General features: G+C 73.0%; 47 protein-coding genes (2 of these 47 only partly in view). 21 read left to right on the plus strand and 26 right to left on the minus strand.

Annotated elements, in window-relative coordinates; genetic code table 11:
- From AB0H28_RS17115 to mce, 4 genes are all read right to left on the minus strand, one after another.
- Positions 1–1,906: the 5' portion of a hypothetical protein gene (locus tag AB0H28_RS17115; protein ID WP_358040427.1), read on the minus strand. Its footprint begins 71 nt before the window's first position; the window shows 1,906 of its 1,977 coding nt (coding positions 1–1,906); its start codon is at positions 1,904–1,906; its stop codon lies off the left edge, out of view.
- Positions 1,907–2,076: 170 nt separating this feature from the next.
- Entirely contained in the window at positions 2,077–3,330 is a 1,254-nt protein-coding gene (locus AB0H28_RS17120) for a DivIVA domain-containing protein (RefSeq protein ID WP_358040430.1), read from the minus strand.
- A gap of 264 nt (positions 3,331–3,594) precedes the next feature.
- Positions 3,595–4,950 carry a crotonyl-CoA carboxylase/reductase gene (ccrA, locus tag AB0H28_RS17125; protein WP_358040433.1) on the minus strand — a complete coding sequence of 452 codons (1,356 nt, stop codon included), beginning with the start codon at positions 4,948–4,950 and terminating at the stop codon, positions 3,595–3,597.
- A gap of 297 nt (positions 4,951–5,247) precedes the next feature.
- Positions 5,248–5,712, minus strand: a complete 465-nt coding sequence (gene mce, locus AB0H28_RS17130; protein ID WP_358040436.1) for a methylmalonyl-CoA epimerase — start codon at positions 5,710–5,712, stop codon at positions 5,248–5,250.
- 62 nt (positions 5,713–5,774) lie between these two features.
- Between mce and AB0H28_RS17135 the strand changes: the two genes are divergently transcribed.
- The 3 genes from AB0H28_RS17135 to AB0H28_RS17145 all read left to right on the plus strand — a co-directional run bounded on the left by AB0H28_RS17135 (position 5,775) and on the right by AB0H28_RS17145 (position 8,461).
- Entirely contained in the window at positions 5,775–6,974 is a 1,200-nt protein-coding gene (locus tag AB0H28_RS17135; protein WP_358040439.1) for an acetyl-CoA C-acetyltransferase, read from the plus strand.
- Complete coding sequence (meaB, locus tag AB0H28_RS17140) at positions 6,971–7,963, plus strand: methylmalonyl Co-A mutase-associated GTPase MeaB (RefSeq protein ID WP_358040442.1); 993 nt, start codon at positions 6,971–6,973, stop codon at positions 7,961–7,963. The genes AB0H28_RS17135 and meaB overlap by 4 nt, the downstream gene beginning before the upstream one ends.
- An 84-nt stretch (positions 7,964–8,047) precedes the next feature.
- The gene (locus AB0H28_RS17145) at positions 8,048–8,461 is read left to right on the plus strand and encodes an Asp23/Gls24 family envelope stress response protein (RefSeq protein WP_358040445.1); all 414 of its coding nucleotides are present in this window, start codon (positions 8,048–8,050) and stop codon (positions 8,459–8,461) included.
- 534 nt (positions 8,462–8,995) lie between these two features.
- On the opposite strand, the gene AB0H28_RS17150 is transcribed toward AB0H28_RS17145, so the two are convergent.
- A complete protein-coding gene (locus AB0H28_RS17150; RefSeq protein WP_358040449.1) occupies positions 8,996–9,412 on the minus strand; it encodes a winged helix-turn-helix domain-containing protein in 417 nt (138 codons plus the stop codon).
- A gap of 258 nt (positions 9,413–9,670) precedes the next feature.
- On the opposite strand from AB0H28_RS17150, the gene AB0H28_RS17155 reads away from it, so the two are divergent.
- From AB0H28_RS17155 to AB0H28_RS17170, 4 genes are all read left to right on the plus strand, one after another.
- Positions 9,671–9,934 carry a hypothetical protein gene (locus AB0H28_RS17155; RefSeq protein WP_358040853.1) on the plus strand — a complete coding sequence of 88 codons (264 nt, stop codon included), beginning with the start codon at positions 9,671–9,673 and terminating at the stop codon, positions 9,932–9,934.
- A 72-nt stretch (positions 9,935–10,006) separates the two neighbouring features.
- Complete coding sequence (locus AB0H28_RS17160; protein ID WP_358040452.1) at positions 10,007–11,695, plus strand: methylmalonyl-CoA mutase family protein; 1,689 nt, start codon at positions 10,007–10,009, stop codon at positions 11,693–11,695.
- Positions 11,696–11,769: 74 nt separating this feature from the next.
- Positions 11,770–12,687, plus strand: coding sequence for a tetratricopeptide repeat protein (locus tag AB0H28_RS17165; RefSeq protein WP_358040455.1), 918 nt, complete (start codon positions 11,770–11,772; stop codon positions 12,685–12,687).
- A gap of 64 nt (positions 12,688–12,751) precedes the next feature.
- Positions 12,752–13,960 (plus strand): arginase family protein, encoded by a 1,209-nt coding sequence (locus tag AB0H28_RS17170; protein ID WP_358040458.1) that lies wholly within the window; start codon positions 12,752–12,754, stop codon positions 13,958–13,960.
- A gap of 13 nt (positions 13,961–13,973) precedes the next feature.
- Here the strand turns inward: AB0H28_RS17170 and AB0H28_RS17175 are convergent, their stop codons facing one another.
- The 5 genes from AB0H28_RS17175 to AB0H28_RS17195 form a co-directional block, all read right to left on the minus strand.
- Positions 13,974–14,672, minus strand: coding sequence for a 2OG-Fe(II) oxygenase (locus AB0H28_RS17175; protein ID WP_358040461.1), 699 nt, complete (start codon positions 14,670–14,672; stop codon positions 13,974–13,976).
- A gap of 74 nt (positions 14,673–14,746) precedes the next feature.
- Complete coding sequence (locus tag AB0H28_RS17180) at positions 14,747–15,532, minus strand: PhzF family phenazine biosynthesis protein (protein WP_358040464.1); 786 nt, start codon at positions 15,530–15,532, stop codon at positions 14,747–14,749.
- Entirely contained in the window at positions 15,529–15,738 is a 210-nt protein-coding gene (locus AB0H28_RS17185) for a hypothetical protein (protein WP_358040467.1), read from the minus strand. Before AB0H28_RS17185 ends, AB0H28_RS17180 begins: the two co-directional genes overlap by 4 nt.
- A 140-nt stretch (positions 15,739–15,878) precedes the next feature.
- Positions 15,879–16,271 carry a tetratricopeptide repeat protein gene (locus AB0H28_RS17190; protein WP_358040470.1) on the minus strand — a complete coding sequence of 131 codons (393 nt, stop codon included), beginning with the start codon at positions 16,269–16,271 and terminating at the stop codon, positions 15,879–15,881.
- A gap of 147 nt (positions 16,272–16,418) precedes the next feature.
- Positions 16,419–18,380, minus strand: a complete 1,962-nt coding sequence (locus AB0H28_RS17195; RefSeq protein ID WP_358040473.1) for a penicillin-binding transpeptidase domain-containing protein — start codon at positions 18,378–18,380, stop codon at positions 16,419–16,421.
- Between the two features lie 288 nt (positions 18,381–18,668).
- On the opposite strand from AB0H28_RS17195, the gene AB0H28_RS17200 reads away from it, so the two are divergent.
- Positions 18,669–23,732 carry an NAD-glutamate dehydrogenase gene (locus tag AB0H28_RS17200; RefSeq protein WP_358040476.1) on the plus strand — a complete coding sequence of 1,688 codons (5,064 nt, stop codon included), beginning with the start codon at positions 18,669–18,671 and terminating at the stop codon, positions 23,730–23,732.
- 128 nt (positions 23,733–23,860) lie between these two features.
- On the opposite strand, the gene AB0H28_RS17205 is transcribed toward AB0H28_RS17200, so the two are convergent.
- On the minus strand, positions 23,861–24,748 hold the full coding sequence (locus AB0H28_RS17205) for a class F sortase (RefSeq protein WP_358040479.1): 888 nt from the start codon (positions 24,746–24,748) through the stop codon (positions 23,861–23,863).
- Positions 24,735–25,715, minus strand: a complete 981-nt coding sequence (locus tag AB0H28_RS17210; RefSeq protein WP_358040482.1) for a hypothetical protein — start codon at positions 25,713–25,715, stop codon at positions 24,735–24,737. Before AB0H28_RS17210 ends, AB0H28_RS17205 begins: the two co-directional genes overlap by 14 nt.
- A gap of 494 nt (positions 25,716–26,209) precedes the next feature.
- Between AB0H28_RS17210 and AB0H28_RS17215 the strand changes: the two genes are divergently transcribed.
- The gene (locus AB0H28_RS17215; protein WP_358040485.1) at positions 26,210–28,012 is read left to right on the plus strand and encodes a glycoside hydrolase family 6 protein; all 1,803 of its coding nucleotides are present in this window, start codon (positions 26,210–26,212) and stop codon (positions 28,010–28,012) included.
- Positions 28,013–28,121: 109 nt separating this feature from the next.
- Here the strand turns inward: AB0H28_RS17215 and AB0H28_RS17220 are convergent, their stop codons facing one another.
- From AB0H28_RS17220 to AB0H28_RS17240, 5 genes are all read right to left on the minus strand, one after another.
- Positions 28,122–28,499 carry a hypothetical protein gene (locus tag AB0H28_RS17220; RefSeq protein WP_358040487.1) on the minus strand — a complete coding sequence of 126 codons (378 nt, stop codon included), beginning with the start codon at positions 28,497–28,499 and terminating at the stop codon, positions 28,122–28,124.
- A gap of 82 nt (positions 28,500–28,581) precedes the next feature.
- Positions 28,582–28,902 (minus strand): hypothetical protein, encoded by a 321-nt coding sequence (locus tag AB0H28_RS17225; RefSeq protein ID WP_358040490.1) that lies wholly within the window; start codon positions 28,900–28,902, stop codon positions 28,582–28,584.
- A 16-nt stretch (positions 28,903–28,918) separates the two neighbouring features.
- Positions 28,919–30,550, minus strand: coding sequence for a sodium:solute symporter family protein (locus tag AB0H28_RS17230; RefSeq protein ID WP_358040493.1), 1,632 nt, complete (start codon positions 30,548–30,550; stop codon positions 28,919–28,921).
- Between the two features lie 191 nt (positions 30,551–30,741).
- Positions 30,742–31,992 (minus strand): hypothetical protein, encoded by a 1,251-nt coding sequence (locus AB0H28_RS17235; RefSeq protein WP_358040496.1) that lies wholly within the window; start codon positions 31,990–31,992, stop codon positions 30,742–30,744.
- Positions 31,993–32,004: 12 nt separating this feature from the next.
- Positions 32,005–32,601 (minus strand): hypothetical protein, encoded by a 597-nt coding sequence (locus AB0H28_RS17240; protein ID WP_358040499.1) that lies wholly within the window; start codon positions 32,599–32,601, stop codon positions 32,005–32,007.
- A 306-nt stretch (positions 32,602–32,907) separates the two neighbouring features.
- On the opposite strand from AB0H28_RS17240, the gene AB0H28_RS17245 reads away from it, so the two are divergent.
- The 7 genes from AB0H28_RS17245 to AB0H28_RS17275 all read left to right on the plus strand — a co-directional run bounded on the left by AB0H28_RS17245 (position 32,908) and on the right by AB0H28_RS17275 (position 41,421).
- Positions 32,908–35,274, plus strand: coding sequence for a nitrate- and nitrite sensing domain-containing protein (locus tag AB0H28_RS17245; protein ID WP_358040502.1), 2,367 nt, complete (start codon positions 32,908–32,910; stop codon positions 35,272–35,274).
- Positions 35,274–35,696, plus strand: coding sequence for a roadblock/LC7 domain-containing protein (locus AB0H28_RS17250; RefSeq protein WP_358040505.1), 423 nt, complete (start codon positions 35,274–35,276; stop codon positions 35,694–35,696). Before AB0H28_RS17245 ends, AB0H28_RS17250 begins: the two co-directional genes overlap by 1 nt.
- Positions 35,686–36,072 carry a DUF742 domain-containing protein gene (locus AB0H28_RS17255; RefSeq protein ID WP_358040508.1) on the plus strand — a complete coding sequence of 129 codons (387 nt, stop codon included), beginning with the start codon at positions 35,686–35,688 and terminating at the stop codon, positions 36,070–36,072. The genes AB0H28_RS17250 and AB0H28_RS17255 overlap by 11 nt, the downstream gene beginning before the upstream one ends.
- Positions 36,053–36,655: an ATP/GTP-binding protein gene (locus tag AB0H28_RS17260; RefSeq protein ID WP_358040511.1), complete on the plus strand. Its 603-nt coding sequence runs from the start codon at positions 36,053–36,055 to the stop codon at positions 36,653–36,655. Before AB0H28_RS17255 ends, AB0H28_RS17260 begins: the two co-directional genes overlap by 20 nt.
- Positions 36,656–36,755: 100 nt before the next feature.
- The gene (locus tag AB0H28_RS17265; protein ID WP_358040514.1) at positions 36,756–37,793 is read left to right on the plus strand and encodes a lactonase family protein; all 1,038 of its coding nucleotides are present in this window, start codon (positions 36,756–36,758) and stop codon (positions 37,791–37,793) included.
- A gap of 177 nt (positions 37,794–37,970) precedes the next feature.
- On the plus strand, positions 37,971–39,725 hold the full coding sequence (locus AB0H28_RS17270) for a substrate-binding domain-containing protein (RefSeq protein WP_358040517.1): 1,755 nt from the start codon (positions 37,971–37,973) through the stop codon (positions 39,723–39,725).
- Positions 39,726–39,939: 214 nt separating this feature from the next.
- Entirely contained in the window at positions 39,940–41,421 is a 1,482-nt protein-coding gene (locus AB0H28_RS17275; protein ID WP_358040520.1) for a sugar transferase, read from the plus strand.
- On the opposite strand, the gene AB0H28_RS17280 is transcribed toward AB0H28_RS17275, so the two are convergent.
- A complete protein-coding gene (locus tag AB0H28_RS17280; protein WP_358040523.1) occupies positions 41,415–42,548 on the minus strand; it encodes a PP2C family protein-serine/threonine phosphatase in 1,134 nt (377 codons plus the stop codon). The genes AB0H28_RS17275 and AB0H28_RS17280 overlap by 7 nt on opposite strands.
- Positions 42,549–42,643: 95 nt before the next feature.
- Between AB0H28_RS17280 and AB0H28_RS17285 the strand changes: the two genes are divergently transcribed.
- On the plus strand, positions 42,644–43,213 hold the full coding sequence (locus tag AB0H28_RS17285) for a MarR family winged helix-turn-helix transcriptional regulator (protein ID WP_358040856.1): 570 nt from the start codon (positions 42,644–42,646) through the stop codon (positions 43,211–43,213).
- Between the two features lie 16 nt (positions 43,214–43,229).
- Here the strand turns inward: AB0H28_RS17285 and AB0H28_RS17290 are convergent, their stop codons facing one another.
- Both AB0H28_RS17290 and AB0H28_RS17295 read right to left on the minus strand, forming a co-directional pair.
- Entirely contained in the window at positions 43,230–44,222 is a 993-nt protein-coding gene (locus AB0H28_RS17290) for a cobalamin-dependent protein (RefSeq protein ID WP_358040526.1), read from the minus strand.
- Positions 44,219–45,808: a PP2C family protein-serine/threonine phosphatase gene (locus AB0H28_RS17295; RefSeq protein ID WP_358040528.1), complete on the minus strand. Its 1,590-nt coding sequence runs from the start codon at positions 45,806–45,808 to the stop codon at positions 44,219–44,221. The genes AB0H28_RS17290 and AB0H28_RS17295 overlap by 4 nt, the downstream gene beginning before the upstream one ends.
- A gap of 117 nt (positions 45,809–45,925) precedes the next feature.
- Here AB0H28_RS17295 and AB0H28_RS17300 point away from each other — a divergent pair, with 117 nt between their 5' ends.
- Positions 45,926–46,051 (plus strand): hypothetical protein, encoded by a 126-nt coding sequence (locus AB0H28_RS17300; RefSeq protein ID WP_358040531.1) that lies wholly within the window; start codon positions 45,926–45,928, stop codon positions 46,049–46,051.
- Between the two features lie 26 nt (positions 46,052–46,077).
- Here AB0H28_RS17300 and AB0H28_RS17305 read toward each other — a convergent pair whose 3' ends face one another.
- Complete coding sequence (locus AB0H28_RS17305; protein ID WP_358040534.1) at positions 46,078–47,337, minus strand: ROK family protein; 1,260 nt, start codon at positions 47,335–47,337, stop codon at positions 46,078–46,080.
- A 49-nt stretch (positions 47,338–47,386) separates the two neighbouring features.
- Here AB0H28_RS17305 and xylA point away from each other — a divergent pair, with 49 nt between their 5' ends.
- From xylA to AB0H28_RS17320, 3 genes are all read left to right on the plus strand, one after another.
- Complete coding sequence (gene xylA / locus AB0H28_RS17310; RefSeq protein WP_358040537.1) at positions 47,387–48,574, plus strand: xylose isomerase; 1,188 nt, start codon at positions 47,387–47,389, stop codon at positions 48,572–48,574.
- Positions 48,575–48,585: 11 nt separating this feature from the next.
- Positions 48,586–50,160, plus strand: a complete 1,575-nt coding sequence (locus tag AB0H28_RS17315) for an FGGY family carbohydrate kinase (protein ID WP_358040540.1) — start codon at positions 48,586–48,588, stop codon at positions 50,158–50,160.
- A 114-nt stretch (positions 50,161–50,274) separates the two neighbouring features.
- Complete coding sequence (locus AB0H28_RS17320) at positions 50,275–51,711, plus strand: MFS transporter (RefSeq protein ID WP_358040543.1); 1,437 nt, start codon at positions 50,275–50,277, stop codon at positions 51,709–51,711.
- Positions 51,712–51,763: 52 nt separating this feature from the next.
- Here AB0H28_RS17320 and AB0H28_RS17325 read toward each other — a convergent pair whose 3' ends face one another.
- The 5 genes from AB0H28_RS17325 to AB0H28_RS17345 form a co-directional block, all read right to left on the minus strand.
- On the minus strand, positions 51,764–53,407 hold the full coding sequence (locus tag AB0H28_RS17325; protein ID WP_358040859.1) for a glycoside hydrolase family 13 protein: 1,644 nt from the start codon (positions 53,405–53,407) through the stop codon (positions 51,764–51,766).
- Between the two features lie 39 nt (positions 53,408–53,446).
- Positions 53,447–54,517: a LacI family DNA-binding transcriptional regulator gene (locus tag AB0H28_RS17330; protein ID WP_358040546.1), complete on the minus strand. Its 1,071-nt coding sequence runs from the start codon at positions 54,515–54,517 to the stop codon at positions 53,447–53,449.
- 65 nt (positions 54,518–54,582) lie between these two features.
- Complete coding sequence (locus tag AB0H28_RS17335; protein ID WP_358040549.1) at positions 54,583–55,548, minus strand: carbohydrate ABC transporter permease; 966 nt, start codon at positions 55,546–55,548, stop codon at positions 54,583–54,585.
- 1 nt (position 55,549) lies between these two features.
- Positions 55,550–56,602: a sugar ABC transporter permease gene (locus tag AB0H28_RS17340; protein WP_358040552.1), complete on the minus strand. Its 1,053-nt coding sequence runs from the start codon at positions 56,600–56,602 to the stop codon at positions 55,550–55,552.
- Positions 56,603–56,672: 70 nt separating this feature from the next.
- On the minus strand, positions 56,673–57,424 hold the 3' portion of the coding sequence (locus tag AB0H28_RS17345) for an ABC transporter substrate-binding protein (RefSeq protein WP_358040555.1). It continues 589 nt past the right edge of the window; the window shows 752 of its 1,341 coding nt (coding positions 590–1,341); its start codon lies beyond the right edge, outside the window; the stop codon is at positions 56,673–56,675.

Consider the following 57,424-nt stretch of genomic DNA (forward strand, 5'->3'; position numbering starts at 1 on the left):
TGCCGTTCTCGCCGGTGCTAGTGATCTTCGTGGGAGTGGCGCCCCGGCCCCCCTCACCCGGCACGGCGGCCACGGTGGGCTCCCCGTCGACGCCCGCGCCGACGGCCGAGTCCATCGTCGTCACCGGCTCGGCGATCGGCTTCACCTGCCCGGCCCCCGCCGGCTCGCCGGTCGACCGGTTCACGCCCTTGTCCGGCCCGGGGCCGTCGGCCGTCACCGCGGCGCTGCCCTTCGCCGCACCGTTGGCGGCGGTGGCGAGGTCACCGGGGTCGACCGGGGTCGCCGTGATGCCGGCCGCGTCGGCATCGCGGCGCAGCGCCGTGAGCCGGTTCTCCAGGTCGTCGGACTCCTGCCGGGACCGCCACGTCTCGGTGCGCAGGTCGGCCAGCTCCTGCTGCGCCTTGGCGATCTCCAGCATCACCTGCGCCAGCTGCTGTCGGCCGGCGGCCACCTCCTGCTGGGTGGCGGCGAGGTGCTGCTGGGTGGTGGCCAGGTGCTGCTGCGTCGTGGCCGCGTACTCCTCGAACTGGCGACGTGAGGCCGCGACGTGCTCGTCGGCCTTGCGGCGCTGCTCGGTGGCGCTCGCCTCGGCCCGGCGCAGCAGCTCGGCGGCCTCCAGTTCGGCCTGCTGCCGCATGGTGAGCGCGTCGGACTCGGCGGCCTGCCGGATGCCCGCGGCGTCCCGCTCGATCTCGTCGCGCCGGGTCGCGTACGCCTGCTCCAGTTCCTCGTGCCGAGTGGTGTGCTGCTTGTCGAGCTCGTCGCGACGCCTGGCGAACTCCTGCTCGGCGGCGGCGCGGCGTTGGGCCAGCTCCTTCTCCGCCTTCTCCCGCTGCCCGGCCACCTCCTTCTCCACCCCGGCCCGCCACGCGCCCAACTCCTGCTGGGTCGTCGCCCGGGACTGCTGCACGTACGCCTCGGTCTCGGTGCGCATCCGCTGCACGTACGCCTCGACCTCGGCGCGGTTGCGCTTGCCGGCCTCGACGGCCTCGCCGGTGAGCCGGTTGGCCTCGGTGCGGGCCCGGCCGCGGGTGGCCTTGGCGGCCTCCTCCGCGTCGTCCACGATCTTCTTGGCCTCGGCGAGCGCCTTGGCGTGGGTGGCCCGGCCAGCCTCGGCGGCGGCGTCGGTGAGCCGCTTGGCCTCCTGCTGGCCCTTGGCGTGCACCTCCTTGGCCGCCTCGCGCAACTGGTTGGCCTCCTGCTGGGCCTTGGCCAGCGCCTCCTTTGCCGACTCACGCAGCCGGGCGGCCTCCTGCTGGGCGCGGGAGTGGATCTCCTTGGCGGTGTCCCGTAGCTGGGTGGCCTCCTGCTGTGCCTTGGCCAGCGCGTCCTGGGCGGTCCGGCGCAGCTTCTCGGCCTCGTCCTGAGCTGCCGTACGCAGCTTCGTGGACTCGTCCTTGGCGGCCTTCAGCGTGGCCTCCGCCTCGGCCTTGCGCGCGGCGGTGTGCCGCTCCTCCTCGGCCCGGCGCGCGGCGAGCGCGATCTCGAAGTCCTTGAGGGCCTGCGCGGCCTGTTCCCGGGCCTCCTCGACGATGTGCTCGGCGGCGGCCCGGCGGGCCTCGATCTCCTCGTTGGCGGCGGCGAGAATGTCGTCGGCCTGCTCCTCGGCCATGGTGAGGATCTGCTCGACGCGGGGACCGAGGTGCCGGAACGAGGCGCGGTCGACCACGCCCACGTGCTTGCGCACCTGGGCGAGGTCGCGCTGCAACACCTCGACCTGGCCGGCCAGCTTGTGGATCTGGGTGTACGCCTGCTCCCGCTCGGTCGTCAGCGCCGCGATCTCGTGCTCCGCGCGGGCGACATAGCGGTCGACCTGTCGTTTCTCATATCCCCGCAGCGCGGACTCGAAGCTGGGTTCCGTGGTCACGTCCCCGCCGAGCGCGAACAGTTCCTCGCCGTGCGACATGCCCCCATCCTCACACGCATCCGGCTCTGTGGGGGCGATACGGACGCCCCTTCTGGGACCTACTTCACCCTCGTGGCGAAACGGGCCGGAGAAAGCATGACGGCGCGGAGTGACCCCGGGTCACCGGTGTCACTCCGCGCCGCGGCTCATGCCCCGTCAGCGGGTGGTGCTCAGCCGGCCGACTCGGCCGTGACCTTCTGCCCGGCGGCGTCGCCCTTCGGCGCGTCGCCCTTGTTGCCGCCCGCCGGCACGCCCGGCACGATGCCGGCCAGGCCGGAGAGCATCTGCCCGAGCTGCGACGTCACCGCGTCCTTCTGCCGGGTGAGGTCCTCGACCTCGCGGCGAGCCGCCTGCGTGGTCAGCTCGGCCTCGGTGCGGGCCTCGTTGAGCACCCGCTGCGACTCGGCCCGGGCCTCGTTCAGCGTCTTGTCGGCCAGCGCCTTGGCCTTGTCGACGGTGTCGTTGGCGGTGCGCTCGGACTCGACCCGACGGGCCTCGGCCCGCTGCTCGATCTCCTTCGCCCGCTCCTGGGCGGCCCGGGCCCGCTGCTCGGCCTCGTTGACCATCTTCTGGGTCTGGCTGACCTGGGCAGCGTGCCGCGCCGACTCCTCGCGCTCGGCCTTCTCGCGTCGCTCGGCGAGCTGGAGCTCCAGGGCCTGGAGGTCCTTGTCGCGCTTGTCGCGCGCGTCGGTGAGCAGCTTCGTCGCCTCGGCCCGCTTCTCCTCGGCCTCACGGGCGGCCTTGGCCCGCTGCTGGGTGATCTCCCGCTCGGCGGTGGCGCGCAGCGTGGCGACCTCCCGCTCGACAGTCGACTTCAGCTCGGCCACCTCGTGCGCGGTGACCGTACGCAGCTGCTTGGTCTCCCGGTCGGCGTCGGCGCGCAGCGTGTCCGCCTCGCGGCGGGCCTGCACCCGCACCTCGGCGGCCTCGCGCTCGGCGGCGGTGCGGACGCTGCCGGCCTCGCGCTCGGCGGTGGCCTTCATGGCGGCGGCCTCGGCGCGCGCCTTGTCGGTGATCTCGCGGGCCTCCAGGCGGGCGGCGGAGAGGATGCCCTCCGACTCGCGCTTGGCCTCGTTGCGGTGGTCGTTGGCCTGCTCCTCGGCCAGCCGGAGGATCTGCTCGACCCGGGTGCCCAGGCCGGAGAGGGTCGGCCGGCTGTTCTCCTCGAGCTGCTTGTTGGTCTCGGTGAGCTTCTGTTCGAGCGCGCCCTGGCGCTGCTCGGCCTGGCGGAGGCGGCGCTGGGCGTCGTTCATCCGCTGCTCGGCCTCGGCGCGGGCCTGCTCGGACTGGCTCAGTGCGGCACTCAGCCGGCCGATGAAGTCGTCGACCTGGTTGGTGTTGTATCCACGCAGGCCAACGGTGAAATCGGGCTGTGAGTTCGCGTTATCGAAGAACGCAAGAGGGGAGGACTGCTGCTGGGGCATTGGGACATACTCGCAGACGCCCCAGGGTGGTTCGCAAGAGTGGTCGGCACCTTTCGCGTCCTCTTTACATGGTCAACTCGCCCCGGCCGGCGGGACCGGACCAACCGGCGATCTTGGCAGGTCCGGGCGCGGCGGGCGGCGCGGCGGCGGTGCCGGGAAAGGGCCGCGGGACATCGCCCGCGGCCCTTTGTCGGTACGACTGTCCGCACGCCGTTCGAATGGCGTCACCCTCGGCCGGAAAGGTAATCCGGCATCACCGTACGGTCAGTGCCCGCGGAACCGGTTGATCGCGCTTTCGTGCCGGGACCGCAGCTCGGTGTCCCGGACGCCGAGCCCGTCGGTGGGCGCCAGGCAGCGCACGCCGACCTTGCCCTGGTGCGCGTTGCGGTGCACCTCGTACGCGGCCTGGCCGGTCTGCTCCAGCGGATAGGTCCTCGACACGGTCGGGTGCACCTTGCCGAGCGCGACCAGCCGGTTGGCCTGCCACGCCTCGTGGTAGTTGGCGAAGTGGCTGCCGACGATGCGCTTGAGGTGCATCCACAGGTAGCGGTTGTCGTACTGGTGCAGGAAGCCGCTGGTGGAGGCGCAGGTGACGATCGTGCCGCCCTTCTTGGCGACGTAGACGCTGGCGCCGAAGGTCTCCCGGCCCGGGTGCTCGAAGACGATGTCCGGGTCCTCGCCGCCGGTCAGCTCGCGGATCCGCTCGCCGAAGCGGCGCCACTCGTCCTGGTCCTGCGTCTGCTCGTCGGACCAGAACCGAAACCCCTCGGCGGTGCGGTCGATGACCAGCTCGGCACCCATCTTCCGGCACAGCTCGGCCTTCTCCGGCGAGGAGACCACGCAGACCGGGATCGCACCGCCGTTGAGCGCCATCTGGGTGGCGTAGCCGCCCAGGCCGCCGGAGGCGCCCCAGATCAGCACCACGTCGCCCTGCTTCATGTTCGCGCCGTGGTGCGACACGAGCTGCCGGTACGCGGTGGAGTTGACCAGCCCCGGGCTGGCCGCCTCCTCCCAACTCAGGTGGCGCGGCTTGGGCATCAGCTGGTTGGCCTTGACCACGCACAGCTCGGCCAGGCCACCGAAGTTGGTCTCGAAGCCCCAGATCCGCTGCTGCGGGTCGAGCATGGTGTCGTCGTGGCCGGCGGCGTCCTCCAGCTCGACCGACAGGCAGTGCGCGACCACCTCGTCGCCGGCGGACCACCGGGTCACCCCGGGGCCGGTGCGCAGCACCACGCCGGCCGCGTCCGAGCCGACCACGTGGTACGGCAGGTCGTGCCGGCGGGTCAGCTCGGAGAGCCGGCCGTAGCGCTGGAGGAACTTGAACGTGGGCAGCGGCTCGAAGATGCTGGTCCACACCGTGTTGTAGTTGATCGCGCTGGCCATCACCGCGACCAGCGCCTCGCCCGGGCCCAGCTCGGGGGTGGGCACCTCCTGGACGTGCAGCGCCTTGCGCGGGTCCTTGTCCCGGGTGGCCATGCCGTCGAACATGCGGGTGTCCTCGGCGCGGACCACCACGCCGCGGTAGCTCTCCGGCACCGGCAGGCCGGCGAGGGCGGCGAGTTGCCGTTCCGGCTGCGCCGAGCCCTCCGCCGCCATGATCGCTTCAAGGATGTCCTGCACGGTGACCTCCCGTTCGTCAGCACCCGCACCGGGGGCAGGGGTGCTGCCATCGTCGGCGCCGGCGCGACGGGACCACCATGTCGACGATCGACACATCCGGCACCGGTCGCGCTCCTGTGGGGCCGGACGTTACTGAAGGGTAGCTTGGCTCGGAAGCCCTGTGTGAAAAACCGCATCCGCCGATGCGTGGAGCTGCCCGTGGGAACGTGCAACCGCGCATGGCCGCGCGCCTTCCCACGTGTTAGGAGGGGCCCCTTGTTAACAGACGGGTGTTAACAGGGGGCCCCTGCTTGCACCTCAGGCGGGTTGGACGAGTTCGATCAGCACGCCGCCGGCGTCCTTCGGGTGCACGAAGTTGACCCGGGAGTTCGACGTGCCGCGCCGGGGCGCCTCGTAGAGCAGCCGCACCCCGCGCTCGCGCAGCGCCGCGCAGGCCACGTCGATGTCCGCCACCGTGTAGGCGACCTGCTGGATGCCCGGACCGCGCTTGTCCAGGAACTTGCCGATGGTCGAGTCGGGCGAGAGCGGGGCGAGCAACTGCACCATGCCGCCGTCGGCGTCCGGCCCGACCGCCAGCATCGCCTCGCGTACGCCCTGCTCGTCGTTCGTCTCGGTGTGCACGCAGCGCATGCCGAAGGTGCGCTGGTAGAAGTCGATCGCGGCGTCCAGGTCCGCCACGGCGATCCCGACGTGGTCGATGCGGCGCAGCCCGATGTCTGTGACAAACTCGGCAGCGGGCTCGACGGAGGAGTTCTCAGCCATGGCGCTAGTCTGACCGAACAATCGTTAAGGCGTACAGGTCGGCACCCCCCTCGGAGGCAGGCATGGCTTCGGTGATCGTCAGCGGCGCGCGGACCCCGATGGGGCGCCTGCTGGGCAACCTCAAGGACCTCCCGGCAACCAGGCTCGGCGGCATCGCGATCAAGGCGGCGCTGGAGCGCGCCGGCGTGGCACCCGACCAGGTGCAGTACGTGATCATGGGGCAGGTGCTCCAGGCCGGCGCCGGGCAGATCCCGGCCCGGCAGGCCGCCGTCGAGGCCGGCATCCCGATGTCCACCCCGGCGCTGACCATCAACAAGGTCTGCCTCTCCGGCCTGGACGCGATCGCGCTGGCCGACCAGCTCATCCGGGCCGGCGAGTTCGACGTCGTGGTGGCCGGCGGGATGGAGTCGATGACGAACGCCCCGCACCTGCTGCTCGGTCAGCGCGCCGGTTACAAGTACGGCGACGTGACGATCAAGGACCACATGGCCCTCGACGGGCTCACCGACGCCTGGGACTGCTGCTCGATGGGCGAGTCCACCGAGCGGCACGGCGCGCGGCACGGCATCGGTCGCGAGGAGCAGGACGCGTTCGCCGCGGCCAGCCACCAGCGTGCCGCCGCCGCGCAGAAGAACGGCCACTTCGCCGAGGAGATCACCCCGGTGATCATCCCGCAGCGCAAGGGCGACCCGCTGGTGATCAGCGAGGACGAGGGCATCCGGCCGGACACCACCGCCGAGTCGCTGGGCAAGCTGCGCCCCGCCTTCACCAAGGACGGGACCATCACCGCCGGCAGTTCCTCGCCGATCTCCGACGGTGCCGCCGCGGTGGTCGTGATGAGCAAGGCGAAGGCGACCGAGCTGGGGCTCACCTGGCTGGCCGAGATCGGCGCGCACGGCAACGTCGCCGGGCCGGACAACTCGCTGCACTCGCAGCCGTCCAACGCCATCAACCACGCCCTGCGCAAGGGCGGCCTGGGCATCGACGACCTCGACCTCATCGAGATCAACGAGGCGTTCGCCGCGGTCGGCATCCAGTCCACCCGCGACCTCGGGATCGACGCGGACAAGGTCAACGTCAACGGCGGGGCCATCGCGCTCGGCCACCCGATCGGCATGTCCGGCGCCCGGCTGGTGCTCACGCTCGCGCTGGAGCTGAAGCGGCGGGGCGGCGGCACCGGCGCGGCGGCGCTCTGCGGCGGCGGCGGCCAGGGCGACGCGCTGATCATCCACGTGCCGTCGGGTGGCGAGTCCGACGCGTGAGTGACGTGACCGATCCGGGTGCCGGCCCGGTGCGCCGCAGCCGGGACGTACCCCTGCTGGTCGAGCGGGCCCGCGCGGGTGACCCCCGCGCAGTGGCCCGGCTGATCACCCTGGTCGAGTCCGGCGACGAGGCGTTGCCGCAGGTCGCGGCTGCGCTGGCGCCCTACGCCGGGCACGCCCAGGTGGTCGGCCTGACCGGCTCGCCGGGCGTGGGCAAGTCGACCACCACGAACGAGCTGGTCCGCGCGCTGCGGGTGCGCGGTCACCGGGTCGGCGTGCTGGCCATCGACCCGTCCAGCCCGTTCACCGGCGGGGCGATCCTCGGCGACCGGGTCCGGATGCAGGACCATGCGACCGATCCCGGGGTCTACATCCGTTCCATGTCCAGCCGGGGCCACCTCGGCGGGCTCTCCGCGGCGACGCCCCAGGCGGTGCGCGTGCTGGAGGGCGCGGGCTGCGACGTGGTGCTGGTCGAGACCGTCGGGGTCGGGCAGGCCGAGGTGGAGGTGGCCTCGCTTGCCGACACCACGCTGGTGCTGCTCGCCCCGGGCATGGGCGACGCGATCCAGGCGGTCAAGGCCGGCATCCTGGAGATCGCCGACGTCTTCGTGGTCAACAAGGCCGACCGGGACGGCGTCGACGCCACCGTGCGCGACATCCAGGGCATGATCGCGCTCGGTGAGCGCGGGCCCGGGGAGTGGCGCCCGCAGGTGGTGCGCGCGATCGCCGCCCGGGCCGAGGGCATCGACGACATCGCCGCCGCGATCGACAAGCACCGCGACTGGCTGGAGCGGCACGACGAGTTGCGCCGCCGCCGGGAGGCGCGGGCCGCCGCCGAGATCGAGGCCATCGCGCTCGGCACGCTGCGCGCCCGGATCGGCTCGCTGCGCGACGGTACGCAGCTCCCCGAGCTGGCGGCCAAGGTCGCCAAGGGTGCCCTCGACCCGTACGCCGCGGCGGACGAGTTGTTGGCCCAGCTCGGCACCTGACGACCCGACTCCATGATCGACGGTCGGGGGGTGGGGCTTGTACGCTCCCGGGGTCGGGTCGGGCGAGGGTGATGGGGAGCAGGCGTGGAGCACGAGGCTACGCAGGAGCTGTCGTTGACGCCGGACGCGACGGCGGGCGGGACGACGCACGTCGCCGACGAGGTGGTCGAGAAGATCGCGGTGGCCGCCGCGAAGTCGGTGCCCGGCGTGGCCGAGCTGGGCGGTGACGTCGCCCGTTTCTTCAACGCCGTGTTCGACCGGGTCGGGCTGGACCAGCTCGGCGACGCCCGGCGCGGCTGTTCGGCGCACGTCACCAACGGCGCGGCCGTGGTCAACCTGGTCATCGTGATCGACGGCGGTCACCCCGTCCCGCAGGTCACCGACGCGGTGCGGTCCGCGGTCACCTCGGCTGTCGAGGCGTACGGGCTGCGCGTCGACGAGATCAACATCCGGGTGGACGACGTGGCGATCGGCGATCCCGGCGCATCTGTGCGCTGACCGCGAGTGGGCGCGCGTCGCCTGCAAACTCGATGGCAGAAGTGGGTCGCCGACCCCAGCCCGGCGATGATCAACATGATGACGCCGAAGTGGCGGTATCGCGCCGGCCGGGATACCGCCACTTCGGCGTAATGCCGGACGAGTGCTCGTCGGGGAAGCCACCACTTCGGCGAACCGGCGTCGCCGGTGGCGTTCCGATCGCGTGACTCGGGTACGTGCCGCACGGATGCCGGAACACCCCGAGCGGTGGGTGGAACGGCATGGACGTCAAATGGGCGCGGAAACGTCCATGCCGTTCCACCCACCCGGCCAGAGCGCCGCGAGTGGAACGGCATGGACGTCAAACGCCCGGCCCGCCGCCGCGATTGGGTCCGCCCTGCCCTGACGAGCCGGGATGCTGGCATACGCCCTGACCCACCCGAGACACGCCGCCGCTCGGCCGCCTGCGCGGGCCGGCGGGGGAGTGGACCTCGCCCCGGCGTCGGCGGAGGGCGTGACCTGTGCGCGCACGCCGGAGCGGACTGCCGGATCGGGTCAGGCGTTCGGCGGGCGGGTCAGCTCCACCTCGTCGCCGGGTAGCAGCTCCACGTCGCCCGTCGGGCCGTGGACCTCCAGGATCGGCACGCCCTCGTCGAGCTGCAAGGTGCGGCGTTCGTTGCCGGTCGGCATCCGGGCGATGACCGAGCTGCCGGCCCCGAGTTCGACCTGCCGACGTTGCGGCGCTTCCCGGACCCGGGTGCCATGGCCGCGCCTCGTGTCGACCAGACCTTCCGACCGCAGCAGCGCGATCGCCATGCGCACGGCGTCGCGACCGATCTGATGTTCCTGTGACAGCCGCGCCTCGCTGGCCAGCGTTGATCCGGCTGGCAGCTCGCCTGACTCGATCTGCTCCCGCAGTAGGTCGGCGAGCTGCACGTAGACCGGCGTGTGCGAGCGCGGATCGATGGCCATGCCCTCAGCCTTGTGCCCTCGTGGGTATCTTGACTTCTGGCCGTAGGGCCTTGTGGCCATATGTCAACTACCGTAGTTTTCGATGCACGGCCCGTGTCGGTGATGGCGGAACAGTCACTCAGTCGAGGCGGTTGCCGACTGAGTTGCCCTGGTGCCGTGCTGCGGAGTGACGCCGCGGCGGCAGGGCGGGCGGGTCCGCCCGTGCGGGGCGGACGGGTGGACCCGCCCTTCCAGTCCTTCGACCGGGGGGCGATCGTGATGCGGGAACGGTTCGTCATTCATCTGCCCGCCGTCGCCGGTGACCTGGCCGGCGCGGTGCGTCTGGCCCGGGTGGTGGCCCGCTGGTCGGGGGTGCTCGCCTCGGCGGACCCCGGCGGGACCACCGTGTCGGCCGAGGACGCGCAGGGCGTACGCCATCGGGTCTTCTGCGACCTGCGGATGGTCGGCGGGCGGCGTTGCCTGCGCCGGGCCGACCACGACGGACCCTGCTCCCGGGTTACCGGTCGGTACGCGTCTCCTTAGCGATCGTTCAGGCCGGCGTTCTACACTCGGTGTCCGGACCAGGACCGCAGGACCCGAGGAGGAGCTCCGCGCATGGACGCTGACGAGATCGCCGCCGGCCGGGCCCGCTGGCAGGCCCGCTACGACGCCGCCCGCAAGCGCGACGCGGACTTCACCACGCTCTCCGGCCTGCCGGTCGACCCGGTGTACGGCCCGCCGGAGGGGACCGCGTACCCCGGCTTCGAGCGGATCGGCTGGCCGGGCGAGTTCCCGTACACCCGGGGGTTGCACCCGACCGGCTATCGCGGGCGGGCCTGGACCATCCGGCAGTTCGCCGGCTTCGGCAACGCCCGGCAGACCAACGAGCGCTACCGGATGATCCTCGGCGCCGGCGGCGGCGGGCTCTCCGTCGCCTTCGACATGCCGACGCTGATGGGGCGCGACTCGGACGACCCGCAGTCGCTCGGCGAGGTCGGCCACTGCGGCGTGGCGGTCGACTCGGCCGCCGACATGGAGGTCCTCTTCGACGGCATCGACCTGGCCGGCGTCACCACCTCGATGACCATCTCCGGCCCGGCCGTGCCGGTCTTCTGCATGTACCTGGTCGCCGCCGAGCGGCAGGGCGCCGACCTGTCCACGCTGGACGGCACGCTCCAGACGGACATCTTCAAGGAGTACATCGCGCAGAAGGAGTGGCTCTTCGACCCCGAGCCGCACCTGCGCCTGATCGGCGACCTGATGGAATACTGCGCCGCCGAGATCCCGCGCTACAAGCCGCTGTCGGTCTCCGGCTACCACATCCGCGAGGCCGGCTCGACCGCCGCGCAGGAGCTGGCGTACACGCTCGCCGACGGTTTCGGCTACGTCGAGCTGGGCCTGTCGCGCGGGCTGGACGTCAACGTCTTCGCCCCCGGGCTGAGCTTCTTCTTCGACTCCCACCTGGACTTCTTCGAGGAGATCGCCAAGTTCCGCGCCGCCCGCCGGATCTGGGCCCGCTGGCTTCGCGACGTCTACGGCGCCACCAGCGAGAAGGCGCAGTGGCTGCGGTTCCACACCCAGACCGCCGGGGTGTCGCTGACCGCCCAGCAGCCGGTGAACAACGTGGTCCGCACCGCGGTGGAGGCCCTCGCGGCGGTGCTCGGCGGCACCAACTCCCTGCACACCAACGCGCTGGACGAGACGCTCGCGCTGCCCACCGACTCCTCCGCCGAGATCGCCCTGCGTACCCAGCAGGTGCTGATGGAGGAGATCGGGGTGACCAACGTGGCCGACCCGCTCGGCGGCGCCTGGTACGTCGAGGCGCTCACCGACCGGATCGAGGCCGAGGCGGAGGAGATCTTCGCCCGGATCAAGCAGCTCGGCGGCGACGGACCGCACCAGATCGGCCCGATGACCTCCGGCATCCTGCGCGGCATCGAGGACGGCTGGTTCACCGGGCACATCGCCGAGTCGGCGTTCGCCTACCAGCAGGCGCTGGAGAAGGGCGACAAGAAGATCGTCGGCGTCAACTGCCACACCGGCACGGTCGCGAAGGAACTGGAGATCCTGCGTATCTCGCACGAGGTGGAGCTGGAGCAGCGCCGGGCGCTGGCCGAGCGCAAGTCGGCCCGTGACGACGCCGCGGTCACCGCCGCCGTGAAGCGGATGGCGGAGGTCAGCCGGACCGGGGAGAACATGATCCCGGCGATGCTGGACGCGGTCCGCGCCGAGGCCACCCTGGGCGAGATCTGCGACGCGCTGCGCGCCGAGTGGGGCGTCTACCGCGAGCCCGCCCGCTTCTGAGCAGGGGTGAGAGTCGCAACGTAGCCGTTGCGGCGGAGCGGAGTTCGTGGCGACACGTGCGAGACTAGACAACCATGAGCGACCCACGGATCACCTCGTCGATCTTCACCCGCGGCGCGGTCGACCTCAGCGCGCTGCGCACCCCCGCACCGGCCGATTCCCCTCCCACCACACCGTCGCAGGGCGGCCCGCCCGCCGGGCTGCCGGGCAGTCCCGCCGGCTCGGCCGCCGTGATCGACGTGACCGAGGCGAACATCCAGTCCGAGGTGCTCGAACGCTCGCTCAGCACACCGGTCGTGGTCTTCTTCGGCGCCGCCGGCTACCCGGAGAGCGACCAGTTCGTCCCGGTGCTGGAGCGGCTGGCCGCCGAGGGCGCCGGCGCGTGGCTGCTGGCCCGGGTCGACGTGCAGCAGCAGCCACGGCTCGCGCAGATGTTCCAGCTCCAGGCAGTGCCCACCACCTACGCCATCGTGGGCGGCCGTCCGGTCGACGCCTTTCCGGGCCCGCTGCCCGAGTCGGAGCTGCGCAAGTGGCTCCAGGCCGTGCTCAAGGCCGCCGGGGTCACCGTGGCCGAGCCGGAGGACCCGCGCCTCGACGCGGCCGACGACGCGCTGATGAACGGCGACCTCGACGCGGCCGAGGCGGAATACCGCAAGATCCTGGCCGAGTCCCCGGCCGACGCGGCGGCGGAGGCCGGCCTGGCGCAGGTCGGCCTGGCCCGCCGGGTCACCGGCGCGGACCCGCAGGGCGCGCTCGACGCCGCGGCGGCGGCCCCCGACGACGTGGACGCCCAGTTGCTGGCCGCGGACATCGAGGTGCTCAGCGGCCTGGCCGAGCAGGCCTACCAGCGGCTGGTCGGCGTGGTGCGCCGGACCGCCGGCGAGGAACGGGACAAGGTACGCCAGCACCTGATCGGTCTGTTCACCATCGCCGGCCCGGACGACCCCGCCGTGGCGTCCGCCCGACGCGCCCTGGCCAGCGCATTGTTCTGAACCGACGCACGCCCGCGCGGGCCGGCGCACCGCCGGCCCGCCCGACCACCGAGGACGGGAGCCCATGATGCGCCGGATCGCCGTCCTCGACGCGCCGACGAACCTCGGCCTGCGCCCGCCCACGGCCAGCTCCGTCCCCGGCTGCGCCAAGGCGCCCGGCGCCCTGCGCGACCACGGGCTGCTGGCCCGGCTGCGCGCCCGCGACGCCGGCTGCCTCACCCCGCCCCGGTACGATCCCGGCGACTGGCGGCCCGGTGACGGCGTCTGCCACGCGCCGGAGATCTCCGCCTACTCGGCGGCCCTGGCCGACCGGATCGGCGCGATCATCGACCGGGGCGAGTTTCCGCTGGTGCTCGGCGGGGACTGTTCGGTGCTGCTCGGCTCGGCGCTGGCCATGCACCGGCTCGGCGAGGCGGTCGGCGGGCGGATCGGGCTGGTCTTCGTGGACGGGCACTCCGACTTCCGGCACCCCGGCAACGCGTCCTACGTCGGCGCGGCGGCGGGGGAGGACCTGGCGCTGGTCACCGGCCGGGGGCAACCCGACCTGGCGGCGATCGAGGGGCGCCGCCCCTACTTCCGGGACATCGACGTGGTGGTGCTCGGCATCCGCGCGCAGGACGAGTACCGGCTCGACCTCCAGGCGGCCGGCATCACCACCCGGCCGGTGCCGGCGCTGCGCGCCGAGGGGGCGGCCCGCACCGCCCAGTGGGCGCACGAGCAACTCGTCGACTGCGCCGGCTACTGGGTGCACATCGACGTCGACGTGCTCGACCCGGCGGTGATGCCCGCCGTCGACGCGCCCGATCCGGGTGGCATCGCCTTCGCCGAGCTGGAGATCCTGCTCGCCGGGCTGGTGGACACCCCGCACTGCCTCGGCGTCGAGCTGACCGTGTTCGACCCCGACTACGACCCGGACGGGGCGTACGCGGCGGAGATCGTGAACACGGTGGTGGCGGGGCTCGCCCCGGTCGTCGCCCCTGGTGCTTCGCCGCCCCGGCTGCTGCCGTCGGCCCCGACGCCCCGCGCCGGCGACGGCCGCCGGGCGCAACGCGCGACGGCGACGGTGCCCGTGCCCGCCGGCGCGGCGGACCCGATCGGTCCCCCGGCTAACCCGGCCGGACCGGCCGACGGCATGGCGGCGGCCGAGGAGTCATGGTCGGCGGAGCCCGGCGCGGAGGACTCCCGGCCGCCGGTCGGCCCCGGGCTGCTCCGCCGCGTCGCGGTGCCCGACGCGGGCGTGCCGCCGTCCCCGGCCGGCGACGAGACCGCCTGAGCGTCGGGGAAGGCTAGGCGAACAACACGAGCGGCCGGTCGGCGTCGCGGACGCCGACGAAGCAGGCCGCGGTCACCCGCGAGCCCTCGGCCACCCGGCGTACGCCGTGCACCCGCGCGGCGTCGAACATCAGCAGATCCCCCTGGCCCGGCTCGCAGGACCAGTGCGGCTCGCCGAGTTGCTCACGGTCGAGGCCGTAGTCGGCCCGACGCTGCCGGTCGTAGGTGTCCTCGTCCGACCACAGCGACCAGAAGTCGACCTGTCCGCCGCTGCCGCGCGGCGGCACCTCCAGGTAGACGTTGGTGCCGATCCGGCGGCGCAGACCGTGCGCCGCGAGCAGTGGGATCGCGCGCTGGTCGATGTGCGGGTTGGCGTGTCCGCCGGCCGGCCAGCGACGGATGATGCCGGGCAGCATCAGCCGGCCCTCGTGCCGGGCCACGGTGGCCCCGGCCGGCCACATCTCGTCCAGCCGCAGCCGCAACTCGTCGAGGGGGGAGAGCCGGCCCGCGAAGATCCCCTCCCGGATCAGGGCGAGCGTGTCGGTGGCCGTCTCCAGATAGCGCCGCTCGTGGGCGGCGGACTCGGCCGCCTCGCCGATCGAGGTGCCGATGCTCTGGAAGTCGCCGGTCAGCGTGTAGCGCGAGCGCTCGCACGCCTCCACCAGCCGCGGCAGCACGGCCCGGCAGGCGGGCGGCGGGTGGAAGCCTCGCACCCAGACGGCATCCAGCGTCCCCTCGGCGAGTTGGGCCAGCGTGACCGCGTTCAGCTCCTCGGCGTGCTTCTCGGTCAGACCGAGATCTCGCCGTGCCAGACGGTGACCGCCCGGCCGCCGAGCCGCATCCGGTCCCCCCGGCGGCCCAGCCGCAGCGTTCCGCCGCGCGGCGAGAGTTGCTCGGCGATCAGGTCGTCGCGGCCCAGCCGCCCCGCCCACCAACTCCCGATGGTGCAGTGGGCGGAGCCGGTCACCGGGTCCTCCGGGACGCCGACCGCGGGATAGAAGCACCGGCTGACGATCCGGTCCCGGGACGGGTCGTGGGCGGTGAGGATGACCCCGCGGACCGGGATCGAGGCGAGCGCGGCCAGGTCGGGTCGGGCGGCCCTGACGTCGTCCGGCCCGGCGACCTCGACGAGCAGGTCGGAGACGCCGCGGGCGACCGTGACGGCGGTGACCTCGGCGCCGAGGGCGGCGCGGAGCACGTCGGGCGGGTCGATCGGGTCGGGCGGGTCCGCCGGGAAGTCCATCTCGATCCAACCCTCCGGGGAGACCGAGCAGGTCAGGTCGCCGCTGCGGGTGCGGAACCGGGTGTGCCCACCGAGCACGTGGGCGGTGGCGAGCGTGGCGTGCCCGCACAGGTCCACCTCGACCGTCGGGGTGAACCACCGCAGGTGCCACCAGCCGTTCTCCGCGGGTAACGCGAATGCCGTCTCCGAATGGCGCATCTCGCTCGCCACGGACTGCATCCACGTGTCGTCCCGCTTGTCGTCGAGAATGACGACGCCCGCCGGATTGCCGCGGAACGGCTCGTCGGTGAACGCGTCGACGACGAACAGCCGGCTGCCGTTCGCGCTCATGCCCGATCGGCCGGCACGGGTGCGGTGACGACCGTCGGGGTCCGGCCGCTGAAGTAGAGCTGGGGGTCGACCTCCAGCGCGACCTCGTACGCCTTGGCCATGTCGCGGGCGATCTGCCGGAGCGCGTCGGCCGGTGACGAGGGGGTCGCCGGGTGCCCTCGGTGGGTGCCGAGCGGTTCCGCCACGGGTTGGTCGTCGACAGACATTCGCGCCCCCTGCGTCGAGCGTCGTCCTGCAAAGACTGGTACGCCGCGGTCGCGCGGACAACCGCCATTCGGAGGATGCCACGAGTTCGATGGGCGACATTGCCTCCGGGGTGACGGAAATCCGTCTAACCGAAGACCTGTCAGGTCCGGTAATTCGCCCGGCCCGGCTGGCGGGGCGGCGCGTACGGGACCAGTCGGGCGAGCGTGTCGCGGGTGGCGATCGTGTCCGGATGCCGTTCACCGACCACCCGTTCGCGGTCGTCGAGCAGATCGGTGAGCACCGCGCGGGCCGCGTCGACGTCCCTCCTCGCGATCAGCACCTGGGCGAGCGTCCACCGCAGCAGCAGCACCTCGGGCCGGACCAGCTCGTCCGCCCGCAGGCCGGTCAGGGCCGCCCGGAGCTGCTCCTCCGCCTCGTCGAACCGGGCCAGGTCGAACAGGCAGCGGGCCAGGCTGTGCCGGACCAGGAGGATCTCCGGCTCCTCCGGCGCCCAGTGGCGGAGCCGGATCGCGAGCTTTCTCCGCAGCGTCACGGGCGGTGGTGGCGGGGTGTGACGGTCCCGCCGGTGGGACCGGGTGCCGGTCGACGACAGCCCCGTTCCGGTGACACTGGGTAACGATCGACCGGCCGTGGTGACCCGGCCGCGCCGATCACTCGGCGTGATGGCCCCGATGCCCGCTCAGCGGGCCAGGCCGCGCAGGAAACGTTCGGCGATCGGCACCGCGCTCGTCGTGCTGGAGCCGCCCTGCTCGACGAAGACGGCGAAGGCCACGTCGCCCTGCCAGCCCACGAACCAGGCGTGGGTGTGCGCCGGGTTGTTGTCATATTCGGCCGTGCCGGTCTTGCCGTGCACCGGAGCGCCGGGCACGTCCGCGAGCGCCACACCGGTGCCCCCGGTGACCACCTGGCGCATCATGCTCTTCAGGGCCGCCACGGACTCCGGCCCGAGCTGCGGGCCGGCCGGCGCGGGCTTCGCCGGCGCCGGGTCGAGCAGCAGCTCGGGCTGCTCGAAACGGCCCCGGGCCACTGCGGCGGTGGCACCGGCCATCGCCAGCGGGCTGACCACCGTGGTGCCCTGGCCGATCGCGGCGGCGGCCTGCTCGGTCAGCCCGCCGTTCGCGGAGACCTTGCCGGTGAACACATCCACGCCGAGATCCCAGTCGGCCTCCAGCCCGAGCGTACGGCCGGCCCGGGCGAGCCCGTCCGGGCCGAGCTTCGCAGCCAGCGCGGCGAAGGCGGTGTTGCAGGACGTGGCGAAGTCGGTGGCGAACGGCACCGCGCCCAGCTCGAAGTCGTCCGAGTTCTTGAACCGGCGGCCGTCGACCTCGACGGTCTTCGGGCAGTCGACGGTGGTCTGCGGGGTCACCGCGCCCCGGTCGAGCAGGGCGAGCGCGCTCACCATCTTGAACGTCGAGCCCGGCGGCACCTGGGCGGTGAAGGCGAGGTTCTCGCCGGCCGCCCCGGGGGCGTTCGCCGCCGCCAGCACCGCGCCGTCCCCGACCCGCACGGCGACCAGTGCGGCGCGCCGCTTCTCACCCCGCAAGGCCGCGTCGGCGGCGTTCTGGGTGGCCACGTCCAGCGTGGTCCGCACCGGCTGCCCGGCCTTCGGGTCGCTGCGGAACAACTCGATCCCGGTGGGCTCGGTGGCGCCTTCGGCGGCTGGCCGCTCGGTGATCACGGTGACTCCCGGGGTGCCACGCAGCCGTTCGTCGTAGCGGCCCTGGAGGCCGCCGTGGCCGACCAGATCACCCCGGGCGTACCGGTCGGGGTGGGCCTGGAGATCGTCGGCCTGGGCCGGGTCGACCGAGCCGAGCAGCGCCCGGGCGAACTCCCGGGTCGGGGCGAGCATGAGCCGGTCGGTGGGGAACCGGGTGCCGGGCAGATCGTAGATGCGCGGTTTGATCTGCCGGTATGCCTCGTCGCGCAGCGTCACCACCTCGACGAGTGCGCCCGGGTCCGCCTTCCTCAGACGCTCGGGCAGGTCGCTGAGGTCGACCGGCGGGTCGAGCGCGGGCCGGATCGCCCGGAACGCGGCGTCGAGCCGTCGCGCCAGGCCCGGAGCGTCGGTGACCTCCGCCGGCGCCACCTGCACCCGGACCACCGGGCGGGGCGCGACGATCGGGTCGCCGGCGGCGTCCAGGACCCCGGCCCGGGTCGCCACCTCCCGGCGCAGGGCGAGACGGTCGTCGGCCTCCAGCTTCTCGTGCACCAGGCTCGGCTCCCAGATCACCTGCCACTCGTCGCCGCCGCCCCGCAACCGGACCGGGTTCTCGTAGGCCCAGCGGGCGCCGCCGGGCAGCGGCCAGGTCACCCGCACCCGGGCGGTGGCGATGTCACCGGCGACCTTGACCTCGCCGGTGCGCGCCAGCTCCGGCGGGGTGGCGGCCAGCTCACCGGAGAGCGCCCGGAGCCGCTTCGTCACCTCGGCGGCCGGCACCCGCCCGCCGGTCGGCTCGGTGAAACCGACCGCTTGCAGGTCACCCGAACGCCAACCGCGCAGGAAGGCGTCGACGGTCCGCTCCGGCCCGTCCTCGCCCGAGCACCCGGTCACCGCGCCGGCGGTCAGCAGCACGGCGGTGAGCGCCGCGATCAGCCGCCGACGGGATTGACGGCGGGGGCGAAGCGGGTACGACATGGGCATGAACGGGTCCCTCCGGTGCATGGCTGACCTGCACGCTAATACGGCGCGTGGCTCCCCACCGCCCCGCCACCGAACGCGGTGCGGTGAGAAGTGCCGTCCGGGGGTGTGATGAACATCGCCAGCCGGGGTACTCGGCGACCGGCCGACCACGCACCCGCAACAGGTGAAAGGGCACAGTCCCGATCCGGACGTCCGGCCAGTGGTCCGCCGACCGAGGGGCACAACGGCAGGGCCTAGGCTGGGCGGCAGAGTGACCCACAACGCGGTGGGTCGAGGGGAGTGGCACCGATGGACCGGCGTCCGGCGATCAAACCGGGACCCGACCTCCGGCAGGCTGACACCAGCCGGGACGATGACAGCTTCGATTCGGCGACCGACGGGGACGGTTACGGCCGTCTCGACACAGGAGTGACCGGGATGACCGGTTCCAGCATCGACACCCTCTACGATCTCGGTCTGCCCACGCAGTCGTTGGCCGACGAGTCCGAGGACGCCGAGCTGGACGAGCCGGTGCCCAACGCGGAGCGGCTGGTCGCCCAGGCGGTCGCGCTGGCCGGCGACGACCACGACGCGGCAACGCTGGTGGACCGCTTCTGGCGGTTCGCGCCGGACGAGGAGCTGATCGGCTTCACCGCCGAGGAGATGCTGGAGGCGGCCCGGGCGCACCGCGACCTGGCCCAGCAGCGGGTGCCGGGCGAGCTGAAGCTGCGGATCCACGAGCCGGACGCCGAGCAGCACCACACCGTCGTGGAGATCGTCACCGACGACATGCCGTTCCTGGTCGACTCGGTCACCGCGCTGCTGAACTCCCGTCACCTCGACGTGCACCTGCTGGTGCACCCGCTGGTGGTGGTCCGGCGCGAGCCGCTGGGCCGGCTCACCGAGGTGTCCGCCGACGTGGAACCGGACGACGCGATCGCCGGTGACCTGGTCGAGAGCTGGATGCGGATCGAGATCGACCCGGTCCGCGACCCGGCCGAGCGGGACACCGTGCGGCGTGAGTTGCAGCGGGTGCTGACCGACGTGCGGGAAGCGGTCGAGGACTGGCCCAAGATGCGGCAGCGGGCGTTGGCGCTCGCCGACGAGCTGGCCGCCGCGCGCACCTCGGGCAACCGCCCTCCGGTGCCGGAGAAGGACATCACGGACTCGGTGGAGCTGCTGCGGTGGCTCGCGCACGACCACTTCACGTTCCTCGGCTACCGGGAGTACCGCCTGGTCGACACCGACGGGGCGGACGACGGGCAGGCCCTCGAAGCGGTCCTCGGCACCGGGCTGGGCATCCTGCGGTCCGACTCGCCGGAGGCCCGGTCGCTGAACTCGATGACGCCCGAGGCGCACGAACGGGTGCTGGAGAAGCGCCTGCTGATCATCACCAAGGCCAACTCCCGGGCCACCGTGCACCGGTCGGCCTATCTCGACTACCTCGGGTTCAAGATCTTCAACGAGGCCGGCGAGGTGGTCGGGGAGCGGCGCTTCCTGGGCCTGTTCTCCACCGCCGCCTACCGGACCAGCGTGCAGGAGCTGCCGGTGGTCCGCCGCAAGGTCGCCGAGGTGCTGGACCGCTCCGGCCTGAGCCTGCGCAGCCACTCCGGCAAGGACCTGCTGCAGATCCTGGAGACCTACCCGCGCGACGAGCTGTTCCAGATCAAGACCGACGACCTCTACCACGCGGTGATCGGCGTGCTGCGGATGGCCGGTCGCCGGCAGCTGCGGGTGTTCCTGCGCCGGGACGCGTACGGGCGGTTCATCTCCTGCCTGATCTACCTGCCCCGGGACCGGTTCACCACCCAGAACCGGCTGCGCATGCAGGACATCCTGCTGCGCGAGCTGAACGGCGTCGGGGTCGACTACACCACCCGTGTCACCGAGTCGATGCTGGCCCGGGTGCACTTCATCGTCCGCACCGACCCGAACAACCCGCCCGGCGAGATCGACGCCGACCTGCTCGCCGAGGAACTGGCCGACGCCACCCGGCTGTGGGACGACGACTACCGGCTGGTGCTGGAGCGCAAGCTCGGCGACGAGCAGGCCAAGCACCTGTTCAGCCGCTACGCCGACGCGTTCCCGGAGGGCTACAAGGACGGGCACACGCCGTACGAGGCGATGAAGGACCTGGCGAAGCTGGAGCTGCTGGAGGAGCCCGGCCAGCTGGAGATGCACCTGTTCCGCAAGCAGTTGGCGCCCCGCCCGCACGCCGGCCGGGCGGCCGACGCCGACGAGACGATGGACGTGCGGTTCAAGGTCTACCGGTACGGCGAGCCGATGATGCTCTCCGCCGTGCTGCCGGTGCTGCACTCGCTCGGCGTGAAGGTGGTCGACGAGCACCCGTACGAGGTGGAGCGCGTCGACGGCCGGATCTGGCTCTACGACTTCGGTCTGGAGCTGCCCGAGCGGCACCAGGACCTGGCCGAGGTGCGCCCGCACGTGGAGAACGCCTTCGCCGCCGCCTGGCGCGGCGAGGCCGAGGTGGACGGCTTCAACGAGCTGGTGCTGCGCACCGGGCTCACCTGGCGTCAGGTGGTGGTGCTGCGGGCGTACGCGAAGTACCTGCGGCAGGCCGGCACCGTGTTCTCCCAGGAGTACATGGAGCAGACGTTCATCGCGTACCCGCGCATCGCCGGGTTGCTGGTGCGGCTCTTCGAGACCCGCTTCGCGCCCGGGGCGACCACGCTGGACGAGCGCCGGCAGCGCAGCGGCGAACTGGTCGAGGCGATCGGCGAGGCGCTGGACGAGGTGGCCAGCCTCGACCAGGACCGGATCCTGCGTGCCTACCTCACGCTGATCCAGGCCACCCTGCGCACCAGCTTCTACCAGCGGCCGGTGGGCGGTAGGCCCAAGCCGTACGTGGCGTTCAAGCTGGACCCGCAGGCGATCCCGGACCTGCCGGCCCCGCGGCCCAAGTTCGAGATCTTCGTCTACTCGCCCCGGTTCGAGGGCGTGCACCTGCGGTTCGGGCCGGTGGCCCGGGGCGGCCTGCGCTGGTCCGACCGGCGCGAGGACTTCCGCACCGAGGTGCTGGGCCTGGTCAAGGCGCAGATGGTGAAGAACGCGGTGATCGTGCCGGTCGGCGCCAAGGGCGGCTTCGTGCTGAAGCAGAAGCCGGGCGACCGGGACGAGGCGGTAATCTGCTACAAGGAGTTCATCTCCGCGCTGCTCGACGTCACCGACAACATCGTCAGCGGTGAGATCGTGCCGCCCGACGACGTGGTCCGGCACGACGCCGACGACCCCTACCTGGTGGTGGCGGCCGACAAGGGCACCGCCACGTTCTCCGACATCGCCAACGAGATCTCCACCGCGCACGACTTCTGGCTGGGCGACGCGTTCGCCTCCGGCGGCTCGGCCGGCTACGACCACAAGAAGATGGGCATCACCGCCCGGGGCGCGTGGGAGTCGGTGAAGCGGCACTTCCGGGAGCTGGGGCACGACACCCAGACCCAGGACTTCACAGTGGTCGGCGTGGGCGACATGTCCGGTGACGTGTTCGGCAACGGCATGCTGCTGTCGGAGCACATCCGGCTGGTGGCCGCCTTCGACCACCGGCACATCTTCCTGGACCCGGATCCGGACGCGGCCACCTCGTACGCCGAGCGCAAGCGGCTGTTCGACCGGCCCCGGTCCTCGTGGGAGGACTACGATCCCGAGCTGATCTCGGCCGGCGGCGGCATCTTCCCGCGTACCGCGAAGTCGGTGCCGATCACGCCGCAGGTGCGCGCGGTGCTCGGCCTCGACGACGCCGTCACGCAGCTCAGCCCGCAGGAGCTGATGAAGGCGATCGTCACCGCGCCGGTGGACCTGTTCTGGAACGGTGGCATCGGCACCTATGTCAAGGCGTCGACGCAGACCAACGCCGAGGTCGGGGACAAGTCCAACGACGCCATCCGGGTCGACGGCAGGAGCCTGCGCTGCCGGGTGGTCGGCGAGGGCGGCAACCTGGGCTTCACCCAGCAGGGCCGGATCGAGTACGCGGTGGGCGGTGGTCGCATCTACACCGACTTCATCGACAACGCGGCCGGGGTGGACTGCTCCGACCACGAGGTGAACATCAAGATCCTGCTCAACACGGCGGTCGCGGACGGGGAACTGGACCGGCCCGAGCGTGACGAGCTGCTGGCCCGGATGACCGACGAGATCGCCGAGCTGGTGCTGCGGGACAACTACGACCAGGCCCGGGCGCTGAACAACGCCCAGGCCCAGGCCGCCTCGCTGCTCCCGGTGCACCGACGGATGATCAACGAGCTGGAGCGGTCCGGCGCGCTGGACCGGGCGCTGGAGGCGCTCCCGCCGGACGAGGAACTGGCGGTACGCGCCGAGAGCGGGCTGACCGCGCCGGAGTTCGCGGTGCTGCTCGCGTACGTCAAGATCGTGCTGGAGCGGGAGATCGTCAGCGAGGGGCTGGCGGACGAGGAGTGGACGACCGACGTCCTGGTCAACTACTTCCCGACGCCGCTGCGGCAGCGCTTCGCCGACCGGATGGGCCGGCATCGGCTGCGCCGGGACATCGTCACCACGGTGCTTGTCAACGAGGCGATCAACCGGGGCGGCATCTCGTTCGTGTTCCGGGTGGTCGAGGAGACGGCCGCCTCCGCGGCGGACGTGCTGCGGGCGTACGTGGTGGTCCGCGAGGTGTTCGACCTGGGCGGCCTGTGGAACGCGGTGGAGGCGCTGGACAACAAGGTCTCACCCGAGTTGCAGACCGCCGTCTACCTGGACACCAGGCGGCTGCTCGACCGCGCGGTGCGCTGGCTGGTCACCAACCGGCGTTCGCCGATCGACGTGCCGGCCGAGATCGCCCGGCTGCGCGACGGCGTGGCCCGCCTGATGCCCGACCTGGAGCACCTCTTCTGGGGCACCGAGCGGGCGGCGATCGCGGCGCACATCGAGTCGCTCGTCGGCCGGGGGCTGCCGCGGGAGCTGGCGGTGCAGGCGACCCGTCTGATGTACAGCTTCGGCCTGCTCGACATCGTCGAGACGGCGCAGACGACCGGGCGGGAGGTGAGCGAGGTGGCCTCGGTCTACTTCGTGCTCTCCGACCGGTTCCGGGTGGACGCGCTGCTGTCGAAGATCTCGCTGCTGCCGCGGGAGGACCGCTGGCAGACGCTGGCCCGGATGGCGCTGCGCTACGACCTCTACGCCGCGCTGGCCGCGCTCACCGCGGAGGTGCTCAGCTCCACCCCGGAGGACCTTCCGCCGGTGGAGCGGGTGCAGGAGTGGGAGCAGGCGAACGCGACGTCGATCCACCGGGCGCACCGGGCGATGGGGGAGTTCGACGAGTCCCGCGCCGACCTGTCCGCCCTGTCGGTGCTGCTGCGCCAGATCCGCACCCTGGTCCGCACCTCCGCCGCCACCTGACGACCGCCGCCCGCGTCCCACCCACCCACCCACCCACCCGCCCGCCTCGCTGATTCACGGAAAGGGTGCCCATCGCGCGTCGAATGGGCACTCTTTCCGTGAACGAGGCGGCAGGTGGTGGGGTGGGGTCAGGCGGTCATTCGGGCGTAGACGACTATGTTGTTGAGGTAGCTGCCGGCGGCGGGGTCGAACGTTCCGCCGCAGGTGACGACCCGCAGGCCGGGCACGCCGGACGGGCCGTAGACCTGCTCGGCGGGGAAGGCCGTCTTCGGGTACGACCGGACCTCGTCCACGGTGAAGGTGGCGGTCGAGCCGTCCTGCCGGGAGATGGCGATGGTGTCGCCCCGCACCAGCGCGCCCAGGTTGAAGAAGACCGCCGGACCGAGCTTGGCGGAGTCGACGTGTCCGACCACCACCGCGTTGCCGACCTCACCCGGGCTGGCGCCCGGGGCGTACCAGCCCGCCTTCATCGCCTGGTCCAGCGGGGGCACCTGCACCGTGCCGTCCGGGTTGGTGCCGAGCGGCATGATCTCGGCGCGTACCCCGATCCGGGGAATGACGACGGCGGTGGGCACCGATCGGGGCAGACCGGCCCGCGCACCGCGGGCGCCCAGCGGTGCGCCGGCCGTTGCCGGCGGGGTGGCTCCGGCCCGGGGTGCCGTCGGCGCCGGCCCCCGCGGGGCTCCGGACGGTGCCGGAGCCGCGGGTGTCGGGGGACCTCCCGCTCCGGCCGGGGTCGCCGGTCCGGGCGGCCCCGCCGGTGCCGGAGCGGTCGGCGAGGTCCAGTCCCACGGCGCGGCGGTCTCGACGTCCGCGTCGGGCACACCGGCCGGGTCGGTCGGGCCGGCCTGCGCGATCGGCTGTGGCGGGTTGGGCGGCGGGACGGTGTGGACGGACGCGCCGATCAGACCGGAGCCCACCATGGCGAGCAGGACGACGAGCGCCGCGCCGGCGGCACGCCACGGTCTCCCGTGACGGCCGCCGGCCCGGTTCGTCGTCCGGTCAGGCCAGGTCACCGGCGCGCCGCCGGCGCAGCAGCACCAGCCCGCCCAACGTAGCGGCGCCGATCATGCCGGCGCCCCCGGTGGCGAGACCCCGGTCCAGACCGGTGGTGGCCATGCCGCCGTCGCCGCCGTCGACCCCGCCCCGGGGCAGGACCACGAGCTCGCCCTCGCCGCAGGAGCCCTGCAACTCGTACCGGCCCGGGTGGGCGTCCCAGGCGACGCGGGCCTCGCCGTAGTAGACGAAGTCCTTCCCGTGCTCCCAGCCGGTCTCGTCACCGCCGGGGCCGTACTGGTCGCCGCCCTGCCACCCGGCCCCGTGCGCGTCCGGGCCGTGCGCGTCCCTGGCGTCCGGGCCGTGCCCGTCCTTGCCGTCCTTGCCGTGCGCGTCGTTGGCCCAGTCGGAGGCGTCCCAGCCCGGCTCGGCGGCCTGGCCGTACTCCTCGGGAACCTGCCGGTCCGGGCCCTGGGCGACGGGGTCGGCGGCCGTGCCGGCACCCCTGCCGCCCGGCTGGGGCGCGTCGGCCGGCGGCTGCGGCATCCCCGCCTCGCCCGGCCCGTGCCCCTCCCCGCCCTCGGGGTCCTCTCTGCCGTCGGGGCCCTTGCCGTGGCCGTCCTTGCCGTCGGGGCCCTTGCCGTGCTCGTCCTTGCCGTCCGGGCCCTGGTCCGCGTCCTGCGCCCAGTCGCCGCCCCGGTCGGCCCAGTCGCCGCCGTCGGCCCAGTCACCGTGTTCGCCGTCGCGGGCCGGGTGCAGCTCGACCTTGCCGGTCACCTTCGACCAGACGTAGGCGTGCTCCTGAGCCTCGGAGCAGATCTGGAGCAGTTCGACGGTGTCGCCCGCCTTGACCACGTGCGGCTTGGCGATGACCTTGCCCTCGTCGTCGTGCCCGCCCGCGTAGGCCATCCCCGGCGTGAACGCGAGAAGGCCCGCACCGCCGAGAGCGGCGCCCGCGACGACCTTCCCGAGCATCTTCTTAGCCATGAGCAGCGTCACTCCATCCCTGTTCGTCCTGAGCCCGACGTCAGTCGAGCTACCGCCGACGTTAGACCTTTTCATGACTTATTTAGGGAAAGATTCGTTTTTTGGGGTTTGCCGATGATGCGGCTTTCCTGCGTGTGGAGCGCCGTCGCGGGCCGTCTGTGCCCCGAGCGGACCGGCTGTGGGCGCAACGGGAGGTAGGGTCGGGGTGTCCGCATCGAGGCATTGCCATGGAAGCGCTCCCATGCAAGAATCGCTGCACGCGGTTCGGGGAGCCACACCGCGAGCTAAGACGTCGAGGGCACCGGTTCACCGGACGACGTCGGCTCCAACGGCCGGTCCTGCGGACCGGTCGGCACCACCACCCCTCACGCCCGTCCGGGTCGGGCGTCCCCGAAGCAACCCGTGGCGCGCACGGTCGATCCCGCAGGGCGACCGCCGCCGCCATTCCGCCGGGCCGTACGCGGATCCGGTTCTCGCCCAAGGAGATCAGTGGCATGAATCTGTGGAGAAGGCTGTCCGGCCGGAGCCGGACGCTCGCGCTCACCGGCGCCGGCGTCCTCGTGGCCGGCGGGCTGGTGACCCTCCCGGTCACCGCGGCGCAGGCCGCGACCCAGTGCAGCGTTGACTACACCACCAGCGACTGGCCCGGCGGCTTCACCGCCAGCGTGGTCATCAGGAACCTCGGTGACCCGGTCAGCTCGTGGAACCTCGGCTTCACCTTCGGCAACAGCAGCCAGCGTGTGCAGCAGGGCTGGTCGGCGAAGTGGTCGCAGAGCGGCCAGAACGTCACCGCGCAGAACGAGTCCTACAACGGGTCGCTGGGCACCGGCGCCAGCACCAGCATCGGCTTCAACGGCGCCTGGAGCGGCAGCAACCCGAAGCCGACCCAGTTCACCCTGAACGGCACGGTCTGCAACGGCGGCACGCCGCCCACCAGCACGCCGCCGACCAGCACGCCGCCCACCAGCACCCCGCCGACGACCCCGCCCCCCACCACGCCGCCGCCCACGACCCCGCCGCCGACCACCACCCCGCCGGGGCAGAAGGTCGACAACCCGTTCGTCGGGGTCAAGGGCTACGTGAACCCGGAGTGGAAGGCCAAGGCCGAGTCGGTGGCCGGCGGCAGCCGGGTGTCGAACAACCCGACCGCGGTGTGGCTGGACCGGATCGCCGCCATCGAGGGCACCCCCGACAGCAGCTCCAACGGCGCGATGGGCGTCCGTGAGCACCTGGACGCCGCGCTCGCCCAGGGCGCCGGTTACATCCAGTTCGTCATCTACAACCTGCCCGGCCGGGACTGCGCCGCACTGGCCTCGAACGGTGAGCTGGGCCCGAACGAGCTGCCCCGCTACAAGAGCGAGTACATCGACCCGATCGCCGCGATCCAGAGCGACGCGAAGTACAAGAACCTGCGGATCGTCAACATCATCGAGATCGACTCGCTGCCCAACCTGGTGACCAACACCTCGGGCAACCCGGGCGGCACCGCGATGTGCGACACGGTCAAGGCCAACGGCGCCTACGTCAACGGTGTGGGCTACGCCCTGGCCAAGCTCGGCGCGATCGGCAACGTCTACAACTACATCGACGCCGCGCACCACGGCTGGATCGGCTGGGACAGCAACTTCGGCCCGGTCGCCCAGCAGCTCTACGCCGCCGCCACCGCCTCCGGCAGCACCGTGCGCAACGTGACGGGCTTCATCGTCAACACGGCGAACTACTCCGCGCTCAAGGAGCCGTACATCAAGGTCACCGACTCGGTGAACGGCCAGACCGTGCGGCAGTCCAAGTGGATCGACTGGAACCAGTACGTCGACGAGCTCTCGTTCGCCCAGGCGTTCCGGCAGAAGCTGGTCTCGGTCGGCTTCGAGAGCAACATCGGCATGCTGATCGACACCTCCCGCAACGGCTGGGGCGGCGCGGCGCGGCCGACCGGCCCGGGCCCGTCGACCTCGGTGGACGCCTACGTCGACGGCGGGCGGGTCGACCGTCGGATCCACGCCGGCAACTGGTGCAACCAGGCCGGTGCGGGTCTCGGCGAGCGGCCGAAGGCCAACCCGGAGCCGGGCATCGACGCCTACGTCTGGGTGAAGCCCCCGGGTGAGTCGGACGGCTCCAGCAAGGAGATCCCGAACAACGAGGGCAAGGGCTTCGACCGGATGTGCGACCCGACGTACACCGGCAACGCCCGTAACGGGAACAGCATGTCCGGCGCCCTGCCGGACGCGCCGATCTCCGGCGCCTGGTTCCCGGCCCAGTTCGCGCAGCTGATGCAGAACGCCTACCCGGCGCTGTAGAGCCCGCGGCCGGACCACCCGCCGCGGCGGGAGTGAGGCACCGCCGCGCGGGTTCCCCGGGCCCCTGGTCGACGCCCACGTCGACCAGGGGCCCCCGGCCGTCCTCGGGTCAGGGCACCGTCTTCTCGATCGCCGCCCGGCCCAGCTCGTCGAGGTCACGGCGGGCCCGGTCCACGTTCTCCGCTGTCACGTCCTGACCACGGGCCCGCACCAGATCCTCCGGCTCCCAGGGCTGCTCGGCGCCGGTGCGGATGTTGTCCCCGCCCGCGCCGGTTCCGGTCCCGGTCGCGCCGGTCCCGGCCGCGTACGGGTCGCCGAGCAGATCCGGCGACCCGGTGTCGGTCACCGCGCCGTCCGGCTCGGTGAACGTGGGGTTGTCCGGGTCGGCGCCGCCGGTACGCAGCTGCGGCACCGTGCTGTCGTCGTCCACCGCGGCGGCCACCTCGGGGGTCTCCTCCAGCGGTCGTCCGGGGTCACGATCGGTCATGCTGCTGCCTCCTGTCCCGAATCGGTGATCCCCCCGGCGTACCCCGTGCCGGGCCGGCCATGCCGGCCGCCGGGCCGGCCGCTCAGGACTCGTCGGAACGCGGCTTCGGCGTCTCCGTCGGGCTGACCTTCAGCCAGAGCAGCATGAGCAGCCCGAAGACCAGCATCACCGCGCCGGCCCACAGGTTGATCCGCACGCCCTGCGCCTTGTCGATCTCGGCAGCCGAGTCGAAGAGACCCATCAGCCCGACGATCAGCCCGTACGCGACGAACAGCCCGCCGATGACCCGGCGGATGTCGAACAGCCGGGCCGCGGCGGAACTTTCCTCCCGGGCGTCCTCGGTGTCGTCGACCAGCGGGTCGTGGGCCTCGCCGCCCTGGTAGCGGTCCGCGTTGTCTGCCATGACGGGGGTCCCTTCCTCAGAAGACCGGGATGTAGAAGAGGGCGGCGAGCACCACGGCGACGACGCCGAGCAGCACCGGGGAGCGGTACCAGGCCGCGTCCCCGGCCAGCGAGTCGTCCTTCAGGGTGGTGTCGCTGAGGCCGTACACCAGGCCGGTCAGCTCGTCGTCGGTCTTCGGCCGGGTCAGCGGCGTGATGACCACGGCCACCACCGCGACGGTGACGAAGGCCAGGCCGGCGCCCCAGAAGCTCTCCTCCAGGTCGGAGTTGAAACTGATCACCCCGGCCCGGTAGAGCAGGTACGTGGCGATCGCCACCACGGTGCCGGAGAGCAGCGACCAGAAGCCGGCCAGCGCACTCATCCGCCGCCAGAACATGCCGATGATGAAGGTGCCGAAGAGCGGGGCGTTGAAGACCGAGAAGAGCGCCTGGATGTAGTTCATGATGTTGCTGAACCCGGCCGCGATGAACGCGGTGCCGATGCCCACCACCACGGCCACCACGGTCGCGATCCGGCCGACCCGCACGTAGTACTCGTCCGGGCGGTCCCGCCGGAAGTACGCCTGCCAGATGTCGTAGGTGAAGACGGTGTTGAAGCCGCTGACGTTCGCCGCCATGCCGGCCATGAACGACGCCACCAGGCCGGTGACCGCGATGCCGAGCACGCCGTTGGGCAGCAGGTCGCGCATCAGCAACGGGATGGCGTTGTTGTAGACCAGGTCCCCCTGGTCGGCGCCCAGCCCCTTGACCGTGATCAGGGCGATCAGGCCGGGGATCACGGTGACCGCCGGGATGAGCAGCTTCGGGTAAGCCCCGATGATCGGGGTACGCCGGGCGGCGCTCATGTTCCGTGCCGACAGGGCGCGCTGCACCTCGGCGAAGTTGGTGGTCCAGTAGCCGAAGGAGAGCACGAAACCGAGGCCGAAGACGATGCCCAGCCAGTGCGCGCCGAGCGGGTTGTCCGTGCTGCCGGTGCCCTGCCAGGCGTGCAGGCCGGCCTCGCCGAGCGGGGATTCCCGTACCGCGTCCATCAGCCCGCTCACGCCGCCGACCTTGACCAGGCCGATCACCGTGATCGGCACCAGCCCGGCGATGATCACGAAGAACTGGAGCACCTCGTTGTAGATCGCGCCGGACAGGCCGCCGACCGTGATGTAGGCCAGCACGATCGCCGCGCCGACCACGATCGCCACCCAGAGCGGCCAGCCCAGCAACGCCTGCATGATCAGCGCCAGCGCGTAGAGGTTCACGCCCGCGATCAGCACCTGGGCTACCGCGAAGCTGATCGCGTTGAGCAGGTGGGTGGGGCGGTTGAAGCGCAGCCGCAGGTATTCCGGCACGCTGCGCACCTTGGAGCCGTAGTAGAACGGCATCATCACGATGCCGAGGAAGACCATCGCCGGCACCGCGCCGATCCAGTAGTAGTGCACCGTCATGATGCCGTACTGGGCGCCGTTGGCGGCCATGCCGATGATCTCCAGCGCGCCCAGGTTCGCCGAGACGAACGCCAGGCCGGTGACCCAGGCGGGCAGCGAGCGCCCGGAGAGGAAGAAGTCGACGCTGGTCTTGATGGCACGGCGGGCGGCGAAACCGACCCCGAGCACCGTGACGAAGTAGAGCGCCAGGATCAGGTAGTCCAAGGCGTTCATGTTCAACCTGAGGCCGCTGCCCATGCCTGGTGCTCCCCTCGTGCGGGTGCGTGCTGCGCCGGCAGTTTCCCCGATCGCGAAGTTTCATGCCTACTGCGCAGATGCAAGGAGGGGCCCCTTCTTAACGCCTGGCGTCGAGAAGGGGCCCCTTCTCACTCGGCGGGCCGAGGGAGGTGGCGGGTGGCCGGGCCTCAGCGGCCCAGCACGCGGTCCAGGAAGTCGCGGTAGCCGCGCACGGCCACCCGGAGCTGCTCGGTGTCCGACGAGCCGGACTCCTGCCAGGCGCCGAGCCGGGAGCGCTGCTCCCGCAGGGCCGTGGACAGCGCCTCGATCGCCTCCTCGACCAGCGACTCCGCTTCGCCGACCGCAGCCCTCGGGTCGTCGACGAAGCGCAGCTGGACGTCGCGCCAGCGGTCCCGGAAGCCCTGCGCGGCCTCCGCGTCGAACAGCGTCGCCGCGTCACCCGGCACCGCGCCGGGGGTGGGCCGGTCCGCGCCGGCCAGCGCCGCGCCCGCCGCGCCACCGGCCACCGTGCCGGTCGCCGCGCCACCGGCCACCGTGCCGGTCGCCGCGCCACCGGCCACCGTGCCGGTCGCCGCGCCACCGGCCACCGTGCCGGCCGCCGCGGTAGCGGTCTCCGGGTCCACGGTTTCGTGGTGCCGCCCGGTGACGTCGCCGTCGGCGGGCTCGGCGTCGGGGTCGACCAGGCCCGGCTCGGGGCTGCCGTAGCCGACCGCGCCGGCGGCCACCGCGTCGTCCCGGTCCGCGTCGACGACCACGCCGTCGCGGTCGGCGTCGGTGGTCACGCCGTCGCGGTCCGCGTCGGTCGCCATGGCGTCGCGGTCGGCGTCGGTCGCCACGGCGTCGCGGTCGGCGTCGGTGACCAGGGTGTCCTGGTCGACGCCGGTGGCCACGGTGTCGTCGCGGTCCGCGTCGGGGTGCTCGGCGTTCCAGCGGTCCCGGTCGTGCAGCCGGTCGCCGGCGGTCGGGTCGGCCCGTTCGTCGTCCAGCGGTTCGGTCCGGCCCGGCGCGCCGTCGCCCGGGACGGCGGTGTCCTCGCCGCGGGCGTCCCGCTCGTCCTGCGGGCGGCCACCGGCCAGCGCCGAGGCGGCCACCGCGTCGCCCACCGTGGCCGCGCCGAACGCCGTCGGCAGCGGCGCCGGCTCGTGAAACGCCGGACGACCGTCGTCGTCGCGCGCCTCGTCGTCGTCCGGGCGGTCGGCCTCGTCTCGCAGGTCGTCGGCGTCGTGAGCCCGGGTCTCGTCCGGGGACCGCTCGTCGCCCACGGCCGGGTCGTCGAACGTGCCCCGGTCGTCCAGCGCGTCCTCGGGCACCTCGACCCGACCGTCGCGGTCGTGGTCGTCCGGCGGCGGGACCGGCACCGGCGCGGATCGTACGGCCTCGGGGTGGTCCTGCGTGACCTGCTGCTCTTCCTGGCGCATGGCGGCGGCTCCTCAGCGGCTCGTGGCGTCGTGCTCGGAATCGGGGTGGCGCTGCTCCGGTGCCCGCTGGCCGACCGGGTCCTCGCCGAGCAGGTCGGCGAAGAGAGCCCGGTAGTGCACCAGCGCCTGCCGGAGGTCCTCGGTGCCGGCCTCGCCGCGCTCGTTGCGCTGCCGGATCTCGTGGGCGTCGCGGTAGTGGGTGAGCGTGCGGGCGTGCTCGACGGAAAGGTGGGCGATCTGGTCGGAGAAGTCCCCGGTGGGGTATCCGCGCTCGGCGATCAGCCGACTGACCAGTTCGTCGGCGTCGCCGACGGTCTCCGCCGGCGAGTCGACGAAGCGCACCTGGAGGTCCTCCCAGGCCGCGGCGTAGCGGGCCCGGGACTCCGGGCTGAGTGGGGTCAACTCCAGCTCGGCGTGCCGGCGCTCGCGCTCGCGCAGCTCACGCTCGGCGGCGCCCCGGCTGTCCTGCTCCTCGACTGCCCGGTCGTACTCCGGGCCGAACCGCTGGCGCAGTGCCCGCCGGCGGTTCGCGACCACGGCGAACGCGACCAGAGCGGCGACCACGACGACGACGACGATGACTATGACGACTACCTGGGTGGGCGACATGGCACCTCCTTCGACCGCTGGTATTCCCTGGTGGGGGTGATCGCCAATCCCGTTCCGGGGCACTTTCCCCGGCGGGACGCGAAAGCTGAGCCGTTCCAGAAAAGGCCCGTCCGGTGGCGGGTGGGGCTCCAACGGCGTCCCGCGGGGTCATCTCGGACCGTAGTGAGGGTCGAGACGGCCGGTAGTGCATCCGCTTGGGATTACGTATCCTGCCCAAGGCGTCCGGGGTCGGTGCCCGGCGTCGTGGCCGGCGACCTGACGGCCGCTGCCGGCGCCACCACGCGAACCTTCCCGGGCGAGGTCTGATTGAACACCCGCGACTGGCCGATCCGCGCCAAGTTGACCGCGCTGGTCATCGGCCCGGTGACCGGGCTGCTGGCATTGTGGATCTTCGCCACCACGCTGACCTTCGGGCCGGCGCTGGATCTGCTCGCCGCCCGTACCCTCCGCTACGACCTGGGCCGGCCGGGCGAGAACGTGGTCGCCGAGCTGCAGCGGGAACGGCGGCTCTCGGTGGTCCAGCTCGCCGGCGACGGCGTCCTGGCGGAGCTGGCCGGGCAACGCGACCGCACCGACCGGGCGGTCGCCGAGCTGCGCCGGCGGATCGACGGCGAGGAGTTGCGCGACGCGGCCGACGACCAGCTCGACGTGCGGCTCGACCAGCTTGGCGCGGCGCTCGAGGCGCTGCCGGCGGGGCGGGTCTTCATCGACGACCGGAAGGTGGACCGGGCCGGCGCGGTCGGGCTCTACAGCGGAATGATCGGCTCCGCGTTCCAGGCGTTCTCCGCCATGGCCACGCTGCCCGACGTCCAACTCAACCGGGAGACCGCCGCGCTCACCGCGCTGGGTCGCTCCCGCGAGCTGCTCGGCCAGGCCGACGCGCTGCTGGCCGGTGCGGTCACCGCCGGCCGGTACGCCGAGGGCGAGCACGAGCAGTTGGTGCGGACTATGGAGAACCAGCGGTTCCTGGCCGAGAACGCGGTCGCCGACCTGCCGCCGGAGGAACGGGCCGGCTACCAGCGGCTCACCGAGGAAGCCGGCTTTCTGCGGCTACGCGCGCTTCAGGACGTGCTGATCCGCGCCGAGGAGTTGCCCGCCGGGTTCGACGTCCGGGCCTGGGAGAGCAGCCACGCCGAGGTCTCGCAGGGCCTGCGGGACTTCGAGTTGCGAGCCGCGGACCGCCTCACCGAACGATCGGTGCCGATGGCGGTGCGCATCCTGGTCCAGCTCGCCGCCGCCGGGGTGCTCGGCCTGGTCGCGATCGTCGTCTGCGTGCTGGTCGCGCTGCGGGTGGGCCGGTCGCTGGCGCACCGGCTGACCGGGGTGCGGTCGGCCGCGACCGAGATGGCCGAGGAACGGCTGCCCGACGTGGTCGCCCGGCTGCGCCGGGGCGAGGAGGTCGACGTCGCCCACGAGGCCCCCGAGATGGACCACGGTGGGGACGAGATCGGCCAGGTGGCGAGCGCCTTCAACGAGGTGCGCCGCACCGCCGTGCAGGCCGCCGTCGACGAGGTCACCCTGCGTCGCGGCTTCCACGAGGTGATCCTCAACCTGGCCCGGCGCAGCCAGGGGCTGGTCCACCGCCAGTTGGCGTTGCTGGACCGGCTGGAGCGGCGCACCGAGGACCCGGACGAGCTGGCCGGGCTGTTCCAGGTCGACCACCTCGCCACTCGGCTGCGCCGGCACGCCGAGGACCTGGTCATCCTCGCCGGCGCCGCGCCCGGACGGGGCTGGCGCCGGCCGGTCGCCGCGGTGGACGTGATGCGCGGGGCGATCTCCGAGGTCGAGGCGTACCACCGGGTCGACGTGGGCGAGGTGCAGCCGGCCGGCGTGCTCGGCCGGGCCGTCGGCGACGTGATCCACCTGCTCGCCGAGCTGGTCGAGAACGCCACCGCCTTCTCCCCGCCGGGCACCCGGGTGGATGTGACCGGCCGGTCCGTGCCGGGCGGCTACACCGTCGAGATCACCGACCGGGGGCTGGGCATGTCGCCGCCCAGGATGGCGGCGGCCAACCGGAAGCTGGCCGCCCCACCGGAGTTCGACCCGGCCGACAGCGCCCGGCTGGGCCTGTTCGTGGTGGCCCGGCTGGCCGCGCGGCACGGCGTGCGGGTGGAGCTGCGGCCGGGCCGGCCGACCGGGACGACCGCCGCCGTGTTCCTGCCGTCCGATCTGATCACCGACGAGCCGCCGGTCGGTCCGGACGCCGCCGGGCCGGAGCGGCGACGGATGGCCAAGGTGAGCCGGCTGAGCACGGTGCCCCGCGGCCGGGCGAGCCGGCCGGGGCGGGAGCGCCCGGAGTCCACCGTCATCCCGCTGCCGACCACGCGGGCCTCGGCCGTGGAACCGCCGGCCGACGGCGACGGCCTGCCCCGCCGGGTGCGGCGGCGCGGCCCGGCGGCGCGTCCCCGCGCGGTCGTCGCCGACACGCCGGCCCACCGCACGCCGGAGGAGGCGCGCCGGACCATGTCCGCGTTGCAGGCCGGCACCGCGCGGGGTCGCCGCGACGGCATCCGCACGGCCGGTCCGGCGGTCGCGCGGATCCGTGACACCGGCCCCGACGCGCCCACCGCCGGGCCGGGTGACACCGGTACGCCGGCCACGGCGCCGGAGCCGGCCACGGCGCCCTCCCCGCCGGCGCCGGACCATCGAACCGCGACTGAGAGGGACGCCTAGTGGTGCACACGACGCGGCAGAACGCCGATCTCGACTGGCTGCTCGACGACCTGGTGGAGCGGGTGCCGGCCGCCCGCCGGGCGGTGGTCCTCTCCGCGGACGGGCTGCTGCTCGGCGCCTCCGCCGACCAGGACCGCACCGACGCGGAACACCTCTGCGCGCTGGCGTCCGGCTTCTCCGGACTGGCCAAGGGGGCCACCCGGCACCTGGACGGCGGCGCGGTCCGGCAGACTGTGGTGGAGATGGAGTCGGCGTACCTGTTCGTCACGGCGGCCGGGCAGGGCGCCTGCCTGGCCGTGGCGAGCGACGCCGACGCCGACATCGGCCTGGTGGCGTACGAGATGGCGATGCTGGTCATCCGCGTCGGGGAGAACCTGGCCGCGCCGGCCCGGACGGTGGGGGTGCCGACCGATGCGGGCTGAGTCGCCGGGCCCGCAGCACGAGTGGCTGGACGCCGACGCCGGCCCGGTGGTCCGCCCGTACACGCTGACCGGTGGGCGGGTGCGCCCGCCGGTCGACGGCTTCGACCTGCTGGCCTTCGTGCTCTCCACGTCGGTCGAGTCGACCGGCGTCCCCGGTCTCCAGCCGGAGCACCGCCGCCTGGTCGAGCTGGCCCGGCGGCCGAAGGCCGTCGCCGACCTCGCCGCCGACCTGGACCTCGCCGTCGGCGTGGTCCGGGTGCTGCTCGGCGACCTCCTCGCCCATGGGTTCGTCGCGGTGCACCGGCCCCCGGCCACCGCGTACCTGCCCGACGACAACATCCTCAAGGCGGTGGTCAGTGGACTCCGTGCGCTTTGACCGGGAGCCGGCCGCGTCGCGGGTGCCGCTGGCCCTGAAGATCCTCATCGCGGGTGGTTTCGGTGCCGGCAAGACGACGCTGGTCAGCGCGTTGAGTGAGGTCCGGCCGTTGCAGACCGAGGAGGTGCTGACCGGGGCCGGTCTCGGCACCGACGACGTCTCCGGGGTGGAGCAGAAGTCGACAACCACGGTGGCGATGGACTTCGGCCGGATCACCATCAACGACGACCTCCAGGTCTACCTCTTCGGGACCCCGGGGCAGGACCGGTTCTGGTTCCTCTGGGACGAGCTGGCGTTCGGCGCGCTCGGCGCGGTGGTGCTCGCGGACACCCGCCGGCTGGCCGACTGCTTCCCCTCGATCGACTACTTCGAGCAGCGGGGCGTCCCCTTCGTGGTCGGGGTGAACTGCTTCGAGGGTTCCCGGCGGTTCAGCCTGGAGGCGGTCCGCGACGCGCTGGACCTCGATCCGGACGTCCCGCTGGTCCTCTGCGACGCCCGCGACCGGCAGTCCGGCAAGCTGGTGCTGATCTCGCTGGTCGAGCATGTGGCCCGGCAGCGCGGTGAGCCGGTGTCGGTGGGCTGAGCCGCCCGGTCCGGATCTTCCTCGGCGTTCGACGACTGACCGGGCGGTTCATCGGGAAGGCTGGTGGGGTCGCAGCAGGAGCGGGTGGAAGGTGGGAGCGTTGACCGGGCAGCACGAGGTCGTCCACATCGGTGGTTACACGGCGGAGTCGGACGGGCGGGCGGACGGTGTCGCCGCGGCCCGGCGCGACCGGGCGACCGGGGCGTTGACCCCGCTCGGCACCGTGGCGGTGACCCCGTCCCCGTCGTTCCTCGCCCGGCACCCGACACTGCCGGTGCTGTACGCCGTCAACGAGCTTCCCGACGGGATGGTGAGCGCCTTCCGGGTGGGGTCGGACGGCGACCTGACGCCGCTGGGCGAACGTCCGACCGGTGGGGCCGAACCGTGCCACCTGGCGGTCGCGCCGGACGGGCGGCACCTGTTCGTGGCGAACTACGGCGGCGGCAGCCTCGCGGTGTTCGGCCTGGACGCCGACGGCGTGCCCGGTGAGCGGAGCGACCTGGTCCGGCACGAGGGACACGGCGCCGATCCCGATCGGCAGGAGCGGGCGCACTGCCACATGGTCTCGCCCGATCCCGGCGGGCGCGGGCCGTTGCTCGCCGTCGACCTGGGCACCGACTCGGTCTACCGCTACGACCTGATCGCCGACTCCGGGCGGCTGGTGCCCCGGGCGCCCCGGCTGCGGACGCCGGCCGGCACCGGGCCCCGGCACCTGGCCCGGCACCCGGACGGCCGGCGCTGCTGGTTGGTGGGTGAGCTGGACGCCACGGTCACCGCGTACGACCTGACGCCGGACGGGCTGCACCAGCGGGCCCGGGTGGACGCCAGTGGTCGGACCGGGCACGTGCAGCCCTCCGAGGTGGCGGTCGGCCCGGACGGACGCTTCCTCTACGTGGCCAATCGCGGGGTGGGCACGGTGGCCGTCTTCGCGCTGGCGGGGCCGGCACCGACGCTGGTGGGCGAGGTGGCGACCGGCGGCGGCTGGCCGCGGCACCTGGCGCTGGCCGGCGCTCACCTCTATGTCGCGGACGAGCGGGCCGACCTGATCAGGGTCTTCGAGGTGGACCCGGGCAGTGGGCTGCCGACGCCGGTCGGGGAGCCGGTCCCGGTGGCCAGTCCGACCTGCGTGTTGCTGTGACGAGGTGGTGACCGAAAGTGTTGTCCGAGGTGGATCGTGGGCGCCTGGGTCACTGATGCATGACTCAGCGTATCAATAAAGTGATCAACTGTTTCTCCTGCGTAACTTTCGTCCGAACGGTTGTGGCAGTAACCCCACGAGATACGCAAGATGGTCACCGTGTCTGGCCGCCATCGCATGCGTTCCAACCTCCGTGGGGCAGGTGCCGCCGCCGCGGCGACCGCCCTCGTCGCCGTCGTAGCCGGGTCCTGGTTCGGCTACCAGCAGCTGGCCGGCCCGAACTGCTCGGGCCGGATCGAGCTGTCGGTGTCGGCCGCCCCGGAGATCGCCCCCGCGGTCCGCGGCGCCGCCGACGAGTGGGTCGCCAACGGCGCCGCCGTCGGCGGCACCTGCATCGCGGTGAACGTCGTCTCCGCCGAGTCGGTCGAAGTGGCCGCCGCCGTGGCGAGCAAGCACGGCGCCACGCTCGCCGGGGTGGGGCAGGCCAGTGGCACCTCGGTCACCCCCGACGTCTGGGTGCCTGACTCGTCGACCTGGCTGGTGCGGCTCAAGGCCGGTGGCGCGAGCGCCTTCGCGCCGGCCAACGGCGCGTCGATCGCGCGCAGCCCGGTGGTGGTCGCGTTGCCCGAGCCGGTGGCCGCGCGGATCGGCTGGCCGGACAAGGATCTCCGCTGGTCCGACATGCTCAAGCAGGTGACCGCCAGCAAGCCGCTGCGGGCCGGCATCGTCGAGCCGACCCAGGACGCGGCCGGGCTGTCCGGCCTGCTCTCGCTGACCGCGGCGGCCAGCTCCACCGGCGAGGCGGGCTCCCCGAAGGCCCAGGAGGCGATGGTCGGGGCGCTGCGCGCGCTCGCCACCAACCGCTCCTCGTTGCGGCAGGACCTGCTCGCGCGGTTCCCACGTTCGACCGACCCGACGGCGATCGCGAACGGGTTGGGTGCGGCGGCGCTGTCCGAGGAGGACGTGATCGCCTACAACAACACGAAACCGCCGATCAAGCTGGCCGCGCTCTACCTGGATCCGGCGCCGATCCCGCTCGACTTCCCGTTCGCGGTGCTGCCCGGCATCGAACCGAGCAAGGCTTCGGCCGCGCGGGTGCTCTTCGAGGCGCTGCGCTCGGCCGACTTCAAGGACCGGCTCGCGGCGCAGGCACTGCGCGCGCCGGACGGCAACTGGGGCAACGGCTTCCAGGCGCCGACCGGCGCGCCGAGCCCGGCCAACGGCGGGGAGAAGCAGGTCCCGCCGTCCGGTCAGGGTGGCGCGGCCGACCTCGACCCGGTTGCCATCTCGACCGCGACCACCACCTGGTCGGTGGCCACCCAGTCGGGCCGCATGCTCTGCGTCATCGACGTGTCCGGCTCGATGAAGAAGCCGGTGGCCACCGCCAACGGGGCCAGCCGCGAGCAGGTCACGGTGGCGGCGGCGAGTCAGGGCCTGGGGCTCTTCGACGACTCGTGGTCGATCGGCCTGTGGACCTTCTCCACCAAGCTGCAGGGCTCGCAGGACTGGCAGGAACTGGTCGGGATCCGGCCGCTGTCGAGCAACCGGGGTGAGCTCCAGCGCGGCCTCGCCTCCGTCCGGCCCTCCAGCGGTGACACCGGCCTCTACGACACCGTGCTCGCGGCGTACAAGAAGGTCCAGCAGGACTGGGAACCGGGCAAGGTCAACTCGATCGTGCTCTTCACCGACGGCAAGAACGAGGACGACAACGGCATCTCGCAGAAGGAGCTGCTGGCCCAGATCAAGAAGCTCAAGGACGACGAGCAGCCGGTGCAGGTGATCATCATCGGTATCGGCACCGAGGTGAACCGGGCTGAGCTCAAGTCCATCACCGACGCCTCCGGCGGTGGTGCCTTCGTGACCACCGACCCGAGCAAGATCGGGGAGATCTTCCTCCAGGCGATCGCGCTGCGGCCCCCCGCACCGCGCTGACCTGCGACTCAGTGCCAGGCTCCGCCGTACCGGGAAATCCGGTACGGCGGAAGGCTTCCCGGGTCAAGGTACGAGAAGTGAACTGACGGTAATGTGTCCGAATCAATCGGTGACCATAATTGTCCTGGCATGATGTCCGAGTGCCTCGACCGCGGATCCCGGGGCGGGACCGCGCGGTAGCGGGGCGGTCGGTGAGTTGAGTGGGGGAGGGCCGGTGACCTCGGCGACGCTGTTGACTCCTGCCAGGACGTCACGACCGGGGGGCGAGCGACCCGGCGCGACGACACGAGCCGCGGAACGGGCCTACATCCGGGTCCTGGTGGTGCTCGACACCGCCGTGCTGGCCGTGGCCATCCTGGTCGGCTACCTGGCCCGGTTCGGTGACGAGCAACCCAGCGGTTCGGAGATCCCCTACGTGGTGGTCGCCCCGGTGCTGCTGCTGGTCTGGCTGGTCTCGCTGAAGGCCATGCGCTGCTACGACGACCAGGTGCTCGGCTACGGCGCGGACGAGTACCGACGGGTCAGCGCGGCGAGCCTGCGGCTGGCCGGTGGCATCGCCATCGCCGGCTACATCGCCGACGTCGGGGTCTCCCGGGGTTTCCTGGCCATCTCCTTCGCGGTCGGCACGATCGGGCTGGAAGTGGCGCGGTTCGCCGCCCGCAAACGGCTGCACCGGGCCCGTGACCGGGGCGCCGGCTGGTCGCGCAAGGTGCTGGTGGTCGGCGACACCGCGCACGTGCTGGAGTTGGTGCACACGCTGCGCCGGGAGCCCTACGCCGGCTACCAGGTGGTCGGTGCCTGCATCCCGGACGCGCTGCTCGCCCCGGTGCCGCAGCGCCTCGGCGACGTGCCGGTGGTCGGGTCGTTCCGGGGCATCCCGGAGGCGGCCACCGCGATCGGCGCGGACACGGTGGCGGTCACCGCCTCCGGCGAGCTGACCGCGACCCGGCTGCGCCGCCTCGGCTGGCAGCTGGAGGGCACCGGGGTGGACCTGGTGGTGGCCCCGGCGCTGACCGACGTGGCCGGCCCGCGCATCCACACCCGTCCGGTCGCCGGCCTGCCGCTGATCCACGTCGAGGCGCCCGAGTTCCGCGGCGCCCGCAAGCTGGTCAAGGGGTTCGTCGACCGGTCGCTCTCACTGATCGCCCTGCTCCTGCTGTCGCCGCTGCTGGTGGTGCTCGCGCTCGCCATCAAGCTGGACAGCCGCGGCCCGGTGCTGTTCCGGCAGACCCGGGTCGGCCAGGGCGGCGAGGAGTTCGGCGTGTTCAAGTTCCGCACCATGGTGATCAACGCCGACGCCCTGCTCGCCGAGCTGGCCGCGCGCAACGAAACCGACGGCCTGATGTTCAAGATGCGCGACGACCCCCGGGTGACCCGGACCGGCCGGCTGCTGCGCAAGTGGTCGCTGGACGAGCTGCCCCAGCTCGCCAACGTGCTGCTCGGCCAGATGAGCCTGGTCGGTCCCCGCCCGCCGCTGCCCTCCGAGGTGGCCCGCTACGACGGCGACGTGGCCCGCCGACTGCTGGTCAAGCCGGGCATGACCGGTCTCTGGCAGGTCAGCGGCCGGTCCGACCTCAGCTGGGAGGACGGTATCCGGCTCGACCTCTACTACGTGGAGAACTGGTCGCTCGCGGCCGACCTGACCATCCTCTGGAAGACGTTCGGCGCGGTGCTGGGCAGCCGCGGCGCCTACTGAGGCTGCGGGCCCAGCCAGTCCAGGCAGACCACCACCGCGTCGTCCACCAGGTCACCGGCGACGAACGCCCGCAGGTCGCCGATCAGCGACCGGACGGCGTCCAACGGCTCCAGCGGGCCGGTACGGCGCAGGAACCGGTCCAGGGCCGACTCGCCGTAGCGGATCTGTTCGGCGCCGGCGTCGACCACCCCGTCGCTGACCACGAAGAGCCGGTCCCCCCGCTCGAGCTGGAACCGCTGCTCCCGGTAGTCGGTGCCGTCGAACATGCCGAGCGGGAACTGCTTGTCCAACACCTGCTGGGTCACCTCACCGCCGCGCAGCCGGATCAGGTGCGGCGATCCGGCGTCGACCGCGGCCAGCGCCCCGGTGGTCAGGTCCAGCTCCATCAGGAGCACGGAGAGGTGCTGTTCGCCCCGATGCTGCGCGTAGATCGCCTGGTCGGCCAGGGCGGCCTGGTCGGCCAGGCCGAGCCGGGCGCGGCGAGCGTTGCGCAGCGCGTAGGTGGCCAGCGAGGTGAGCAGCGCCGCGGCCACCCCCTCGCCGAAGCCGTTGAGCACCGCCAGCCAGAGCCGGTGGCCGTCGTCCGACCAGTCGAAGCTGTCCCCGCGCACCGCGTACGCCGGTTCCAACTGCCCGGCCAGGCTGAACGACGGACGGATCCGGCTGCGCCCGGGCAGCAGCTCCCACTGCATCTCGGCGGCCAGGGTGAGCCGCCGGCTGCGCCGGGCGGTCAGGTAGATGTCGGTGGTCGAGGTGACGGCGGCCAGCTCGTGCCCGAGCACGGTGGCGATGAGGTCCAGTTCGCGCCGGGCGTCCGGGTCGGCCGGCATCGGCGAGACCCGGAGCACCCCGCGCCGCTCGCCCCGCATCCCCACCGGGAACCAGCCGGTGCCGTCGGCCACCATCGGCTCCTGCCGGTCGAAGGCGTGCCAGGCCGGGTGGCCGGGGCCGGTGACCGGCTCGCCGCCGTGCAGCGGCAGCAGTTCGGCGAGCCGGTAGTCGACCTGGTAGAGCTCGGTGCGGGTGATCCCGTACGTGCGCAGCAGCTCGGCGGCGAGTCGGTCCACGATGAGATCGGTCGGCGCGTCCGTCACGATCTGGCGCGCGCGAGCCTCCGCGTCGCTCATCCTTGCTCCTTCGCACAGGTCGCCGGGCTGGTCCGGGGGGTAGTGTCGGGCCCACCATGACCGAGGAGCCCGGTCCCGTGGGACCTCAGGTGAGTATGTCCGCCGCCCTGGACGAGGCAGCGGGCACCCTGCTCGCCGTCTGGGAGGCGGCCCGGGAGCAGACCACCAGCCGACTCTCCGGGGCGCAGTTACGCGCCGTCATGGTCGTGGAGCAGTACGACGGGATCAATCTCCGTCGGCTCGCCTCACTGACCGACATGCTGCTCTCCTCCGCCAGCCGGCTCTGCGACCGCCTGGTGGCCGCCGGCATGCTGGAGCGGGAGCCGGGCCGCCACGACCGCCGGGAGATCTCGCTGCACCTCACCCCGGAGGCGAAGCGGCTCCTTGCCGGGCTGCGTGCCGAGCGGCGGCGCCGGTTGACCCGGATCCTGAACGCGATGAGCCCGGACGGGCGGGTGGCGTTGCTGCGCGGGATGCGCGAGTTCGACGAGATCGGCCGCCGGGACGCGGCGGCGGTGGCCGAGGGCTGGCCGGTGTTGCAGCCGTCGGGGGAGCGGAACGGGGATGCCCCGGCGGACCTGCCCGCGCCGTCCCGACCGGCGGTCACGCACCGGCCCGGCGAGCCGATACCGCCGGACGGACCCCCGGTGGTCCGCACCGCCTGAGGCCCACCGACGGCGGTCAGCCCGCGGTGACCGCCGCCCGGGCGTGCCGCACCCGAGCGGCCACCCGGGGATGCTCGGCCAGGGCCCGCTCCAGGGCGGCGAGGACCTCGTCCAGCAGGCGCCGGCCGCCCCGGGCGGTGAGCGCCTCCTCCTGCCACGCGACGAACTCCAGCAACAGCCGGTCGTCGTCCACCCGCGCCGCGGCGATCAGGGCGTCCACCAGGTGCGCGATACCGGCGGCGACGTCCTCGGCGGTCGCCTCCGGTGGGTCCACCGCCGCCAGCGCGAGCCGCACCAGCTCCCGCCGACGGTGCAGCACCGGGACGTACTCGTCGTCGGGGGGCGGTTGTGGGCCGGTGTGCGTGCCGGCCGGCAGCGGCCCGGCCAGCAGCCGTACCGCGTCCCGGGCGCTGGCTCCCCAGGCCGCCGCCCCGACCGCCGTCGCCCACCGGCCCTCGGGGCCGAAGCCGGGGCCGCCGGCCACCACCGGCACCCCGGCGGCCCGGCTGGCCTCCACCATCCGCGCCGCCCGGACCAGCCGGTTGGGTTGCACGCAGCTCAGCAACACCGCGTCCGGGCCGCTCTGGTGCAGGTAGGAGACCAGGTGCCGGGCCGGCACGCTGGCGCCCAGGAACGTCACCCGCCAGCCGGCTGCCCGGACCACCTCGCTGACGATCCGGGCGGCCAACGCGTGCCATTCGCCCTCGACGCAGGCCACCACGACGTGGCCGCGGTGCGGTGCGCCGACGGCCGCGCCCAGCGCGTCGACCACCAGCTCGCTGACGTGGGTGGCGGCGTGCTCCTGGGCGACGCTCCAGGAACCGCTGAGCCAGCGTCGGCCGATTTCCCGCTGCGCCACCGCGACCAGGTCGACAAGCACGTCCGCGACCGAGCAGCCGTCGGCCAGCAGACCCTGGGCCAGCGCCACGGCGCCGGCCCGGTCGGCCCGCTCCAGGTGGTCGAGGTAGGTGATGAGGGTCGCCGGCCCGATCCGGCCGCCCGGACTCACGAGGCGGCCACGGCCAGCATGGCGATGTCGTCGTGCGGCTGCCCGTCGAGCCACTCGTCGACCAGTTGGAGCACCCGGTCGACAAGTGCGGCGGGCGGCAGCCCGGCCCCGGAGACGAGCGCCTGCCGCAGCCGGTCCTCGCCGAACATGGCCGGCTCGGTGGGACCGCCGCGGGCCTCGGTCACCCCGTCGGTGTAGGCCAGCAGCAGGTCACCCGGGGCCAGACGCACGTCGGCGCCGGCGAATCTCGCGGCGGTCAGCGCGCCCACCGGCATGCCGCCCACCCGGACCACGTCGATCCCGCCGCGGGCACGGACGACAAGTGGCGCGGGATGCCCGCCGCCGGCCAGCCGGACCAGCAGGCCGCCGTCGGGCTCCCGGCTCAGCGTGCCGAGCAGCAGCGTGGTGAACTGGGCCCGCGCAGCCGCGCCCGGCGCGTCCAGCAGCGCCCGATTGAGCAGTTCCATCAGCTCCCGGGGGCGCTGCTCGACCAGGCGCAGGGTCTGCAACGACTGGCGGACCCGCCCGGTCAGCACCGCCGCCCCCACGCCCTTGCCGCAGACGTCGCCGAGCGCGAAGAGGCCGCCGGCCGGGGTGGGGAACAGGTCGTAGAAGTCGCCACCGATGCGCAGGCTGTCGCCGGCCGCCCGGTAGCCCCCGGCCAGGGTCATCCCGGTCAGCCGCGGCAGCTTCGGCGGAAGCAGGCTGTTCTGCAGCACCCGGGCCAGGTGGGTCTGCTCGCCGTACAGCTCGGCCGCGGCCAGCGCGGCGCCGGCCCGGCCGGCGAACTCCCGGGCCAGCGCGATCTCCCGCTGGTCGAACCCGGCGCGGTCGGGGTGGCGGGCCAGGATCAGCGCCCCGGCCGGCCCGCCGGCGCTGGGCATCGGGCTGATCAGCACGGTGCCCGGCCGGCCGAAGCCGGCCGGGAGGACCTCGGCCAGGTCGGCCAGCTCGGCGTCGAGCCAGGGGCTGGGCTCGGTGACGTCGCCGTCGAGCGCCTCGACCAGGCCGGGGACCGATTCCGCCGCCGGCCAGCCGGCGACGCCGGCGACCGGGGCGGTGTCACCGGTGGCGTAGCGGATCCAGTGCGGCTCGTCCTCGGCCGGTGGCGGCGGTCGGTGCACCACAAGTGCCACGTCGGCCAGGTAGGGCACCGGCAGGGTCACGGCGGTGCGCAGGGTCTGCTCGCGGTGCAGGGAGAGCCCGAGGCGGCTCCCGGCCCGGGCCAGGAAGGCGGTGCGGGACCGCTCGGCGAGCAGCGCGTCCGTGCGCGCCTGCTCCTCGGTGACGTCCCGCACGTACCAGGCGCACCGGTCGCCGGCCAGCTCGCGACGCAGGCCGCGCAACCGCCGGCCGCGGTGCTCGGCCTCGAAGGTGTCGGCGTTGTCGCGGGCCGCCCTGGCCAGCGCGGGCACCCGGCACCCGGACAGGCCGACGCCGGGCGCCAACTCGGGCAGCAGCTCCGCCGCCATGGCGTTGACGAGGGTCACCACACCGCCCGGGTCGATCGTCACGACCGCCTCCGCCAGCCCGTCCAGCAGCTCACGGGCGAGCCGGTCGTCGGCCGGCAACGCGACCCCGGTCACCCGCCGGGGTCGTTTCCGAGGGGCGGGTCCACCGCCGCTGACCGGCCCGGCGACGCCACCCCGACGCGCGGCGGTCACCGCCGGCGGCCGGGCGCTTCGGTCGGTCGACCCGTGTGCATGCTGTCGGTGCGCTCCTCGTTCGGCGGACAGGTCGTCTCGTCCAGCGGCCAGATCGTCTCGTCCAGCGGCCAGGTCGTCTCGGCGGACAGGTTGCCTCTCGGCAAGCGTACCGAGCGGGGCTGACGAATGCCCGTCGAGGACGGCTCCGATCAGGGCGTCCGGGCCAGCCAACCGACCGGGCGGTCGACGATCCGGCGGACCACCGAGGTGGCTCCGCCGACCGCGGCGGACTGGGCCCCGAGCACGGCGGGCCGCACCGTGACCGGGGACCACGCGGCGGTCAGCACCCGCCGGGAGATCTCCGCCACCACCGGCGGGCACAGCCAGGGCGCGAGCGGCGCGTATCCGCCGCCGAGCACCACAGTGTCCAGATCCAGCAGGTTGACCACGCCCGCCACCGCCACCCCGAGCGCGGTGCCGGCGTCGGCGAGCGCGGCGAGCGTGGTCGGGTCGCCGCCGCCGGCCAGGTCGGCCAGGCGGGTCGCGGCGGTGTCGGCGGGCAGCTCCGCGCCGGGCAGCCCGGCGGCGGCCAGGATCGCCTCCTGGCCGGCGTACCGCTCCAGGCAGCCCTGGCCGCCGCAGCGGCACGGCCGGCCCTGTGGCTGCACCGGGATGTGACCGATCTCTCCGCTCCAGCCGCGGGCGCCCCGGTAGAGCGCGCCGTCGAGCACGATGCCGGCGCCGATGCCGATCTCGCCGGTGACGTGCAGGAAACTGCGCGGACCGGCCGGGCCGGCGTACAGCTCGCCGAGCGCGGCCAGGTTGGCCTCGTTGTCGACCACCAGCGGCGGGACGCCGTCGACCGCTTCGACGAGCGGGCGCCCGGCCAGCAGGTCCGGCACGTCCACGTCCCGCCAGCCGAGGTTCGGGGCGAGCCGGACCAGGCCGCCGTCGCCCACCAGGCCGGGCACGGCCAGCGCCGCGCCGGCCAGGGTCAGCCCGTCGCGTACGGCGGCGGCGCGTGCCTCGGCGGCGAGCCCGGCCAGCCGGGCGAGCGCGTCGGCGGGGGAGACCGGACGCAGGTCGGCGCGGCGGACCAGGTGGTGCCGGACCGTGCCGGTCAGGTCGACCACGCAGGCCGCGAGGTAGTCGACGTTCACCTCCAGACCCAGCCCGGCCGGGCCGTCGGCGGCTAGCACCAGGCCGCGGGCCGGCCGCCCCGCCCCGGTACGCGGGGCGGGTTCCGCCTCGGCGACGAGCCGCCCGGCGATCAGGTCGTCGACGACCGCGGAGACGGTGGCTCGGGTCAGCCCGGTCCCGGCGGCGAGCCCGGCGCGCGAGGGCGGGCGGTCGGCGGCGGCGATCCGCCGGAGCACCACCGCGAGGTTCAACTCGCGCAGGCTGCCCTGCCGGACCGCCCCGGCGGTGCTGGCGCTGGTCACCACTTGACACTGCCACATCCTCGCCATTTAATTCAACCGCTGAACAAATCGCGGCCGACACCACCCGGAGGTCCCCATGGCACCCCGTCCCACCCCCGCGGACAAGTTCTCCTTCGGCCTCTGGACGGTGGGCTGGCCGGCCCGTGACCCGTTCGGCGACGCCACCCGCCCCGAGTTGGACGCCGTCGAGGCGGTGCACCGGCTCGCCGAGCTGGGCGCGTACGGCATCACGTTCCACGACGACGACCTGGTCCCGTTCGGCGCGGACGCGGCCACCCGCGACGCCCGGCTGAGCCGCTTCCGCAAGGCCCTCGACGAGACCGGCCTGGTCGTGCCGATGGTCACCACGAACCTGTTCAACCACCCGGTGTTCAAGGACGGCGGGTTCACCAGCAACGACCGCGACGTGCGCCGTTACGCGCTGCGCAAGGTGCTGCGCAACGTCGACCTCGCCGCCGAGATGGGCGCGAAGACGTTCGTCATGTGGGGCGGCCGGGAAGGCGCCGAGTACGACGTGGCCAAGGACGTCCAGGCCGCGCTGGACCGCTACCGCGAGGCCGTCGACCTGCTCTGCGAGTACGTCGTCGACAACGGCTACGACCTGCGCTTCGCGCTGGAACCCAAGCCGAACGAGCCCCGCGGCGACATCCTGCTGCCCACCGTCGGCCATGCGCTCGGCTTCATCTCCACCCTGGCCCGCCCCGAGATGGTCGGGCTCAACCCGGAGGTCGGCCACGAGCAGATGGCCGGGCTGAACTTCGCCCACGGCATCGCCCAGGCGCTCTGGCAGGGCAAGCTGTTCCACATCGACCTCAACGGCCAGCGCGGCATCAAGTACGACCAGGATCTGGTCTTCGGCCACGGCGACCTGCTCAACGCGTTCGCCCTGGTCGACCTGCTGGAGCACGGCGGCCCGAACGGCGGCCCGGCCTACGACGGCCCGCGGCACTTCGACTACAAGCCCTCGCGCACCGAGGACATGGACGGAGTGTGGGCCTCGGCGGCTGCCAACATGAGCACCTACCTGCTGCTCAAGGAGCGGGCCGCGGCGTTCCGCGCCGACCCGGAGGTGGCCGAGGCGCTCGCCGCCGCCCGGGTGGCCGAGCTGGCCACCCCGACGCTGAACCCCGGTGAGGGCTACGCGGAGCTGCTCGCCGACCGGACCGCGTTCGAGGAGTTCGACCCGGACGCCACCGGGGCGAAGGGCTTCGGCTTCGTCCGGCTCAACCAGCTCGCCGTCGAGCACGTGCTCGGCGCGCGCTGAGGCGGCCCGCCATGCCGCTCGTCGCCGGAGTCGACTCGTCGACCCAGTCCTGCAAGGTGGTTGTCCGGGACGCGGAGACCGGCGCGCTGGCCCGGCAGGGCCGCGCGCCGCACCCGCCCGGCACCGAGGTCGACCCGCACGCCTGGTGGGACGCCCTGCGGGCAGCCGTGGCCGAGGCCGGCGGGCTGGCCGACGTCGCCGCCGTCTCGGTCGGCGGCCAGCAGCACGGCATGGTCTGCCTGGACGAGGCGGGTGAGGTGGTCCGTCCGGCGCTGCTGTGGAACGACACCCGTTCCGCCGACGCGGCCCGGGAACTCGTCGAGGAGGCCGGTGGCGGGGAGACCGGCCGCCGGTTCTGGGCCGACGCGACCGGCGCGGTGCCGGTGGCCAGCTTCACCGCCACCAAGCTGCGCTGGCTGGCCCGGCACGAGCCGGCCAACGCCGACCGGGTGGCCGCGGTCTGCCTGCCGCACGACTGGCTGACCTGGAAGCTGGCCGGGGCGCCCGGCCTGGCCGCGCTGCGCACCGACCGGGGCGACGCCAGCGGCACCGGCTACTGGTCGCCGCGTACCGGAGACTACCGGCTCGACCTGCTGGAACGGGCCTTCGGCAGGCGGATCCGGGTGCCGGTCGTGCTGGGCCCGGCCGAGGCGGCCGGCCGGGTCGACCCGGCGGTGCTCGGCGACGCCCCACCTGGCGGCGGTCCGGGGTCCGGCATGGCCGGTCCGTCCGGCGCGGCTGGTCCGTCCGGCCCGGGGTCTGGCATGGCTGGTCCGTCCGGCCCGGGGTCTGACATGGCCGGTCCGTCCGGCGCGGCTGGTCCGTCCGGCGCGGGCGACGGCCGGGGGCCCGGCCCGGTCCTGCTCGGTCCGGGGACCGGGGACAACGCCGCGGCGGCGCTCGGCGTCGGCGCCGGTCCGGGCGACGTGGTCGTCTCGATCGGCACCTCCGGCACCGTCTTCGCGGTCGCCGACGCCCCGGCCGCCGACGCCGGTGGCGCGGTGGCCGGCTTCGCCGACGCCACCGGCCGGTTCCTGCCGCTGGTCTGCACGCTCAACGCGGCCCGGGTGCTGGACGCCGCGGCAACCCTGCTCGGCGTCGACCTCGACACGCTCGGCGAGCTGGCCCTCTCCGCCCCGCCGGGCGCGGACGGGCTGGTCCTGGTGCCCTACCTGGAGGGGGAGCGCACCCCGAACCGGCCGGACGCCACCGGCACGTTGCACGGCCTCACGCTGGGCACCGCCACCCCGGCCCACCTGGCCCGGGCCGCCGTCGAGGGCATGCTCTGCGGGCTGGCCGACGGTCTCGACGCGCTGCTCGCCCAGGGCGCCCGCGCCGAGCGGATCATCCTGGTCGGCGGCGGCGCCCGATCCGCCGCGGTGCGGCGGATCGCCCCGCAGGTCTTCGGCCGCCCGGTGGTGGTCCCCCCGCCCGGGGAGTACGTCGCGGACGGTGCGGCCCGGCAGGCGGCCTGGGTGGCGCTGGGCGGCGACGCCCCGCCCGCCTGGTCGGTCGGGGACACCGAGGAGTACACCGCCGACGCCGTCCCCGCCATCCGCGAGCGCTACGCCCGCGCCCGCGGGTAAGCAGGGGCCCCCGGTTAACGCATTCCGCATAGGAGGGGCCCCTGCTTAACACCGAACGCGACGCGCCGGGGGGGTCGTGGTGCGCGCCGGGCGTGAGCCTGGTTGGCTGCCGGCATGAGCGGCACGATGATCCTCCGGCGCGGGAACGCGGCGCACCGGCTCTACAGCGTCGTGATCTTCGTCCTGCTCGCCTCGCTGGACAACGTGGCGATCGGCCTGGTGCCACCGCTGTACGGGCCGATCTCCGGCGCGCTCGGCGTACCGCAGCGGTTGCTCGGCCTGGTCACCGCCGTCAGCTTCCTGGTCAGCGCGGTGGCGGCGGTGGGCTGGGCGTACGTCGGCGACCGCACCAACCGCAAGCCGCTGCTCATGGTCGGCACCCTGCTCTGGGCGGCCGGCACCGGCGGCAGCGCGCTGGCCGAGCGGTACCCGACGTTCCTGGCCGCCCAGCTCGTCGCCGCGGTCGGGCTGGGCGCGGTCGGTTCGGTCGGGTTCTCCGTGGTCACCGACCTGATCTCACCGCGCCGGCGTGGCCTGGTGATGAGCTTCTGGGGGCTGTCCCAGGGCGTCGGCACGCTGGCCGGCACCCTGGCCGGGGGCCTGCTCGGCGCGACCGACTGGCGGCGGCCGTTCCTGCTGCTGGCCGGCGTGGGCCTGGCCGCCACCGTGGCCTACCTGTTCACGTACGACGTCGCGCGCGGGCAGAGCGAGCCGGAGCTGGCCGGGGCGCTCGACGCCGGCGGCGAGTACGACTACCGGATCAGTCGCGCCGACCTGCCCCGGATCCTGGCCCGGCGGACCAACCGATGGCTGATCCTGCAGGGGCTCACCGCCCAGGCCGCGTTCGGCTCGCTGGTCTGGCTGCCGGTGCTGTTCAGTCAGCGGGCCGAGGCGCAGGGCTACTCGGCGGCCACCGCCGTAGTGGTGGGCAGCGTGTTCGCCACGCTGTTCCAGCTCGGCGGCGTGCTTTCCATCGTGGGCGGGCTGGTCGGCGACGCGCTGCAACGGCGTACGCCGAGCGGCCGGGCCCTGGTCGCGGCCGTGGGCATTCTCGCGGCCGTACCGTTCTACCTGGTCCTGTTCTTCGTGCCGATCCACATCGACGTGCCCGACGGCGGTGGGTCCGGCGCGGTGGTGGCGGCCGTGCTGTCCAGCGTGCTGACCGAGCCCACGGTCGGGCTGAGCCTGCTCACCGCCGTGGTCGCGCTGGCGCTCACCTCGGCCAACTCGCCCAACTGGTTCGCGTTGATCGCCGACGTGAACCCGCCCGAGCACCGGGGCACCGTCTACAGCCTCGGCAACCTGGTCAACGGCGTGGGGCGGGCGGCCGGCAACGGGCTGGTCGGGGTGGCGTTCGCCGCGCTGCGGGTGGCCTTCCCGCCGCCGTTGAACTACGCCGTCGGGCTGGCCGCGTTCCAGTTGTTCTTCGTGCCGACCGGGATCATGTACGGGTTGGCGGCCCGCACCTCACCCCGCGACATCGCCCAGGTGCACACGCTCCTGCACACCCGCGCCGACCGCCTCGAAGGCGGGGCCCCCTCCGAGCGTTGAGCGTTGAGAGGGGGCCCCTGCTATACCGCAGGCGTTAACCGGGGGCCCCTCCTTACACCCACCACACGGTGACGTCGGTGGGGACGGACGTGCCGTCGAGGAGGGGGGCGCTGGACACCAGCACCGTCGCGCCGGCGGGCAACGGCACCGGCTCGGGGCCGAAGTTGGTCAGCACGGTGAGGTCGCCGTTGGTGAACGTCAGCACCTCGTCACCGGAGGACAGGAAGCGCAGCGGCCCCCGCGCCAGCGCGTGCTCGCGGCGCAGCCGCAGCGCCGTGCGGTAGAGCTCGTACGTCGAGCCGGGCACCCCGCGCTGGCGGTCCAGCGCGTACTCGGCCCAGACCGGCGGCTGGGGCAGCCAGCTCGCGTCGGTCGGGCCGAAGCCGTACGACGGGGCGTCGGCCTCCCACGGGATCGGCACCCGGCAGCCGTCCCGGCCGCGCTGGGTGTGCCCGCTGCGGGCCCAGGTCGGGTCCTGCCGGGCCTCGTCGGGCAGCGTGGTGTGCTCCGGGAGCCCCAGTTCCTCGCCCTGGTAGAGGTAGGCCGAGCCGGGCAGGGCGAGCATCAGCAGGCTGGCCGCTCGGGCCCGGCGCAGGCCCAGGGCCGCGTCCGGTTGCGGGTCGTCGACGCCGATGCCGTTCATCCGACCGCCGGCAGTGGTCAGCCCGAGCCGGGAGGCGTGCCGGACCACGTCGTGGTTGGACAGCACCCAGGTGGTGGGCGCGCCGACCGCGTCGGTGGCCTCCAGCGAGCGGGTGATCACCGCGTACTGGGCGGGCGCGGTCCAGGCGGCCATCAGGTACTCGAAGTTGAACGCCTGGTGCATCTCGTCCGGCCGGACGTAGCGGGCCAGCCGCTCGGCCGGTTCCACCCACGCCTCGGCGACCAGGACCCGCTGGCCGGGGTACGAGTCGAGCAGCCGCCGCCACTGCCGGTAGATCTCGTGCACGCCGTCCTGGTCCCACATCGGCGGGCGTGGCTTGTCCGTCTCGCTGCCGGAGAGGATCTCCTGCGGCTCCTGCCAGTCGGCCAGGTCGGCCTGCTTGATCAGGCCGTGCGCCACGTCCACCCGGAACCCGTCCACGCCCCGGTCCAGCCAGAACCGCAGGACGTCGAGGAACTCCTCGCGGACCTGCGGGTTGTCCCAGTTGAGGTCGGGCTGGCCGGTGTCGAACAGGTGCAGATACCACTGGCCGTCGGGCAGCCGGGTCCAGGCCGGGCCGCCGAACACGCTCTCCCAGTCGTTCGGCGGCTCGGCGCCGTCCGGGCCCTTGCCGTCGCGGATGACGTAGCGCTGCCGCTCCGGGCTGCCCGGCGCGGCGGCCACGGCCGCGGTGAACCAGCGGTGCGCGGACGAGGTGTGGTTGGGCACCAGGTCGACGATCACGCGCAGGTTGCGGGCCTTCGCCTCGTTGATCAGCGTGTCGGCGTCGGCCAGGGTGCCGAAGAGCGGGTCGACGTCCCGGTAGTCGGCCACGTCGTAGCCGGCGTCGGCCTGCGGGGACGGATAGAACGGGGACAGCCAGACCGCGTCGACCCCCAGCTCGGCGAGGTGGTCGAGCCGGGCCGTGATGCCCGGCAGGTCACCGATGCCGTCGCCGTCGGAATCGGCGAACGAGCGCGGGTAGACCTGGTAGATGACCGCCTCGGTCCACCAGCCGGTGGCCGGGGCCTGCTTCGTCGCGTCGGTGTTCAGCGCCTTCTCCCTGTCGTGTCGGCGGGCGATCGGGTCCGTTCAGTGTGCCCGGGGCGGCGCGGTCGAGTCCCGCACGACCAGCCGAGTGGGGAGGATCACCGAGGTCGGCGTCCGCTGGTCGGCCTCGGCGCCGCGCGGCGCCGGCAGCAGCGCGGGGTACGAACCGGCGACGCGCGTGCCGAGCGGGTCGAGCAGGATGCGGGCGGCGAGCCGCCCCTGGTCGGCGGCGGGCTGGGCGATGGTGCTGAGCCCGAGCACGCCGGCCAGGTCGTGGTCGTCGACGCCGATCACGCTGACGTCCTGCGGCACCCGCAGCCCGGCGTCACGCAGTGCGCCGATGGCGCCCATCGCCATCTCGTCGCAGGCGGCGAAGATGGCGGTGGGCGGCTCGCCGCGGGCGAGCAGTTCGGCGGTGGCCCGGGTGCCGCCGTCGATGGTGAACCGGGATTCGACGTCGAGGCTCGGGTCGGGCCGCAGGCCGGCGGCGCGCAGCGCCTCCTGGTAGCCGCGTCGGCGGTCGAGGTGGGTGGTGAAGGCCAGCTCGTCGTCCGGGTCGCCGGAGATGTGCGCGATCCGGGTGTGCCCGAGGTCGAGCAGATGGCGGGTGGCGGTCCGGGCGGCGGCCACGTCGTCGATCCGGACGCACGGCCACCCGGGTACGCCGCTGCCGGAGCTGATCGTCACGCCGGGCAGGTCGAGTTTGGTCAGCGCGTGCACGTCGGCCGCGCGCAGTGGGGTGGCGACCAGGATGATCGCGTCGACCCGCTTGTGCAGGGCGGCGGTGCGCAGCACCCGCTGGCGGGTCTGCTCCCGCCCGCCGAGGTTGTAGAGCAGCAGGTCGTAGCCGTTCTGCTGGAGGAAGTCCTCGACCGCCTCGACGACCGTGCCGAAGAACCATCTGGTGATCCGGGGGACCACCACGGCGACGGTGCCGGTCCGGCCGCCGGCCAGCCGGGAGGCGCTGGGTGAGACCGCGTACTGGAGCTGCTCGGCGGCGGCGAGCACCCGCCGCCGGGTGGCGGCGGAGACGGTCGGCAGGCCGCGCAGCGCGCGGGACACGGTGGCCGTGGAGACCCCGGCCAGGCGGGCGACGTCGTCAATCTTGGTCATCGTGGCTCCCCGCTGCGACCCGTGCCCCGCCGCCGCCGTCGACCGGCGGCGGCGGGACTGCCGGATCAGCCCTTGACGCTCCCGGCGAGCAGGCCCCGCACGAAGTAGCGCTGGAGGGACAGGAAGACGATCAGCGGCACGATGATCGACACGAACGCGCCGGAGGTCAGCCGTTGCCACTCGTTGCCCCGGGTGCCGGCCAGCTCGGCGAGCCGGACGGTCAGCGGGGCGGTCTCGTCGCCGCCACCGGCGAAGATCAGCGCGACCAGCAGGTCGTTCCAGACCCAGAGGAACTGGAAGATGCCGAACGCCGCCAGCGCGGGCGTGATCAGCGGCAGCACGATGGTGCGGAAGATCTTCGGGTGGGTGGCCCCGTCGACCCGGGCCGCCTCCATCAGATCCTTCGGCAATTGGGAGATGAAGTTGTGCAGCAGGAACACGGCGAGCGGCAGGGCGAAGCAGGTGTGCGCGAACCACACCTGCACGAACCGCTGCTCGTCGACCAGGTCCCAGGCCGGCAGCACCTGGATGCCCGCGACGGTGACCCCGGTGGAGAAGAACTTCAACAGCGGCACCAGTGCCATCTGCAGCGGCACGATCTGCAACGCGAAGATCGCGATGTAGACCCAGTCCCGCCCCTTGAAGTTGATCCAGGCCAGCGCGTACGCGGCGAGCGAGGCGAAGGCCAGCGGGAAGAGCACCGACGGAATGGTGATCGCCAGCGAGTTGATGAAGTAGCTGGCGAGCTGGCCGGCCGAGGACGAGCTGCCGAACAGCACCTGCTCGTAGTTCTCCAGCGTGAACTGCGGATCGCTGAAGAAGGTCCACCAGCCGGTGGTCTTGATCTGGTCCTCCGGCCGGAACGACGACACGAACAGGCCGAAGGTCGGCACGGTCCAGACGATCGCGAGGACGATCGAGATCAGGGTCGCGGTCGGCGTGTTGAGGCGTCGGCGGACGCGACCGGCCCGGGTCTTCGGTGGGTCGGTGCGCTGGGTGCCGGCGGGGACGGTGGGCGTGGCAGTGGTCATCTCAGCCCTCCCGCTGCTGGCGCAGGTTGCGGATCTGGTAGATCACGATCGGGATCACCAGGATGAAGAGCACGACGGCGAGCGCGGCGCCGTGCCCGTTCTGGCCGTACCGGAACGCCTGGTTGTACATCTCGTTGGCGATGACGCTCGTCTCGTAGTTGCCGTTGGTGGTGGTCCGGACGATGTCGAACACCTTCAGCGTGGCGATGGTGATGGTCACCACGACCACGATCAGCGCCGGCCGGATGCTCGGCAGGGTCACCCGCCAGAACATCTGCCAGGCGGTGACGCCGTCCAGCCGGGCGGCCTCGATGATGTCGCCCGGGATCGCCTTGATCGCGGCGGAGAGCACCACCATCGCGAAGCCGGCCTGGATCCAGACCATGATGACGATGAGCAGCAGAGTGTTCAGCGGCGAGTCGAGCAGCCACTGCTTGGGCTCCCCACCGAACCACACCACGAACTGGTTGAGCAGGCCGATCTGGTCCTGTCCGGCGCCCCGGAAGGCGTAGACGAACTTCCAGATGATGCTCGCGCCGACGAACGAGATGGCCATCGGCATGAAGATCAGGGACTTCGCCAGTGCCTCCCCCCGGGCCCGGTCCACCATCACCGCGTAGAGCAGACCGATCGTGGTGGCGGCCAGCGGCACCAGGAGCACCCAGACCAGCGTGTTGATCAGTACGCGGACGATGGAGTCGTCGGTCAGCATCCAGGCGTAGTTGTCCAGGCCGACGAAGTTCTCGCTCCGCCCGTCCATGAACGACAGCAGCGTGGTGCGGATCGCCGGTACGACGAGGCCGATGAGCAGCAGCAGCACCGTCGGCAGCAGGAAGAAGAGAGCGAAGATCCCTTCTCCCGGCTTTCGCGGGCGGCCGGTCAGCACGGCGCCGTTCGCGGTCGCGGCGACCAGTCGTGCCTCTCGTCGGCGGGCGAAGAAGGCCGGCACCACGTCGAGCAGCAGGAGCAGGCCGCCCACCACCATGACGAAGGCGATCAGCCCGTACATCAACATGAGGAACTTCGGCTGCTCAGCCGCGAAGTCGAAATCCATCAACCCTCCTTCCGGGGTCGGGTGCACCGGTGGCCCGGTCCGCGTCCGCGGACCGGGCCACCGGTGGTCGTCACTTCGGCCAGCTGCCTTCGATGTCGTTCAGCACCGTGGTGGTGTCCTTGCCGTTGATCCAGGACACCATGCCCTTCCAGAAGGTGCCCGCGCCGACCGCGGCCGGCATCAGGTCCGAGCCGTCGAAGCGGAAGACGGTCTTCGGGTCCTGCAGGATGCCCACGGAGAGCTTGTCCACCGGGTTCGGGACGTTGTTGATGTCCAGCTTCTTGTTCGCGGACACCCAGTCACCGATCTTGGCGCGGCTGTTGGCGTACTCGCCGGAGGCCAGGTAGGTCTGCACCGCCTGGACCTCGGGACGGTCGGCGAAGGCCGCGACGAACTCGCCGCCACCGAGCACCGGCTTCTTCTCCGGGTCGATGCCCGGGAAGTAGAACGCGAAGACGTCGCCGTCCTCGGCCACGTTGGTGCCCTTCGGCCACTGGTTGGCGTAGAAGGACGCCTGGCGGTGCAGCGCGCACTTGCCGTTGGTGATCGGCACGCCGGCCTCCTGGAAGGAGGTGGTGGCGATGCTCTTCACGCCGCCGAAGCCGCCGTTGACGTACTTCTCGTTCTTGAGGATGGTGCCGGCCTTGTTCACGGCCTCGACGACCTTCGGGTCGTTGAACGGGATGCCGTGGGTGGTCCACTGGTCGTAGACGTCCGGCCCGGCCGTGCGCAGCAGCACGTCCTCGATCCAGTCGGTGGCCGGCCAGCCGGTGGCGTCACCGGACTCGATGCCGGCGCACCACGGCTTCATGCCGGAGGCGG

Source organism: Micromonospora sp. NPDC050980 (assembly GCF_040653835.1).
Classification (GTDB): Bacteria; Actinomycetota; Actinomycetes; order Mycobacteriales; family Micromonosporaceae; genus Micromonospora.

What these genes read in the sequence shown, in the direction of transcription:
- AB0H28_RS17170 (WP_358040458.1), top strand. Translation starts at nt 12,752, where the DNA reads ATGATGCGCCGGATCGCCGTCCTCGACGCGCCGACGAACCTCGGCCTG.
- xylA (WP_358040537.1), top strand. Translation starts at nt 47,387, where the DNA reads ATGGCACCCCGTCCCACCCCCGCGGACAAGTTCTCCTTCGGCCTCTGG.
- AB0H28_RS17180 (WP_358040464.1), bottom strand. Translation starts at nt 15,532, where the DNA reads ATGAGCGCGAACGGCAGCCGGCTGTTCGTCGTCGACGCGTTCACCGAC.
- AB0H28_RS17220 (WP_358040487.1), bottom strand. Translation starts at nt 28,499, where the DNA reads ATGACCGATCGTGACCCCGGACGACCGCTGGAGGAGACCCCCGAGGTG.
- AB0H28_RS17210 (WP_358040482.1), bottom strand. Translation starts at nt 25,715, where the DNA reads ATGGCTAAGAAGATGCTCGGGAAGGTCGTCGCGGGCGCCGCTCTCGGC.
- mce (WP_358040436.1), bottom strand. Translation starts at nt 5,712, where the DNA reads ATGGCTGAGAACTCCTCCGTCGAGCCCGCTGCCGAGTTTGTCACAGAC.
- AB0H28_RS17185 (WP_358040467.1), bottom strand. Translation starts at nt 15,738, where the DNA reads ATGTCTGTCGACGACCAACCCGTGGCGGAACCGCTCGGCACCCACCGA.
- AB0H28_RS17280 (WP_358040523.1), bottom strand. Translation starts at nt 42,548, where the DNA reads ATGAGCGACGCGGAGGCTCGCGCGCGCCAGATCGTGACGGACGCGCCG.
- AB0H28_RS17320 (WP_358040543.1), top strand. Translation starts at nt 50,275, where the DNA reads ATGAGCGGCACGATGATCCTCCGGCGCGGGAACGCGGCGCACCGGCTC.
- AB0H28_RS17120 (WP_358040430.1), bottom strand. Translation starts at nt 3,330, where the DNA reads ATGCCCCAGCAGCAGTCCTCCCCTCTTGCGTTCTTCGATAACGCGAAC.
- AB0H28_RS17215 (WP_358040485.1), top strand. Translation starts at nt 26,210, where the DNA reads ATGAATCTGTGGAGAAGGCTGTCCGGCCGGAGCCGGACGCTCGCGCTC.
- AB0H28_RS17235 (WP_358040496.1), bottom strand. Translation starts at nt 31,992, where the DNA reads ATGCGCCAGGAAGAGCAGCAGGTCACGCAGGACCACCCCGAGGCCGTA.
- AB0H28_RS17195 (WP_358040473.1), bottom strand. Translation starts at nt 18,380, where the DNA reads ATGCCCATGTCGTACCCGCTTCGCCCCCGCCGTCAATCCCGTCGGCGG.
- AB0H28_RS17340 (WP_358040552.1), bottom strand. Translation starts at nt 56,602, where the DNA reads ATGGATTTCGACTTCGCGGCTGAGCAGCCGAAGTTCCTCATGTTGATG.
- AB0H28_RS17255 (WP_358040508.1), top strand. Translation starts at nt 35,686, where the DNA reads ATGCGGGCTGAGTCGCCGGGCCCGCAGCACGAGTGGCTGGACGCCGAC.
- AB0H28_RS17270 (WP_358040517.1), top strand. Translation starts at nt 37,971, where the DNA reads ATGCGTTCCAACCTCCGTGGGGCAGGTGCCGCCGCCGCGGCGACCGCC.
- AB0H28_RS17330 (WP_358040546.1), bottom strand. Translation starts at nt 54,517, where the DNA reads ATGACCAAGATTGACGACGTCGCCCGCCTGGCCGGGGTCTCCACGGCC.
- AB0H28_RS17200 (WP_358040476.1), top strand. Translation starts at nt 18,669, where the DNA reads ATGGACCGGCGTCCGGCGATCAAACCGGGACCCGACCTCCGGCAGGCT.
- AB0H28_RS17230 (WP_358040493.1), bottom strand. Translation starts at nt 30,550, where the DNA reads ATGAACGCCTTGGACTACCTGATCCTGGCGCTCTACTTCGTCACGGTG.
- AB0H28_RS17305 (WP_358040534.1), bottom strand. Translation starts at nt 47,337, where the DNA reads ATGGCGAGGATGTGGCAGTGTCAAGTGGTGACCAGCGCCAGCACCGCC.
- AB0H28_RS17300 (WP_358040531.1), top strand. Translation starts at nt 45,926, where the DNA reads ATGCTGTCGGTGCGCTCCTCGTTCGGCGGACAGGTCGTCTCGTCCAGC.
- AB0H28_RS17135 (WP_358040439.1), top strand. Translation starts at nt 5,775, where the DNA reads ATGGCTTCGGTGATCGTCAGCGGCGCGCGGACCCCGATGGGGCGCCTG.
- AB0H28_RS17315 (WP_358040540.1), top strand. Translation starts at nt 48,586, where the DNA reads ATGCCGCTCGTCGCCGGAGTCGACTCGTCGACCCAGTCCTGCAAGGTG.
- AB0H28_RS17225 (WP_358040490.1), bottom strand. Translation starts at nt 28,902, where the DNA reads ATGGCAGACAACGCGGACCGCTACCAGGGCGGCGAGGCCCACGACCCG.
- AB0H28_RS17240 (WP_358040499.1), bottom strand. Translation starts at nt 32,601, where the DNA reads ATGTCGCCCACCCAGGTAGTCGTCATAGTCATCGTCGTCGTCGTCGTG.
- AB0H28_RS17285 (WP_358040856.1), top strand. Translation starts at nt 42,644, where the DNA reads ATGTCCGCCGCCCTGGACGAGGCAGCGGGCACCCTGCTCGCCGTCTGG.
- AB0H28_RS17150 (WP_358040449.1), bottom strand. Translation starts at nt 9,412, where the DNA reads ATGGCCATCGATCCGCGCTCGCACACGCCGGTCTACGTGCAGCTCGCC.
- AB0H28_RS17160 (WP_358040452.1), top strand. Translation starts at nt 10,007, where the DNA reads ATGGACGCTGACGAGATCGCCGCCGGCCGGGCCCGCTGGCAGGCCCGC.
- AB0H28_RS17165 (WP_358040455.1), top strand. Translation starts at nt 11,770, where the DNA reads ATGAGCGACCCACGGATCACCTCGTCGATCTTCACCCGCGGCGCGGTC.
- AB0H28_RS17155 (WP_358040853.1), top strand. Translation starts at nt 9,671, where the DNA reads ATGCGGGAACGGTTCGTCATTCATCTGCCCGCCGTCGCCGGTGACCTG.
- AB0H28_RS17335 (WP_358040549.1), bottom strand. Translation starts at nt 55,548, where the DNA reads ATGACCACTGCCACGCCCACCGTCCCCGCCGGCACCCAGCGCACCGAC.